51 protein-coding genes are annotated in these 56,616 nt (G+C 58.1%); 30 read left to right on the plus strand and 21 right to left on the minus strand.

Annotated elements, in window-relative coordinates:
• Positions 1 to 336 precede the first annotated feature (336 nt).
• The 8 genes from ACR0J4_RS21130 to amaB all read left to right on the plus strand — a co-directional run bounded on the left by ACR0J4_RS21130 (position 337) and on the right by amaB (position 13,401).
• Positions 337 to 3,444 carry an AAA family ATPase gene (locus ACR0J4_RS21130; RefSeq protein WP_170644007.1) on the plus strand — a complete coding sequence of 1,036 codons (3,108 nt, stop codon included), beginning with the start codon at positions 337 to 339 and terminating at the stop codon, positions 3,442 to 3,444.
• Positions 3,445 to 3,581: 137 nt separating this feature from the next.
• A complete protein-coding gene (locus tag ACR0J4_RS21135) occupies positions 3,582 to 4,499 on the plus strand; it encodes a hypothetical protein (RefSeq protein ID WP_170644008.1) in 918 nt (305 codons plus the stop codon).
• Positions 4,500 to 5,496: 997 nt separating this feature from the next.
• The gene (locus ACR0J4_RS21140) at positions 5,497 to 6,432 is read left to right on the plus strand and encodes a hypothetical protein (protein WP_170644010.1); all 936 of its coding nucleotides are present in this window, start codon (positions 5,497 to 5,499) and stop codon (positions 6,430 to 6,432) included.
• Positions 6,433 to 6,688: 256 nt separating this feature from the next.
• On the plus strand, positions 6,689 to 8,611 hold the full coding sequence (locus ACR0J4_RS21145) for a DUF3604 domain-containing protein (protein WP_170644012.1): 1,923 nt from the start codon (positions 6,689 to 6,691) through the stop codon (positions 8,609 to 8,611).
• A gap of 150 nt (positions 8,612 to 8,761) precedes the next feature.
• A complete protein-coding gene (locus ACR0J4_RS21150) occupies positions 8,762 to 9,592 on the plus strand; it encodes a peptidyl-prolyl cis-trans isomerase (RefSeq protein ID WP_170644014.1) in 831 nt (276 codons plus the stop codon).
• A complete protein-coding gene (locus tag ACR0J4_RS21155) occupies positions 9,589 to 10,578 on the plus strand; it encodes a HupE/UreJ family protein (protein ID WP_170644016.1) in 990 nt (329 codons plus the stop codon). Before ACR0J4_RS21150 ends, ACR0J4_RS21155 begins: the two co-directional genes overlap by 4 nt.
• 201 nt (positions 10,579 to 10,779) lie before the next feature.
• Entirely contained in the window at positions 10,780 to 11,886 is a 1,107-nt protein-coding gene (locus ACR0J4_RS21160; RefSeq protein WP_170644018.1) for a saccharopine dehydrogenase NADP-binding domain-containing protein, read from the plus strand.
• Positions 11,887 to 11,904: 18 nt separating this feature from the next.
• A complete protein-coding gene (amaB, locus tag ACR0J4_RS21165; protein ID WP_170747432.1) occupies positions 11,905 to 13,401 on the plus strand; it encodes an L-piperidine-6-carboxylate dehydrogenase in 1,497 nt (498 codons plus the stop codon).
• Positions 13,402 to 13,437: 36 nt separating this feature from the next.
• Here the strand turns inward: amaB and ACR0J4_RS21170 are convergent, their stop codons facing one another.
• Positions 13,438 to 15,015, minus strand: coding sequence for a DUF5928 domain-containing protein (locus ACR0J4_RS21170; RefSeq protein WP_170644020.1), 1,578 nt, complete (start codon positions 15,013 to 15,015; stop codon positions 13,438 to 13,440).
• Positions 15,016 to 15,156: 141 nt separating this feature from the next.
• On the opposite strand from ACR0J4_RS21170, the gene ACR0J4_RS21175 reads away from it, so the two are divergent.
• Entirely contained in the window at positions 15,157 to 15,975 is an 819-nt protein-coding gene (locus ACR0J4_RS21175) for a sulfotransferase family protein (protein ID WP_170555173.1), read from the plus strand.
• Between the two features lie 411 nt (positions 15,976 to 16,386).
• On the opposite strand, the gene ilvD is transcribed toward ACR0J4_RS21175, so the two are convergent.
• Entirely contained in the window at positions 16,387 to 18,219 is a 1,833-nt protein-coding gene (gene ilvD / locus ACR0J4_RS21180; protein ID WP_170555175.1) for a dihydroxy-acid dehydratase, read from the minus strand.
• A 106-nt stretch (positions 18,220 to 18,325) separates the two neighbouring features.
• Here ilvD and ACR0J4_RS21185 point away from each other — a divergent pair, with 106 nt between their 5' ends.
• From ACR0J4_RS21185 to ACR0J4_RS21200, 4 genes are all read left to right on the plus strand, one after another.
• Positions 18,326 to 18,880 carry a helix-turn-helix domain-containing protein gene (locus ACR0J4_RS21185; protein ID WP_170379801.1) on the plus strand — a complete coding sequence of 185 codons (555 nt, stop codon included), beginning with the start codon at positions 18,326 to 18,328 and terminating at the stop codon, positions 18,878 to 18,880.
• Positions 18,881 to 18,904: 24 nt separating this feature from the next.
• On the plus strand, positions 18,905 to 19,177 hold the full coding sequence (locus ACR0J4_RS21190) for a CBU_0592 family membrane protein (RefSeq protein ID WP_170472696.1): 273 nt from the start codon (positions 18,905 to 18,907) through the stop codon (positions 19,175 to 19,177).
• Positions 19,178 to 19,247: 70 nt separating this feature from the next.
• Positions 19,248 to 20,102, plus strand: a complete 855-nt coding sequence (sseA, locus tag ACR0J4_RS21195) for a 3-mercaptopyruvate sulfurtransferase (RefSeq protein ID WP_170644022.1) — start codon at positions 19,248 to 19,250, stop codon at positions 20,100 to 20,102.
• Entirely contained in the window at positions 20,102 to 21,286 is a 1,185-nt protein-coding gene (locus tag ACR0J4_RS21200; protein ID WP_170644024.1) for an amino acid aminotransferase, read from the plus strand. The genes sseA and ACR0J4_RS21200 overlap by 1 nt, the downstream gene beginning before the upstream one ends.
• A 56-nt stretch (positions 21,287 to 21,342) precedes the next feature.
• Here ACR0J4_RS21200 and ACR0J4_RS21205 read toward each other — a convergent pair whose 3' ends face one another.
• The 3 genes from ACR0J4_RS21205 to ACR0J4_RS21215 all read right to left on the minus strand — a co-directional run bounded on the left by ACR0J4_RS21205 (position 21,343) and on the right by ACR0J4_RS21215 (position 23,552).
• On the minus strand, positions 21,343 to 21,708 hold the full coding sequence (locus tag ACR0J4_RS21205; protein WP_170555185.1) for a SpoIIAA family protein: 366 nt from the start codon (positions 21,706 to 21,708) through the stop codon (positions 21,343 to 21,345).
• Between the two features lie 157 nt (positions 21,709 to 21,865).
• Positions 21,866 to 23,179: an ammonium transporter gene (locus ACR0J4_RS21210; RefSeq protein ID WP_170644025.1), complete on the minus strand. Its 1,314-nt coding sequence runs from the start codon at positions 23,177 to 23,179 to the stop codon at positions 21,866 to 21,868.
• 34 nt (positions 23,180 to 23,213) lie between these two features.
• Entirely contained in the window at positions 23,214 to 23,552 is a 339-nt protein-coding gene (locus ACR0J4_RS21215) for a P-II family nitrogen regulator (RefSeq protein ID WP_170379789.1), read from the minus strand.
• A gap of 260 nt (positions 23,553 to 23,812) precedes the next feature.
• On the opposite strand from ACR0J4_RS21215, the gene ACR0J4_RS21220 reads away from it, so the two are divergent.
• Positions 23,813 to 25,999 carry a PBP1A family penicillin-binding protein gene (locus ACR0J4_RS21220; protein ID WP_170555189.1) on the plus strand — a complete coding sequence of 729 codons (2,187 nt, stop codon included), beginning with the start codon at positions 23,813 to 23,815 and terminating at the stop codon, positions 25,997 to 25,999.
• A 71-nt stretch (positions 26,000 to 26,070) separates the two neighbouring features.
• Here ACR0J4_RS21220 and leuB read toward each other — a convergent pair whose 3' ends face one another.
• Entirely contained in the window at positions 26,071 to 27,174 is a 1,104-nt protein-coding gene (leuB, locus tag ACR0J4_RS21225; RefSeq protein ID WP_170379785.1) for a 3-isopropylmalate dehydrogenase, read from the minus strand.
• A 91-nt stretch (positions 27,175 to 27,265) separates the two neighbouring features.
• Here leuB and ACR0J4_RS21230 point away from each other — a divergent pair, with 91 nt between their 5' ends.
• Positions 27,266 to 27,793: a redoxin domain-containing protein gene (locus ACR0J4_RS21230; protein WP_170555191.1), complete on the plus strand. Its 528-nt coding sequence runs from the start codon at positions 27,266 to 27,268 to the stop codon at positions 27,791 to 27,793.
• A 5-nt stretch (positions 27,794 to 27,798) separates the two neighbouring features.
• Here the strand turns inward: ACR0J4_RS21230 and ACR0J4_RS21235 are convergent, their stop codons facing one another.
• From ACR0J4_RS21235 to ACR0J4_RS21260, 6 genes are all read right to left on the minus strand, one after another.
• Complete coding sequence (locus ACR0J4_RS21235) at positions 27,799 to 28,827, minus strand: endonuclease/exonuclease/phosphatase family protein (protein ID WP_170644027.1); 1,029 nt, start codon at positions 28,825 to 28,827, stop codon at positions 27,799 to 27,801.
• Complete coding sequence (locus ACR0J4_RS21240) at positions 28,824 to 29,654, minus strand: hypothetical protein (protein ID WP_170555195.1); 831 nt, start codon at positions 29,652 to 29,654, stop codon at positions 28,824 to 28,826. The genes ACR0J4_RS21235 and ACR0J4_RS21240 overlap by 4 nt, the downstream gene beginning before the upstream one ends.
• 333 nt (positions 29,655 to 29,987) lie before the next feature.
• Positions 29,988 to 30,593, minus strand: coding sequence for a 3-isopropylmalate dehydratase small subunit (gene leuD, locus ACR0J4_RS21245; RefSeq protein ID WP_170472726.1), 606 nt, complete (start codon positions 30,591 to 30,593; stop codon positions 29,988 to 29,990).
• Positions 30,594 to 30,635: 42 nt separating this feature from the next.
• Complete coding sequence (locus tag ACR0J4_RS21250) at positions 30,636 to 31,190, minus strand: HdeD family acid-resistance protein (protein WP_170379776.1); 555 nt, start codon at positions 31,188 to 31,190, stop codon at positions 30,636 to 30,638.
• Positions 31,191 to 31,227: 37 nt separating this feature from the next.
• The gene (gene leuC / locus ACR0J4_RS21255) at positions 31,228 to 32,631 is read right to left on the minus strand and encodes a 3-isopropylmalate dehydratase large subunit (protein ID WP_170644029.1); all 1,404 of its coding nucleotides are present in this window, start codon (positions 32,629 to 32,631) and stop codon (positions 31,228 to 31,230) included.
• Between the two features lie 43 nt (positions 32,632 to 32,674).
• Positions 32,675 to 32,782 (minus strand): isopropylmalate isomerase, encoded by a 108-nt coding sequence (locus tag ACR0J4_RS21260; RefSeq protein WP_152611973.1) that lies wholly within the window; start codon positions 32,780 to 32,782, stop codon positions 32,675 to 32,677.
• Between the two features lie 230 nt (positions 32,783 to 33,012).
• Between ACR0J4_RS21260 and rsfS the strand changes: the two genes are divergently transcribed.
• The 3 genes from rsfS to ACR0J4_RS21275 are packed head-to-tail and all read left to right on the plus strand — an operon-like array spanning position 33,013 to position 34,385.
• Positions 33,013 to 33,372: a ribosome silencing factor gene (rsfS, locus tag ACR0J4_RS21265; RefSeq protein ID WP_170379770.1), complete on the plus strand. Its 360-nt coding sequence runs from the start codon at positions 33,013 to 33,015 to the stop codon at positions 33,370 to 33,372.
• 44 nt (positions 33,373 to 33,416) lie between these two features.
• Positions 33,417 to 33,887, plus strand: coding sequence for a 23S rRNA (pseudouridine(1915)-N(3))-methyltransferase RlmH (gene rlmH / locus ACR0J4_RS21270; RefSeq protein ID WP_170379769.1), 471 nt, complete (start codon positions 33,417 to 33,419; stop codon positions 33,885 to 33,887).
• A gap of 12 nt (positions 33,888 to 33,899) precedes the next feature.
• A complete protein-coding gene (locus ACR0J4_RS21275) occupies positions 33,900 to 34,385 on the plus strand; it encodes an NAD(P)H-dependent oxidoreductase (protein ID WP_170644031.1) in 486 nt (161 codons plus the stop codon).
• A gap of 3 nt (positions 34,386 to 34,388) precedes the next feature.
• Here ACR0J4_RS21275 and ACR0J4_RS21280 read toward each other — a convergent pair whose 3' ends face one another.
• Together ACR0J4_RS21280 and ACR0J4_RS21285 are read right to left on the minus strand one after the other, a co-directional pair.
• A complete protein-coding gene (locus ACR0J4_RS21280; RefSeq protein ID WP_170644033.1) occupies positions 34,389 to 34,736 on the minus strand; it encodes a hypothetical protein in 348 nt (115 codons plus the stop codon).
• 35 nt (positions 34,737 to 34,771) lie between these two features.
• On the minus strand, positions 34,772 to 35,482 hold the full coding sequence (locus tag ACR0J4_RS21285) for a DUF599 domain-containing protein (RefSeq protein ID WP_170644035.1): 711 nt from the start codon (positions 35,480 to 35,482) through the stop codon (positions 34,772 to 34,774).
• Between the two features lie 81 nt (positions 35,483 to 35,563).
• Between ACR0J4_RS21285 and ACR0J4_RS21290 the strand changes: the two genes are divergently transcribed.
• From ACR0J4_RS21290 to ACR0J4_RS21325, 8 genes are all read left to right on the plus strand, one after another.
• A complete protein-coding gene (locus ACR0J4_RS21290) occupies positions 35,564 to 37,003 on the plus strand; it encodes an FAD-linked oxidase C-terminal domain-containing protein (RefSeq protein ID WP_170459369.1) in 1,440 nt (479 codons plus the stop codon).
• Between the two features lie 62 nt (positions 37,004 to 37,065).
• Positions 37,066 to 38,166: an FAD-binding protein gene (locus tag ACR0J4_RS21295; protein WP_170644037.1), complete on the plus strand. Its 1,101-nt coding sequence runs from the start codon at positions 37,066 to 37,068 to the stop codon at positions 38,164 to 38,166.
• Between the two features lie 4 nt (positions 38,167 to 38,170).
• Entirely contained in the window at positions 38,171 to 39,490 is a 1,320-nt protein-coding gene (glcF, locus tag ACR0J4_RS21300; RefSeq protein ID WP_170747430.1) for a glycolate oxidase subunit GlcF, read from the plus strand.
• A gap of 119 nt (positions 39,491 to 39,609) precedes the next feature.
• A complete protein-coding gene (locus tag ACR0J4_RS21305; RefSeq protein ID WP_480668811.1) occupies positions 39,610 to 40,401 on the plus strand; it encodes a trypsin-like serine peptidase in 792 nt (263 codons plus the stop codon).
• The gene (locus ACR0J4_RS21310; RefSeq protein WP_170644040.1) at positions 40,398 to 41,213 is read left to right on the plus strand and encodes a trypsin-like serine protease; all 816 of its coding nucleotides are present in this window, start codon (positions 40,398 to 40,400) and stop codon (positions 41,211 to 41,213) included. The genes ACR0J4_RS21305 and ACR0J4_RS21310 overlap by 4 nt, the downstream gene beginning before the upstream one ends.
• Before the next feature lie 126 nt (positions 41,214 to 41,339).
• Positions 41,340 to 41,807, plus strand: a complete 468-nt coding sequence (locus tag ACR0J4_RS21315; protein WP_170484927.1) for an Hsp20 family protein — start codon at positions 41,340 to 41,342, stop codon at positions 41,805 to 41,807.
• Between the two features lie 189 nt (positions 41,808 to 41,996).
• A complete protein-coding gene (locus ACR0J4_RS21320) occupies positions 41,997 to 43,037 on the plus strand; it encodes a glycosyltransferase family 2 protein (protein WP_170644042.1) in 1,041 nt (346 codons plus the stop codon).
• Complete coding sequence (locus tag ACR0J4_RS21325; RefSeq protein ID WP_170644044.1) at positions 43,037 to 45,280, plus strand: glycosyltransferase family 2 protein; 2,244 nt, start codon at positions 43,037 to 43,039, stop codon at positions 45,278 to 45,280. The genes ACR0J4_RS21320 and ACR0J4_RS21325 overlap by 1 nt, the downstream gene beginning before the upstream one ends.
• A gap of 3 nt (positions 45,281 to 45,283) precedes the next feature.
• Here the strand turns inward: ACR0J4_RS21325 and ACR0J4_RS21330 are convergent, their stop codons facing one another.
• A complete protein-coding gene (locus tag ACR0J4_RS21330; RefSeq protein WP_170555228.1) occupies positions 45,284 to 46,252 on the minus strand; it encodes a glycosyltransferase family 2 protein in 969 nt (322 codons plus the stop codon).
• Between the two features lie 193 nt (positions 46,253 to 46,445).
• On the opposite strand from ACR0J4_RS21330, the gene ACR0J4_RS21335 reads away from it, so the two are divergent.
• Positions 46,446 to 48,656 (plus strand): hypothetical protein, encoded by a 2,211-nt coding sequence (locus ACR0J4_RS21335; protein ID WP_170644046.1) that lies wholly within the window; start codon positions 46,446 to 46,448, stop codon positions 48,654 to 48,656.
• Positions 48,657 to 48,665: 9 nt separating this feature from the next.
• Here ACR0J4_RS21335 and dxs read toward each other — a convergent pair whose 3' ends face one another.
• The 6 genes from dxs to ACR0J4_RS21365 all read right to left on the minus strand — a co-directional run bounded on the left by dxs (position 48,666) and on the right by ACR0J4_RS21365 (position 53,923).
• Complete coding sequence (dxs, locus tag ACR0J4_RS21340) at positions 48,666 to 50,594, minus strand: 1-deoxy-D-xylulose-5-phosphate synthase (protein ID WP_170555232.1); 1,929 nt, start codon at positions 50,592 to 50,594, stop codon at positions 48,666 to 48,668.
• Between the two features lie 16 nt (positions 50,595 to 50,610).
• Entirely contained in the window at positions 50,611 to 51,477 is an 867-nt protein-coding gene (locus ACR0J4_RS21345) for a polyprenyl synthetase family protein (RefSeq protein WP_170644048.1), read from the minus strand.
• A complete protein-coding gene (locus tag ACR0J4_RS21350) occupies positions 51,478 to 51,720 on the minus strand; it encodes an exodeoxyribonuclease VII small subunit (RefSeq protein WP_120634800.1) in 243 nt (80 codons plus the stop codon). It abuts the gene before it with no gap.
• Positions 51,717 to 52,643, minus strand: coding sequence for a histone deacetylase family protein (locus tag ACR0J4_RS21355; RefSeq protein WP_170644049.1), 927 nt, complete (start codon positions 52,641 to 52,643; stop codon positions 51,717 to 51,719). Before ACR0J4_RS21355 ends, ACR0J4_RS21350 begins: the two co-directional genes overlap by 4 nt.
• Positions 52,644 to 52,712: 69 nt before the next feature.
• The gene (locus tag ACR0J4_RS21360) at positions 52,713 to 53,414 is read right to left on the minus strand and encodes a response regulator (RefSeq protein WP_170644051.1); all 702 of its coding nucleotides are present in this window, start codon (positions 53,412 to 53,414) and stop codon (positions 52,713 to 52,715) included.
• On the minus strand, positions 53,411 to 53,923 hold the full coding sequence (locus ACR0J4_RS21365) for a MarR family transcriptional regulator (RefSeq protein ID WP_170459388.1): 513 nt from the start codon (positions 53,921 to 53,923) through the stop codon (positions 53,411 to 53,413). The genes ACR0J4_RS21360 and ACR0J4_RS21365 overlap by 4 nt, the downstream gene beginning before the upstream one ends.
• 159 nt (positions 53,924 to 54,082) lie before the next feature.
• Here ACR0J4_RS21365 and ACR0J4_RS21370 point away from each other — a divergent pair, with 159 nt between their 5' ends.
• The 3 genes from ACR0J4_RS21370 to ACR0J4_RS21380 all read left to right on the plus strand — a co-directional run bounded on the left by ACR0J4_RS21370 (position 54,083) and on the right by ACR0J4_RS21380 (position 56,488).
• Positions 54,083 to 54,949 (plus strand): branched-chain amino acid aminotransferase, encoded by an 867-nt coding sequence (locus ACR0J4_RS21370; protein ID WP_170379731.1) that lies wholly within the window; start codon positions 54,083 to 54,085, stop codon positions 54,947 to 54,949.
• A 111-nt stretch (positions 54,950 to 55,060) separates the two neighbouring features.
• Positions 55,061 to 56,011, plus strand: coding sequence for an AraC family transcriptional regulator (locus ACR0J4_RS21375; RefSeq protein WP_170494359.1), 951 nt, complete (start codon positions 55,061 to 55,063; stop codon positions 56,009 to 56,011).
• 111 nt (positions 56,012 to 56,122) lie between these two features.
• Positions 56,123 to 56,488 (plus strand): SPW repeat domain-containing protein, encoded by a 366-nt coding sequence (locus tag ACR0J4_RS21380; RefSeq protein WP_170644053.1) that lies wholly within the window; start codon positions 56,123 to 56,125, stop codon positions 56,486 to 56,488.
• Positions 56,489 to 56,616: the final 128 nt, after the last annotated feature.

Raw genomic sequence — 56,616 nt, forward strand, 5'->3', positions numbered from 1 at the left:
GGATCAATTGCTTAACGTCCTAACCTCGTCAGCCTCATAACCTGAAGGTCACAGGTTCAATTCCTACTCCCGCAAACATCACAGTCGAACAGAGTACCGAACAAGCCGCCCCAAGGCGGCTTTGTTCATTCTGGGATGCCCCCAAAGTGTTTTGGGAAGTTACATTATTGCTGTAAACTGAAAGAATGTTTTGCCCATCAAGTGGCAGAAAAATTGTTAATCCTGTGAGGGTGCTACGACTGGGGTTGGCGGACTGGAGTATAGCTTTCAAAAACCCCTTTTTTTTAGGTTATTTCCCGCCCTCACCAATTGATAGCGGGGTTTAAGAGGCACGATATGCCCGACGAACTCGATAAATGGTTGGAATTACACAGCCTTGGTCACTACGCAGAGGCTTTCAAAAAGCAAGATGTTCGCGTATCGGATCTTCCTATTCTAACGAAGAACGATCTGATTGAGATCGGACTTCCGATTGGGCCGCGTAGGCGAATGCTAGCCGCTATCTCGCAGATTACGCACCCGGAAACAATGGCAACCAAGGCTCCCGAACTTCGCCATCTTACGTTGATGTTTTCTGATCTTGTTGGTTCTACTCAACTTTCTGAGGAACTTGATATCGAGTCATATAGAGATCTTCTAAACGACTACCAATCACTTTGTTCACAAGCGATAGATGCTCATTATGGCCATTTGGCTCAGTTTCAAGGCGACGGCGTCGTCGCCTACTTTGGTTATCCCAAGGCAGAAGAGGACGACGCGGAGAGAGCTGTACTTGCGGGAATTGAAATCTGTCGAAAATTGGCTGAACCAGCGTTTCAAGGCCGAGAACCGATGCAGGCGCGAATCGGTATCGCAACCGGCAATGTCGTAGTTGAGGCTCGTGGTGGACATGGACTTGCATTAAGTGATGTCCCAAACCTAGCCGCGCGTATCCAGGCTGTAGCTGAACCAGGTACAGTTGCCGTAAGCAGCGAGACCAAAGATCTGCTTGGTCGAAATTTCGTTTGCAAACCACTTGGGTTCTATGAATTCAAAGGCTTCTCCGAACCAATCGGTATTTGGCGGGTGCATGGTGTAAACGCGGCAGAATTACGCTTTGTGGCTAGGCAGCGTGGTAGTCTCGCGCCGATGGTTGGCCGCAGATCTGAGCTCCTTCAACTCAAAAAGTGTTGGAACGATGTGCGTGTGGAAGGCACTAAAGTGGTCTCGATTTGCGGCGAAGCGGGAATCGGGAAGTCAAGGATTGTAGAGGCATTCAATGAAACGGTTTCAACAAATGACAGGCTAAGACTGAACTTTCAGTGTCTGCCAAATCACTCTGGAAGCGTCTTTTTTCCCGTGACTCAGGCGATCGCCCAAGCCGCAGGAATTGCGAGAAAAGACACAGAGGCTCAAAGCCTTGTTAAGCTGCAACACCTGCTGTCCAAGTGGACCGATGATCAAAAAGCGGCGCTTCCGGTCGTTGCGCATTTCCTCTCGATCTCGCTACCAACACTGCCAGAACAACCCTCTACACCGCCGGAACAATTGAAAGAACAGTTTTTGGAAGTCTTCGTGGCGGCCATACAAAGGCTAGCAGATAAAAAACCACTTGTGTTGTTGTTTGAAGATTTGCATTGGGTTGATCCGTCTTCTGAGGAGCTTATTGGCTTTTTGATTGAGCATCTCAAAAGCGCCCCGGTCCTGATACTATGCACTTACCGTCCGGATTACGAACCTCCTTGGGCTGGCCATGCAAATGTCACTTCAATCACGTTGGCTCGGCTCGGGGATGGCCAATCCAGGCAAATGCTAGGAAGTTTGGCGGGGTCATTCAGCATTTCTTCGGAACTCCAAGCTCGAATCATTGCCAAGACGGGCGGTGTACCTCTTTTTTTGGAAGAAATGGTGCGCATGGTTGAGCATAGGTTGACGACAACGAACTCAGACCAATCTCAGAACGAAGCTCTCTCTTTGCCATCAACTCTCAAGGATCTTTTGACCGCGCTGATCGATAACTTAGTTGTTCCCCGAGACTTTGTTTCTGTTTGTGCTGCAATAGGTCGGACGATTATTCCAGAAATGCTTGCTGCAGTTTCCAGCCTTTCGGAACAAGTGGTCAAGGCGCGTCTTGATCAACTGATAAATGCAAAGGTACTTGTTAGACATGGAGAAGGTGAAGGCATTTATTACATCTTCCGACATGCTCTGATTCAGGATGCTGCGTACGAACTTCTATTGCCTAGCCGTGCACGTGCTTTGCATAGAACTATTGCCGGCGTGATTGCACAACAGTACCCGAAAATTGCGACCAAAACACCTGAACAGTTAGCTCGACATTACTCGCTGTCTGGAACACCAGATTTAGCACGCAATACTTGGAAAGAAGCGGCCGAACGCGCTGCGCAACAATCTGCGACTGCTGAAGTTATATGCAATTTGAATGAAGCGATTTCAGAAAATGCCAAGATTGAAGACGTTATTGATCGAGATTTACAGGAGCTTGCTCTACGCCGACGTCTTAACGTTGCATTGAACACTCATGCATTTGGCTCCAAAGAGGTTCGCAGCAATCGTGACCGACTAAATCAATTGCTCAACGAAACGGACGCCAGTTTGCGCGACAGGTTTCTGGCACTAGTGGTCCAATATGGCTCGTTGTTGATGCTTGGCGATACAACCAGCGCTTTAAAGCTGTGTAAGGATATGGAGCGCATAGCAGAACTAACGGACGATTTGACCCTCAAGGCAATCTGGGCTCATAGCACAGGAATGTCCCATTTCATGTTGGGTGATTTTGATAAGGCGCTAGAGTTTTTTGATGTTGCATTAGAATTAAGAAACAACATCGTCTCAGATAGTATACTAGAATACTATGCTGCTGATATTCGGTCTGTAGATACGGCGATGCGTGTTTGGGCTATAGCCGTTCAAACAGGTGAATGTTTGACCCTAGCTAAAACGATGGCGTTAGTCGAAAAAGAACCGCACGAGTTCTCCAAATGCTATGCCTTGGGGGTGATGGCTGCGGCGCATCAATTTGCTGGAAATGTCGACGCAACCCGCCATCTCAGCGAAATTGGAATGAAAATTAGTGAAGAACGCGAATTTCAATACTGGCGAGCGTGGTGCGAGATCTTGAATGGCTGGGCGAAAGCACGTTCTGGATATCCAGTCGTTGGGGCTGACCAAATAAAAGTTGGAATAGACAACTATCTTGCTACTGGATCGACTCAAATGACACTTTACGCGCGAACGCTGCTAGCCGATGCCTTTTGTGTGGCAGATGATTTCGAATCTGGATTTAGCACACTTGAAGCCATCCGCTCAGACCCGCTCGCGCAATCGATCCGGTACCAGTGTACTTTGATAGATCAAGTTGAAACTAAAATAAAAAACCGGCAACGTCGTTCCATTATAGCGGGTTCGTTGGATCAAAGTCAGCAAGAGAAAGATGGGCATTAGCATCTCGAGTATTAAGTAATAGAAGTTTCCTGAAATACTTCTCGTGCCCGATTCCATATGAGAATCATATCGTTTGTGTTACACATAAAGAGTTCTCTGACAGTTGATTTTCTATGATTTAATTAGGAGTGAGAAAGATGCCGATTAGTCAAATTTCGAAATTTCTGGGTGTTTCCGCATTCGTGTTTGGCACTTTTGCCACGGCGGTCTCATCACAGGAAAGTTCGGGCGAAACGATGGTCTCGCGTAACGTATTTGCGGTAATTGAAGGATTGGACAAAGAACAAAGCCTCAGCTCGTTTACCATTGAAGTGGACAGGGAACGTCAACCGCTGGATATTGCCGCCCTCGCTCAGGACGTGGTGGACGGTAAATTAGATTACCGTAGCGATGATTTTGCTCAGATCTTAGTGGACGCCAAAGACAATGAACTGATTGGGAGTTATTTGGGTGCATTGGTCGATGCATACCAGGATGGTGGCATGCACGCCGTGGCGGCAGAGCAAGTGATTGCGTTTGTGCAGGGTGGCGCCGATTGCGTTGCGAACGGAGGCGTTCTTGCTTCGGATCGACCGCGTCTGATCCGAAGTGAGATGGACCTTCATTTCAATGTTGGGCCATTGCCAGATGGAAGCAATTTCGGAAGGGGTCAGTTCGATGTCAGCTCAATTAAGGTGTTGTTGTGCGTTGTTGCGAACGCACCGGAAAACAGCTACCCAATTATTGTTGACAGGCGGTGGGTGTTTAACGTCGGTGATGAAGCACTTATCGAGCAAACTGATGTTGAGTTTCCTCCGAATTCTGGAAAGATTTACCCGTTCAACCTCAAAGCCAGTGGTGTTGGTATTGAGCTGGTTTCTTATTACGTATCGGGCGTTCGGCAACCGAGAACAAATATTCTCTATAAGAAGTCTCCCAACTCGTGCATTGACATATTTTTTAACGTTGCACCAGTTGCCGACCAGCCTGTAATGATTTCCAAGCCTGGTGATCTTGTGTTTTGCGCAGGCGGAGCTTGTGGTGGCAAGCCTCCGAAATTAGACGCGACACACTAGAGGCTGATGGAACTCGGAACGCAACTTGGCATCGATGCGCGGGCCTACAAAGTGGTGGGTTATGAACACCGAGACCACCCGAGGCGGCGTGTCTGAAATTCAAAGCGTCGCTGATCTTGGCGCATCTTTGGCAAGTTTTTGCTTTGTTGCGTTCTCCAATTATCAGTCCCGTCGGTAGCGAAAACTCAGTTTGCCTATCACCTAAACTCGTCAGGGCGAAGTGCTGCTACGGCGAATAAGCTGAACCGCCTCAGACCCCTCGCTGCGAGCGAAGCGGCTTTTTGCGTCAGCAATAGCTACGTCTGCAAAAGGCTAATATGTCCGAGGCGTCGACGTTGGAGTGCCTTATGAACGACCAAACAAGCCGGATGATTGTTTTGTCCGCGAAAGGGGGTCTGCGAGCTATAATCAGGATGTCTGCATGCGCTCTTCAACCTGACATTTCAGTCGCGTTCGGCAACGGTGGTCGCACCACCCCGCTACTAAAATACAAACCACCAAAGACTTGTTTCGACCAACTCGATGAACGCCAACGCATGCAGTCCAAAACATGAAATGTGATCATGCTCCCGCCGCAGAGCCGCATAGAGGGTCTGAAATTGAACCTTCGTTGTTGTTCGTTCGAACGGGTGCTGTTCGGGACGATCCAGACTTCCGCTGTTGCGTTCCTTGTCGTTGCCAACTTAAGGCGCAGAGGCAGAAAGCAGACTCCCGAAAGAGGCTAGTTCTCACAAGCTAATGCTTGAAAAGACAAAAGCTGAAAATCCACAGACTAATCTCCGGCTGGATAAAAAGTCCTTAGCTGCTACTCTGATCCTATGGTGCAGGGCTTTGCACTTGGTTTAAGGGGTTTTTCTGCAGCTTGAGAATAGTTCTGATCATATTAGCGACTATCTTCGGGCTTGTTGAACCGCGAGCCGGACACGCGTGTGGGGTTTGTATCGAGCGGCCCGAGGCATCGCTTGCAGATCACATCCTGTCGGCTGACTTCATAGTATTGGCTGGTCCTTCGACCGAAAATCCATTCAAATACGGTGTGCAGGAGGTTCTGAAAGGACAATGGGAAAACCTCGACGACGTGCCGGACATTCCCTTCCTCATTGATAGCGTGACACGGCGCGCCTTTCGCTTGGATCCTACAAGATCTGTTTTGTTGACCTACGGGCCGGATTATCAAGAAAGCACTGATCGAAGCTTCTTGAAGGCGTGGCGGCGTATTTTTCTGGTCGACCCAAACAGAGCTGAATTTTTTGAGGACTTACGCTCGACCGGTGCATTGTGGACCTACGGCGAAACGGACACTCAGGACCGTGTTCAGTTTTTTGCCGAATATCTGTGGCACCCGGACACCGCGCTTCATAACGCGGCCCTGATAGAAATCGGGCGTGCACCCTACAAGCTTGTGCGCCCAATCGGTGACACGTCTACGACAAGGCAGATTCTGAGTGACTTCAACGATTTGAACCGCTTCCCCTACAGATCCGTCGCAATTCGCCTGTTGGGTCTGCAAACAGATTCACAGGCGCGCTCGATTGTGAAGGCGCGTTTCGCTGATGTGCTGGCCTCGGGCGACTTACATTCTTATGAGTGGGCACTTGCCGGTATAGAAGCGGAGGAGGAAGCCGCTATCAACGCAATCGGGTTGGCGTTGCAAGACAGGCAAAAGACGTCGGTCGACAGACAGCCACTTATTCGCGCTTTGGTCGAGGCCGGTGAATCGCAGGCAAGATTCAAGCCTCAGATCATCCAGATTTTCTCGGAAGCTTTAGAAACGGACTCGGACCTGGCCCTGCAGATTGCAATTGCTACGCGGCAATGGGGGAGTACTCGGTTGCACCAACAGTTTGAGGCTTTGCTTGACCGGGCTGATACGGATCCGGCCACTCAGTTTGCCCTCAACCTGGCTTTGGGGACCGGTGTGGCATCTGACTAAGCTGCGTTCGAACGGTGTTTGTGTTGCTTGGGTTTCGAACAACAAGGAACGCTTGAACCGTTTGGCGAAGGGCCGGAGCAAAGAACGCCATAAAACAGCACGTATTGGAGGCGATGGACGTTCAAATTAAGACTGAAGCACGCTTTCTAAAAAAATTTCAAAGAAAGCAGAGACCTATGATATAGGTAAATTCTGATATGTTGTTCGTATAGGCGCCCATGGGTGCCAAACTTCATTTTTTTGTAGGGAGGTGAATATGTTTCGGCTATCCGTCTGTTTGGTTTCGCTTGTGTTGGCACCAACAAGCGCACTTTCTGACGCGGTTCCAAGCGAAGAGGCCGCAGAAGGCTTGTTCCAGGACCAACCGTATTCACCTTACGCCAACCGAAGTTTCCCTGAACGTCCACTTTGGGGGGATACGCATCTTCATACGGGGCTATCACTGGATGCCGGTGCGTTTGGCAACACATTGCTGCCCGATGAGGCCTGGCGCTTTGCCAAGGGAGAGCAAGTTATCTCTTCCACAGGTCAACCTGTCCGGCTGTCACGACCGTTGGATTGGATGGTCCTGACGGACCATACTGACCTGATGGGATTTGCCCCCGACCTTCAGGCCGGCAAACCAGGCGTTCTGTCTGATCCCAAAGGCTTGGAATGGTACGAAGGCTACAAGGCCGGAGGAGAAGAAGCTGGAAAAACGGCCTTTGATATCATCACCAATTTCTCGCAGATGACATTGCCTGAGGTGCTCCTGGAATCCTACAGCCCGGGCGCGGACGCGTTTGCGTTTACGTGGGAACATATTGTTCTCGCCGCCGAGCGGCACAATGACCCCGGCGAGTTCACGGCCTTCATTGGGTTCGAATGGACCTCGGTACCGAAGGGATTCAACCTGCACCGGAACGTCATGCTGCGGGATGGTCCCATCCGAGCACTGCAGATGGTGCCTCCGGTCACACAACCGCCCTATGGTGATACGGATCCCAAGTCGCTCTACGCATGGTTGGAAGAGTATCAGGAAAAAACCGGCGGCCGGGCTGTGGCCTTTGCCCATAACGGCAATCTGTCGAATGGTTGGATGTTCCCGACAGAAGATACCTATCACGGCGGCAAGGTCGACGAGGACTACGTCGCAGCCCGCGCGAAATGGGAACCGCACTATGAAGTCACGCAAATCAAGGGTGACGGAGAGGCGCACCCCTTCCTCAGCCCCGATGACGAGTTTGCAGACTATGAAAACTGGGATGTAGGCAATCTTGATATCACCGAGTTGAAAACCGATGACATGCTGGCGGGAGAATACGCCCGCGAAGCTCTGAAGCGCGGTTTGATGCTGGAAGAAAAGTTTGGCGTGAACCCCTACAAGTTCGGAATGGGAGGGGCGACAGACAGTCATACCTCTTTGGCCACCGCGGAGGAGGACAACTTCTTCGGCAAGTCCGTAAGTGTCGAACCTTCGGCCTCAAGGATCAAACATCCGTTCATTGCCAACGACCTTGGCGAAATCCCCGGCGATCTGCTTGTGGCGTCCGGATATACGGCCGTCTGGGCGACCGAAAACACGCGTTCCGCGATTTTTGACGCGTTCAAGCGGCGCGAGACATATGCCACAACTGGCCCCCGGATTGGTCTGAGGTTCTTTGGCGGATGGGATTTCAGTGACGCAGATGTGGAAACCCGCTTTCTTGCGGATGTTGGTTATACCAAGGGTGTCCCAATGGGGTCTGACCTGCGTCCACGCGAAGGGGATGGGGCTCCGTCCTTCCTGATCGCAGCGCTGCGTGACCCGGTTGGTGCCAATCTGGATCGCGTGCAGGTGGTCAAAGGGTGGCTGGATGCCGAAGGCGCCATGCAGGAAAAAGTCTATGATGTAGCGTGGTCGGACGACCGCGTTGCGGACGGCAATGGCAAGATCCCTGCGGTTGGAAATACGGTTGACGTTGATACCGCCAGCTGGACCAACACAATCGGCACGGCTGAACTGGTCACCGTTTGGTCCGATCCAGATTTCGACCCGAATGAGCGTGCCTTCTACTATGTCCGGGCCATCGAAATTCCTACCCCGCGCTGGATCCTGTATGACAAACTTCGGTTCGGGGCCGAATTGCCCGAAGACGCGATCCTGACACATCAGGAGCGCGCCTATTCCTCGCCGATTTGGTACACGCCGTCCGAGTGAACTATCTTGAAAACACTGCCGACCGCCGGAGTCTGGAATATCACTCCGGCGGTTTCCTTGTGCCTCACCGCAGGCAGGGCGTAGATTTATGTGTAAACCGTTTCCAACATTGACGGTCAGAACCTGAGTGCATTTCCCGCAGGAGCCTTCATGCGTTTGCTAAAAGAACCGCTGTTCCATTTCTTCCTGATCGGAGCGGCCATATTCATCTGGTTCCACATCCTATCTCCGGAATCCGAAGCCGCCGTAGACCTTGAGAGGATAGAAATCACAGAGCAGGACGTCACGCTGCTATCTGACCAATTCGAAGCCCGCTGGAAACGCCCACCCAACACAGCCGAGCTGCAAGCTTTGGTCGACGCCTCAATCCGGGAAGAGGTTCTGGTGCGAGAGGCGAAGAAGCTTGGTCTTGATCGTGGTGACACGGTCATCCGGTCTCGGCTCAGCCAAAAGATGGGTTTTCTGACCGAAGCCATTGCCGCATCAGTTGTTCCGGAAGACGAAGTGTTAGAGGCGTTTCGTCAGCAAAATCTGGATCAATACGCGACACCTCACAAGATTGCTTTCACTCAAGTCTTTCTGGGCGAAAACCCCGCTGACGGCGAAGTCGAACAGGCCCTGGAGGCGTTGCGTGCGCAGCAAGAACCGGCTGATCTCAGCAGATCGACCCTTTTGCCCGCCTCGATGCCCTTGTCAGCCACACGGGTTGTCGACTCGGTTTACGGAAATGGGTTCTCGGATGGTTTGACACCCCTCGCAAAAGGGGAATGGGCCGGTCCGGTTCTGTCAGGCTACGGTGTTCATCTGGTCAAGGTCCTTGAGATTGAACCCAGCCAGAACCCGCCATTGGAAGAGATTCACGAGGTCGTTTTGCGCGACTGGCTGCGTGCGACAGGCGAGGATCTGGCGCAGGCGCAATATGAAACACTGGCCCAAGGCTATGAAATCATCGCTCCGAATGTTGCGGAGCTGTCTGAATGAAGGCGGCACTCTGTTTTCTGATCTTGCTGCTGTTTTCATTCACGGCAGACAGGGCAAATGCGCATGCGCTTGATCCCGGATATCTGGAAATACGCCAAATCGCGTCGGATAGTTGGAGCGTTCATTGGCGCAAACCAGATGTGAATGGCCGGCCAATGGCGATTGACGCCGTTTTGCCCGACGTCTGCGCCCCGGCCCATGGACCAGACCCGGTGGCCGGGAACAGGGCATGGGTCTCGTCGTGGGTCACAGAATGCAGCTTGGATATTGCCGGACAACCGATCGCGATTGAGGGTTTGGAGACGCAAAACAACGATGTTCTGGTGCGCCTGCATTCGTTGCAGTCAGAACCGCTGACCCTTCGTTTCACGCCGGATGCTGCCGTTCAGACCATACCGGTGGCACAGTCAACATGGTCCGTCTTGGCCGCGTATTCCGTCTTGGGGTTCGAGCATATCCTGGAAGGCTGGGACCATCTTCTGTTTGTCCTTGCCTTGTTTATTCTGGTCCGTGATCGTTGGCGGCTGGTCGGGGCCGTCACAGCGTTTACCCTGGCGCATTCGATCACTTTGGCGCTTGCAACCTTTGGTGTTCTGAACGTTCCTGGACCACCGGTCGAAGCTGTTATAGCGCTCTCGATCGTTTTTCTGGCGATGGAGATTGCAAAGGATGGCGAAGGCAGATTCCGACTCTCAAAGGAGAAACCATGGATCGTCTGCTTCGGCTTCGGGCTTTTGCACGGGCTGGGCTTTGCCGGGGCTCTGGCAGATATTGGTCTGCCTGCGAATGACATTCCTGCGGCCCTACTAGCGTTCAACCTTGGCGTTGAAGCCGGGCAGCTGTGTTTCATTGGGGCTTTGGCCCTTGTGGTTGCAGTATGGCGGCAGGTTGCGTTGCCACTGGGCCAAAAGGCCACGATCGTTGCTGCCTATGGCATTGGTTCCGTGTCGATGTATTGGTTGATTGAGCGCACGGCCGGATTTTGACGCCAGGCCCTGCCTTCGGATAATGAACGCGTCTCTGCTTTTGATGACAGCTTCGCGACCTATGTCCAAAACGTGTTTCGTCAAAAAGAAAAAACAACCGGTAAATTGACGGAATCACCCGTTAAATCGTCAATTTAGTGCCTGCGAAATGACGATGTTCTCCGCCACTCTGGATTGAAAACCAGACTGAGGAGGCGCGTTATGGGCTGGAATATTTGCATCGTAGGGGCTGGAAAGATCGGGCAGATGATTGCCACGCTGTTGAAAGGGTCGCCAAACTACAGCGTCACGGTTGCGGATCATGATCTCAAGGCCTTGGGCGATATTGCCAAATTGGGCGTGGCGACCAAGCAGATTGATGCCTCGGATATTGAAGGTCTGGCGCAAGGGTTGAAGACGTTTGACGCGGTGATCTCGGCGGCTCCGTTCTTTTTGACACCGAATATCGCGAAAGCTGCTCAGCGGGCCGGGGCGCATTATTTTGACCTGACCGAAGATGTGGCCGCAACCAATGCCGTGCGTGATTTGGCAGAAAACAGCAAGACCGCATTCATGCCCCAATGCGGGTTGGCACCCGGCTTTGTCGGCATCGCGGGGGCGTCCTTGGCGGCCGAGTTTGATGAGATTGACAGCCTGCATATGCGGGTCGGGGCCTTGCCTCTCTTTCCGACCAACGCGTTGAAATACAACCTGACCTGGTCGACCGATGGACTGATTAACGAATACTGCAACCCGTGCGATGCCATCGTGAACAGCAAACGGGTGAAGACCGCTCCGTTGGAGGACTATGAGGTTCTGGGCCATGACGGGGTGGAGTATGAGTGCTTCAACACCTCAGGCGGCCTTGGAACCCTTCCCGAAACCCTCGAGGGCAAGGCGCGGGCGGTGTCCTACCGGTCGATCCGCTATCCGGGTCATTGCGATATCCTGAAACTGCTTTTGAACGATCTGGGGCTGGGGCAGCGCCGCGATCTTCTGAAAGAGATTTTTGAGGCCGCCCTGCCGCGCACCGATCAGGATGTTGTGCTTGTCTACTGTACTGCCAAGGGCATGATCGACGGCGCCCTGCGCGAAAAATCCCTGATCAACAAAAGCTTCGCGCGTGAGATCAACGGACAGGTCTGGAGCGCCATTCAGGTCACTACTGCAGCCGGCGTTCTGGGCGTGGTTGATCTGATGCGTACGGGCGTTCTGCCCTCGACCGGCTTTGTCCGGCAGGAGCAGGTGAAGCTGTCTGACTTCCTCAATACCGAATTTGGCCGGCTCTATCGGGCGGGCGACGTAACCCCACAGAACAAGGCGGCGTAAAAGATGAAAGACGTTGTGATGACTGCAGAAACCACTCTGGCAAACCTCGACCTGACCGCGGCGGAGCTGACTGGGGGAACGTTGGCGGTACGGTCTCCGATCGACGGGCGCACCCTGGCCGACGTGCATGAAACACCGGCCTCTGACATGGAGGCTATCCTGGCCAACGCCAAAACCGCCTTCAAAGCGTGGCGCACCGTGCCCGCCCCACGGCGGGGTGAGCTGATCCGCCTGCTGGGCGAGGAGTTGCGCGCCGCCAAGGATGATCTAGGCGCACTGGTCAGTTGGGAGGCGGGCAAGATCACCTCGGAAGGCTTGGGCGAAGTGCAAGAGATGATCGATATCTGCGACTTTGCCGTTGGCCTGTCGCGGCAGCTTTACGGTCTGACCATCGCCTCGGAGCGTCCCGGCCACCGGATGATGGAGACGTGGCATCCGGCAGGTCCGGTCGGCGTGATCTCGGCTTTCAATTTCCCGGTCGCGGTCTGGTCGTGGAACGCGGCGCTGGCGCTTGTCTGCGGCGATCCGGTGATCTGGAAACCGTCTGAGAAGACACCGCTGACCGCGATGGCTTGCCAGAAGATCTTTGAACGTGCGCTGGCCCGGTTCGGGGACGCGCCCGACAACCTGTTGCAAACATTGATTGGCGGCGCTGCTCTGGGTGAGGCCCTGGTGGCCAGCGAAGACGCACCAGTCATCTCAGCCACCGGCTCAACGCGTATGGGCCGCGCGGTTGCGCCGATTGTGGCGGCGCGGTTCGGCAAGTGCATTCTGGAGCTTGGCGGCAACAATGCGATGATTGTCGGTCCGTCGGCCGATCTGGAAATGGCGGTGCGGGCGATTGTCTTCTCGGCTGTTGGAACGGCGGGTCAGCGCTGCACGACTTTGCGCCGCCTGATCGTCCATAACTCGATCAAGGATGAGCTGGTCGCGCGTCTGAAGAAAGCCTATGCCGGATTACCCATTGGTGATCCGATGGCCGAGGGCACATTGATCGGCCCGCTGGTAGATGAGGCGTCGGGCGCGGCGATGACAGCGGCACTGAAGGCCGCAGAAGCCGAAGGCGGCGCGGTCTTTGGTGGAAAGCGCGTCACCGACGGCGTGCCGGGCGGCGTCTATATGGAGCCTGCAATCGTTGAAATGCCCGGCCAGACAGCAACGGTCAAAACTGAAACCTTCGCGCCGATTCTCTATGTCATGGGCTATGACGATTTCGACGATGCCATCGAGATTCAGAACGGTGTGCCGCAGGGCCTTTCCTCATGCGTCTTCACCCTGAACATGCGTGAGGCGGAGCAGTTCCTGACCGCAGCCGGATCGGATTGCGGTATCGCCAACGTTAATATCGGCCCGTCCGGCGCCGAGATCGGAGGCGCGTTCGGTGGTGAAAAAGAAACCGGCGGAGGGCGCGAAAGTGGCTCGGACGCGTGGAAGGCCTATATGCGCCGTCAGACCAACACGGTGAACTATTCGGCAGAGCTGCCGCTGGCGCAGGGTGTGAAGTTCGACATCTGAACGCTCGTCCGGCGGCGGAGTCACGCCGCCGGGCCATCAATCTGAAAACAGATAGTCCAGCTGCATGATGGATTGGGCTGTCTCGGTTTTCACCCCGAGGAATTTGGTGATTGCGGCCTCATTCTCGGCCCGATCCGATGTCTCGCGCAGGCGCAGATAGTCATCAATTCCGGCTTTGCGGATTTCTTCGGACTCGTGTGCAAGATCATTGCGCAGGGTGGGCAACAGGCGCGCGACGGTCTCGGATGGGCTGTTTTCACCCGCCAGGCCAACACGGCGCGCATGGCCGATCAGGTAATCGTCGGAATACTGACACTCGATCTCCAACACATGGGTCTCGGCGGCGTCACCGCAGAAATCCTGAATGGCGTCCAGATTGGCCGGATCAAGGCACAACGCCAACTGGTTCGATCCGAAATGATCAAACAGCATGCGCACAACGGCCCGTCTGTGGCGCGAGCGTTTGGTCAGGGTCGTCTCGATGCCGCCCAGATCCGGCAGCGGAGTGTCCTGCTCGTTGAACAGATACTCGACGCAAGGAATGTCGGTGACCGAGGCGATCTGATCCACCAGCCGCTTTGCCACGTGCCACTTTTTGCAGACGATCAGAAACAGCTCTCGTTCCGGGCCCAGCGTATTTCCGGCCTCCCAGAACCGCTGACCGAACCGGCGGCCCACACGCCCACGCCCGGCAAGGAAGGCATAGAGGTTGCGTCCCTCATCCGAGATCGGGAACTCGACGCCGGTGCTGGCGTAGAGCGTTCCGAGACGCTCTTTCAACTCATGCGCTTCGGGGCTGATCTTGCGGGCGAACAGGTAATTCTGCCCCAGCAACATGTCGAAGTGATCATTGTAGAAGTTCACCGGCATGCCGTAGTCCGAGAACATCAGAAAGGTCAGCGTGCGGTTTTCAATCTCGTTCTTCGGGATCAGGTGGCGGACCAGCGTTTGAAAGAAGGTCTCGTCCGGGATCCAGGTGGAGGCGAAGAACCGGACCACGTCGCGCCGCTGTTTCAGGAACTCCAGAATCATCTCGACCGTGCGGCGGCGCAGGCACCACCATTGGCTGCCGATCATCACCTGGATATCATCCGGGATGTCGCGCGTGACGTTGAACCGTTTCTGCAACTCGTAAGAGGTATAGAACCGCTTGGGCTGCGTTCGTTCGTTGAAGTAGTGGCGGTAGATCAACCGGTCTTCTTTCATGCCGGTCTTGATCCAGTTGCTAGCAAAAAAGTCGTGGCTTTCGATGAAGTCCGTGTCGTGTTCGTCCAGAAAGTTATGGGCGTATTCTGCCGTTTTGACGGCCATGCAATCGCCCGACAACATGTAGAAATGTGTGGCACGGGGAAAGGCGCTTTCGGCCGCTTGCAGGGCGTGCAGAGTGGCCTGCACCAAAGACCACTCGCCCCAGCCGCATTTGATGCGTTTGGCGGCGAAGGTGACGTTCGAGTTGTCCTTCAGTGCTGCACGAATGCGGTCATAGTCCGATGCCTTGGCCCGCGCATCGAAATGGATTGCCATATAGTCGCCAGCGGCGGTCAATTGCTCAGCCTGCGCGATGATCGCGTCCGGGTCCTTGTGACACAGCAATATGTAGGCAATCTTCGCCATGTGGGTCCGCTATTTCCGTTTCTGCCCGTTTACACTCGTGATACTGAGGAAGAGCGATTGAATAAACCGAATAGTTTTGGTTCTTTGCTTGTAAAACGACTTGCGCGTAACAAGTTCCGAGATTTTGAGGAGGCATAGTAGATGGGGTTCCCAGGCACCTGGATGACCGAGAGCGAGAGCATGGTGTACCGTGTTGTGCCGAAATGTGCCTGCTCGACCATTGGCCAGATCATGTATTATTCCGACCATGGCCGGTTTTTTGATGGCGACATTCATGATGCCAAAGACGGGATGCATAAATGGGCCTTTGACCACAGCCAGGGCATGATCTCGTCCAATGTGCGCAATCACGGGTCTTATGCGTTCACCTGCGTGCGCAATCCCTATACGCGGATCCTCAGCTCCTTCTTCGACAAGATCTGTGGCATCCAGCGCAATGGCAAGCGGTACCGGGGCAAGCTGGTGCCGACGCTGGTTTATAACTACGGGATCGAGGTTGGCGGTGAGGATGGAAAAGGTGAGTTCGACCAGATCGCCAGTTTCCGCCGCTTCCTTCTGTTTGCGCGGGATACGATCCGGTGGCGCAGGCCGATGGACCCGGATATCCACTGGTCGGCCATGTCGGGTCACGTATCGACCTTTGTGGTCAATGGCGGGCGCTACGACAACATTTTCTGGACCGAGAAGTTCAACGACGGAATGCAGGACGTTCTGAACCATATCGAGACCGCGCATCCCGTGACCTTGTCCGAGATCCCGAGGTTCAACGAATCCGAAGGCCACGGACCCAAGCGCGCGCATCCGGTTGAGGACTATTTCGACGATCTTTCGATGCATCTGGTCTATGAGATCTACAAACAGGATTTCGAGCTGTTCAAATACGATTTCGAAAACCCCGCAAACAAGATGCCGGTAGGTGAGATCGACTTGGATGAAATCCACGCGAAACTTGGATCGTAGCCTTGGCTGATTTGAGGCAGAGGAATGCTCCCGCCCATCGTCAATGTCTCTGACGAGACATCTCCTCTGGTTGGGCCTGGCGCCGCGCTTTGCGCGGCGCCAGGCCCAAGTCCGAGCGGGGTATCGGCGAAGCCGATGGCGCGTTTCGGGCGCGGGAGCGGTCGGGATTGTTGTATTGATCGCAAGGTATCGATCGCCAGCGTATCGGGAGCTAGGGTTCAATGGACGCTCAGTTCGTAAGCGAGGGGCTGACGGCTAATTTCCGTACTCTGGATGGGTTCCAAGACGTGTCGGTTGTTTGACCGTATCCCGAAGAGGATACCTCCGACCGTAGGATTGCTGCACCTGCTTCAAACAAAGAGGCCCCAACCGCCAAGCGGGTGGGGCCTTTGGGTTTCGCTCCCGAAGGCTTTACAGCTCTCGCACGGCTCCCTTTGCTGCGCTGGTGGTCAGCTTTGCATAGGCTTTCAGCGCAGTGGACACTTTGCGTTTACGCGCTGCTGCCGGGGCCCAGCCTTTTTCGTCCTGAACCTTCCGCCGTTCGGCCAGATCCTCATCCGAGACCGCCAGATGGATCGAGCGGGCAGGAATGTCGATTTCGATCTTGTCGCCGGTTTGCACCAGGCCGATGACGCCACCTTCAGCCGCCTCAGGCGAGACGTGACCAATCGACAGGCCCGATGTGCCGCCTGAGAAACGGCCGTCAGTCAAAAGGGCGCATGCTTTGCCCAGACCTTTGGATTTCAGGTATGAAGTCGGGTACAGCATCTCCTGCATGCCCGGCCCGCCGCGCGGACCTTCATACCGGATAACCACCACATCGCCCTCTTTCACCTTGCCGGTCAGGATGTCGCTAACCGCCTGATCCTGGCTTTCGCAGACATAGGCCGTACCGGTGAATTTCAGGATGTTCTCATCCACACCCGCGGTTTTCACGATACACCCGTCGCGGGCGATATTGCCGAACAGAACCGCAAGACCACCGTCCTGGCTGAACGCGTGCTCCTTGGAGCGGATGACGCCGCCTTCGCGGTCGGTGTCCAGCTCTTTGTACCGGTTCGACTGGCTGAAGGCCTGCGTGGTGCGGACGCCGCCGGGGGCTGCTTTGAACAGCTCTTGCGCTTTCGGGTTGTTGGCAACCTTGATGTCCCAGTTGGCAATCGCCTCGCCCATGGTAGCTGAATGCACGGTGCTGCAGTCTTCGTGCAGCAGCCCGGCGCGGCTCAGCTCTCCGAGGATCGAGAAGATGCCGCCTGCGCGGTGGACGTCCTCCATATGCACGTTCTCGGTGTTGGGTGCGACCTTGCACAGGCAGGGCACATTGCGGCTAAGGCGGTCCATGTCGGACATGTCGAAATCAACGCCGCCCTCATAAGCAATGGCTAGCAGGTGCAGAACAGTGTTGGTCGATCCGCCCATGGCGATGTCCAGCGACATCGCGTTCTCGAACGCATCAAAGGTGGCGATTTCGCGCGGCAGGAAGCCCTTCTCGTCCAGATCGTAGTGCCGTTTAGTGATCTCGACGATGCGGCGACCGGCTTCAAGGAACAGCTCTTTGCGGTCTGAATGGGTTGCCAGAGTCGAGCCATTGCCTGGCAGGGCCAGACCCAGCGCCTCGGCCAGACAGTTCATCGAGTTCGCGGTGAACATGCCCGAGCAGGAGCCGCAGGTGGGGCAGGCGTTTTCTTCGATATGTTTGACTTGTTCGTCGGTGTATTTGTCGTCCGCTGCGGCAACCATCGCGTCAACCAGGTCGATCTTCTTAACGTCCAAATCGGCGATGTCGATCTTGCCGGCCTCCATCGGACCGCCTGAGACGAAGATCGCCGGAATGTTCAGGCGCATTGCGGCCATCAGCATGCCGGGGGTGATCTTGTCGCAGTTCGAGATGCAGACCATCGCGTCGGCGCAGTGCGCGTTGACCATATATTCCACCGAATCCGCGATCACCTCACGCGAGGGCAACGAATAGAGCATGCCGTCGTGACCCATGGCGATGCCGTCATCCACGGCGATGGTGTTGAACTCTTTGGCGACGCCGCCAGCGGCCTCAACCTCGCGCGCAACCATCTGGCCCAAGTCTTTCAAGTGAACGTGGCCGGGCACGAATTGGGTGAACGAGTTGACGATGGCGATGATCGGCTTGCCGAAATCGTCATCCTGCATACCGGTGGCGCGCCACAAGCCGCGGGCACCGGCCATGTTGCGGCCATGGGTAGAAGTTCTGGATCGGTACATTGGCATGATGCTGTTTCCCTTTTGCCCCGGTTGCGATATGCGGGGTGCGTACGTTATAGCGCACGTACCACATGTGCGTTATAACGCACAAGACAAATCGTTGGGCGCGGATATGGAATCGGACGAAATTACGCTGAAACTAAAGGAAGTGCGGGCGGCGTCGGGCCTCAGCTTGTCCAAAGTGGCCGAGTTGACGGGCGTCAGCAAAGCCATGTTGGGCCAGATTGAGCGTGGCGAATCAAGCCCCACCATCGCGACCCTGTGGAAAATCGCCAAGGGGTTTCAGGTTCCGCTGAGCGCCCTGATTGGGACTTCGGATGCGCGCGCGCAGGGCGTGTTCCGGACCGTGACCTTTCCGGGCAGCATTCAGGTCAAGATCGTCTTTCCCTTTGATCCCGCCCTTGGGGCCGAGACCTTCCATGTCGAACTGGCCGCCAATCAAAGCCACGAATCCCCGGCCCATGCCGCCGGGGTGACCGAAGAGGTCTTTGTTCTGAACGGCGCTCTTGAGGTTTTGCAGGATGGCAAATGGGTCGCCCTCAAGGCCGGTGAGGGACTGCGCTTTGCCGCCGATCTGCCGCATGGCTATCGCGCTGGGCCAGATGGGGCAGCCTTTCTGAACATGCATCACTATTTTCAACCGGCCGAGCTGGCCTCGGTCGGGTAGCCCGGCCTTTCAGGATTATTTGCAATGACGGACGTGCTGAACAGCCTGACTATCGTCGATGCCGTGGGATCAGCCGGAGCGCTAGTCGTGGTCGCGGCCTATTTTGCGACGCAGATGCGGATGATGAATTCCGACGATCTGGCCTTTCCGGTGATCAATCTGCTGGGGTCGGTGCTGATCGCCTACTCTCTGCTGCATAACTTCAATCTGGCCTCGATGCTGATCGAGGGGTTCTGGATCATCATCAGCGTGATCGGGATAATTCAGTATTTCCGGCTGAAACGGCGCGCGGAATAGCGCTAACCCGGCTTGAATACGGCCCTTTGCGCGTATAGGGAAAACTCAACCGCGCTTAGGGGAGGCTTTGATGCAAGACGATCCCAAAACCCTCGTTTCTACCGACTGGCTTGCCGCCCATCTGAAGAACCCGGATCTGCGGATCCTGGACGGATCGTGGTACCTGCCTGCGCAGAACCGTGATGCCAAGGCGGAATATGATGCGGCTCACATCCCCGGCGCCCGGTTCTTCGATATTGATGACATTTCGGACCACCGCTCGGACCTGCCGCATATGGCCCCTCCGGTCGAGAAATTCATGTCGCGCCTGCGCGCTATGGGAGTAGGCGATGGCCATCAAGTGGTGGTCTATGACGGGGCCGGGCTGATGTCGGCCGCTCGCGTCTGGTGGTTGTTCCGTCTGATGGGGCAGGAAAACGTCGCCGTTCTGGATGGTGGTCTACCGAAATGGCAGGCCGAGGCGCGCGAAGTCGAAGACCTGCCGCCCGTGATCCGGGATCGCCATATGACGGTGCGGGTGCAAAACCATCTTGTACGGGACGTGACGCAGGTTTCGGCGGCTGCCAAGCTTGCCGATCATGAGATCATCGACGCCCGCTCAGCCCCCCGTTTCGCGGGCACCGAGGCCGAGCCGCGCGAAGGTCTGCGCTCGGGCCACATACCGGGATCGCGCAATGTGCCCTTTGGCCAATTGCTGAACAAGAACGGCACGATGAAATCGCCCGAGGATTGCCGCGTCGTGTTCGAGGCCGCAGGCGTGGACCTGTCGAAACCTGCGATAACCTCCTGTGGGTCGGGCGTGACAGCAGCGATCCTCAGCCTTGCGCTGGAGCGCATGGGCAAGAAAGACCACTCGCTTTATGACGGGTCATGGGCCGAATGGGGCGCCTTCCCAACCCTGCCCGTCGCAACTGGAGAGAACTGATGTTCGAGAACCTTAAGCCGCAGCCAGCCGACAAGATCCTGGCGCTGATGCAGATGTACCGTGAAGACCCGCGCGATCAGAAGATCGATCTGGGCGTCGGCGTCTACAAGAACGCCGAGGGCGTGACCCCGGTGATGCGCGCCGTCAAGGCCGCCGAAAAGCGTATTCTCGAAGAGCAGGAGACCAAAGCCTATACCGGTCTGGCAGGTGATCCGGCCTATGCTGATGCGATGATCGGCCTGATCCTCGGCGACGCAGTACCGCGCGCCAATATTGCCGCCGTTGCGACCCCGGGTGGCACCGGTGCCTGCCGTCAGGCGTTCGAGATGATCCGCATGGCCAACCCCGAGGCCCGCGTGTTCGTGTCGAACCCGACTTGGCCGAACCACCTGTCGATCCTGAACTATCTGGGCATGGAGACTGTCCAGTATCGCTACTTCGACGGCGAAACCCGTGGCGTCGATTTCGATGGCATGATCGAGGACCTGAAAGCTGCCAAGGCGGGCGACGTGGTTCTGCTGCATGGTTGTTGCCACAACCCCACCGGCGCGAACCTGAACCTCGTGCAGTGGCAAGAGGTCGTGAACCTGATCAACGAACTGGGCCTCGTGGCGATGATCGACATCGCCTATCAGGGTTTCGGCGACGGTCTTGAAGAAGACGCGCAGGCGACCCGACTGGTGGCCTCGTCGGTCAAGCGCTGCCTGATCGCTGCGTCCTGCTCGAAGAACTTCGGTGTGTACCGCGAGCGTACCGGCCTTCTGATGGCGATCAGTGATGACGCGGCGCAGACCTCGCTGAACCAGTCGACATTGGCCTTCCTGAACCGCCAGAACTACTCGTTCCCGCCGGATCACGGCGCGCGCGTTGTAACCACGATCCTGACCGATGATGCCCTGCGTGCCGATTGGCAGACCGAATTGGAAGAGGTCCGCCTGTCCATGCTGGGCCTGCGTCAGCAGCTGGCGGATGAGCTTCGGCGCCTGACCGGGTCGGATCGGTTCAGCTTTGTCGCCCAGCACCGCGGTATGTTCTCACGTCTGGGTGCAGCACCCGAGCTGGTCGAGAAACTGCGTGCGGACCACGGGATCTACATGGTCGGCGACAGCCGGTTGAACATCGCGGGTCTAAACGCGACAACTGTGCCTATTCTGGCAAAAGCGATCGTGGATGTAGGCTGCTAGGTCACCCTTTGGAAATCAAGAAAGCCGCGAAATTCGCGGCTTTTTTGCTTTGAAGCTCAAGACTTGATCCAAACCCACGCCTTATCAAGTTCGTCGGTGGTAAAGTGCTTTTCACCGATGTTGATCATAGCGGCAAATTTAGCGTCGATCTCGACCAGGTGACCCAAGAACACGCTGTCAGCGACAATCGCCAGCTTACCAAGTTTCTTCACATTCTTGATGACCCATTTCAGATCAGTCATAGCGGCCTCAAATGTGGCAGAGACCCCTTTGTCGACGACCACGAGCACGCTGATCTTGGCGTGATCTTTTAGAATGTCCTCGGCTTTTTCGATCAACTCACGTTCCTGCGTGATGTCGATTTTGCCGGAAATTTCTAGGCCAAGGATATTGCCCTCGCTTTGGTCCAGCACCTTGTACATAACTCTCTCCCGATCTGATGTACGTCTTTGCGACCGTTGATTGGTCGGCTGTTTTCAGTGTTCAGCCATATACCAGAGTTGAGGGTGCAAGGGATCAACCAAAAGTAAAATGGCCCGGCATTGCGCCGGGCCATTCCAATGGTTCTGTAAGCGGCACTTACCCTTTCGAGAACTCGGGGTAAGCTTCCATGCCCAGCTCTGCCATGTCGAGGCCGTTGATCTCGTCCTCTTCGCTGACGCGGATGCCAACAATGGCTTTCAGGATGGTCCACAGGATCAGTGCGCCAACAAAGGTGAACACACCGTAGGCCGCGATACCCAGCAGCTGGGTGCCCAGAGACGCCTCGCCGTAGAAGATGACGGCGATGGTGCCCCAGATGCCTGCGAACAGGTGAACCGGGATTGCGCCGACAACGTCGTCCAGCTTGAACTTGTCCAGCAGCGGGACAGTGAAGACCACGATGATACCGCCAACTGCACCGATCCACAGCGCACCGAACAGGGTCGGGGCAAGAGGTTCAGCGGTGATCGAAACCAGACCAGCCAGTGCGCCGTTCAGCACCATGGTCAGGTCAGGCTTTTTGTACAGCAGTTGGGTCAGGATCAGCGCGGTTACGGCACCGGATGCAGCTGCCATGTTGGTGTTGGCAAAGATGCGCGATACGTCCGTCACATCGCCCACGGTGCCCATCGCCAGCTGCGAGCCGCCGTTGAAGCCGAACCAACCCAGCCACAGGATGAACGTACCCAAAGTGGCCAGCGCAAGGTTCGAACCGGGCATCGGATGCACTTTGCCGTCCTTATACTTGCCGATACGCGGGCCCAGAACGATCACGCCTGCCAGAGCTGCCCAGCCACCGACCGAGTGTACAACGGTCGAACCAGCGAAATCCGAGAAGCCAGCTTCAGACAACCAGCCGCCGCCCCACTGCCAGGAGCCCGAGATCGGGTACAGGATACCGGTCAGAACGACTACGAAGATCAGGAAGGGGAACAGCTTGATCCGCTCGGCCACGGCGCCCGACACGATGGACGCGGTTGCAGCCACAAAGACCAGCTGGAAGAAGAAGTCCGACCCGATCGAGGCATAGTCCAAAGCAGCCTCGGCAGGGTCAACACCAACCGGGTCCAGCACGGTTGGGCCGCCAATGGCAAAGAAGCCATTGAAGTCGCCCGGGTACATCGTGTTGAAGCCAACCAGCCAGTACATGATCGCGGCGATGGAAAACAGCGCCACGTTTTTGATCATCTGCATGGCCACGTTCTTGGAACGCACCAGACCGCCTTCCAGCATGGCAAAGCCTGCTGCCATGAAGAAGACCAGGAAGCCCGCCATCAGGAACAACAGGGTGGTGAAAATATACTGGGTGTGCAGCGCAGCTTCGCCTTCGGCGGCAGCCTCTTGCGCCAGACCCATCTGCGGCAGCGCGACAATCGCGGCAGCAGGGATGAGAGATTTCATCAGGTTCATAGTCAGTCCTCGAATGATAGTGAGTGTGGGCGCCTTACAGCGCCTCTTCGTTCGTTTCCCCAGTCCGCACGCGCATGGCCTGCTCAACATCGAGGACGAAAATTTTGCCGTCACCGATCTTGCCGGTCTTGGCGGTGTTGGTGATGGTCTCAACGATCTGATCGGCCATCGTTGCAGGTACCACGATCTCAAGCTTGATCTTGGGTACGAAGTTCACGGCGTATTCCGCGCCACGGTAGATTTCGGTGTGACCGGATTGCGAGCCGAAGCCCTTGATTTCGGTCACCATCATGCCGCGCACGCCCGCTTCGGTCAGTGCCTCGCGCACCTCCTCGAGCTTGAACGGCTTGATTGTCGCAATGATCAGTTTCACGTCTGTCCCCTTTACTACTCCGGATCGGGCCGGCTTGTTTGCACGTGCAGAAAAAGAGCGCGTGTCGGGGCGTTAAGGAACGATTCCCCGACGTGAAACCGGCTGAAAATGACGCAATATTGCACAATTTTTGCACAAAAAGTGCTTGATGATTAAAAAATAGGCGAAAATGGGAAGGGTAGTTCCGGAAAATCGGACCTCAACATAGGCGGGACGTCAGGGTATGGTGTGGCAAAAGTATAAACGGGCAGAGTTTGAGCATGTCTGAGTCCAAGCGCCGCAAACCGACACTGGTCGCGGATAAAAGATACCCTTCGAAGGCGCGCAAACCTTCGACGACCAAGCGGGCTGCCAAGCCTGCGGGCAAGAAGTCGACCGCCCGAAAAACCACGACCCGCAAGACGGCACGGAAGAAAACGCGCAAGCGGTCGGGCGGCAATGGCGGTGGGTTTTTCCGTCGTCTGTTCCGCTGGATCTGGAGGCTGGTCTGGGGCGTGACATGGCGCGTTGGGGCCGTGGTCGCCATGCTGATCGCGCTGGCGGTGGGCGTGGTCTATACCTCGCTGCCCGATGTCGATGCCTTGCTGGATGGTCGCGCACGCGGCTCGGTCACGATGTTGGACCGCGATGGCAAGGTCTTTGCCTGGCGCGGGGACCAGTTTGGCGGGGTGATCACCGCCGATACCGTTTCACCCCACCTCAAGAACGCCGTCATCGCGACCGAGGATAAACGGTTCTACCGCCATTTCGGGGTCAGCCCGCGCGGTGTGGCCAGCGCGGTTCGCATCAACCTGAGCGAAGGGCGCGGCCCGCTCTCAGGCCATGGTGGCTCAACCATTACGCAGCAGACCGCCAAGCTGCTGTGTCTGGGTGTGCCTTATGACCCAGCCGAATGGGAGTCGGAGGCCGCCTATGAAGCGGATTGCCGTCAGGGCTCGCTCTGGCGCAAAGGCAAAGAGGCGATTTATGCGCTGGCGATGGAGGTGAAATACTCCAAGGACGAAATCCTGACGATCTACCTGAACCGCGCGTTTCTGGGTGCAGGCGCACGTGGGTTCGAAGCGGCCAGCCAGCGCTATTTTGGAAAGTCCGCGGCCGAGGTCTCTCCGGCAGAAGCCGCGATGTTGGCCGGGCTTCTGGTGGCCCCATCGCGATATGCGCCGACGAACAACCTGCAGCGCTCGCAGGATCGGGCGCGACTTGTGGTTGGGCTGATGGAAGCGCAGGGCTACCTGTCCGGCGCGCAGGCCAGCGAAGCGCGTGCCCGTCCTGCGCAACTGTCTGAGGCCGCCGCTGCCCGTGCAGGCGGCTATTTCGCCGATTGGGTCATGGCCAGCGGACCCGAGTTCTTCACCCGTAACACCACCGAGGATGTGGTGATCCGCACGACATTGGATCCGCGCATCCAGACCTCGGCGGAAGAGGCGCTGCAATTCATTTTTCAGGAGAAGGTCCGGGAAGGGTCGAAAGCACAGGCCGCGATCGTAGTGATGTCGGCGGATGGGGCGGTGCGGGCCATGGTCGGTGGCCGCAAAACCCGCGTTTCGGGCGCGTTCAACCGTGCGACACAGGCGCTGCGGCAGACCGGGTCGTCGTTCAAGCCATTTGTCTATGCCACCGCGTTGGAGCTTGGGTATTCGCCCTATGACACGGTGATGGATGAGCCCTACTGCGTGAACATCCCCGGATCGGGTCAATGGTGCCCCAAGAACTACACCAACAAATACTACGGGCAGGTCACGCTGGCGGATGCGCTCAAGAACTCTCTGAACATCCCGGCGGTGAAAGTGGCCGAGATTTCGGGGCTCGACAATGTGCGTACGGTGGCCACCGGTTTCGGGATCGCCAGCGATCTGGCGCAAGGCCCCGCACTGGCGCTGGGCGCGTCGGAAAGCACCCTGATTGAGATGACGGGCGCTTATGCGGGTATTCTGAACGGCGGCTCGTCGGTTGAACCCTACGGCCTGACCGAATTGAAGCTGCTGGGAGATGAAACCCCGGTGATGGTGACGACCACAGGGATTGGCGAGCGGGTAATCAATGACAAAGCCGCCAAGGAACTGATCTGGATGATGGAACGTGTGGTGTCCGAGGGCACAGGTGGGCGCGCCCAGCTGCCGGGGTGGCAAGTTGCAGGCAAAACCGGAACGACGCAGGCGGCGCGGGATGCGTGGTTTATCGGGTTCACAGCCGACTACGTGGCCGGCGTTTGGATGGGATACGACGACAACACGCCTCTGTCCGGTGTTACCGGAGGCGGGCTGCCGGCCGAGATCTGGAAGGAAACAATGCTGCGCGTGACCGAAGGGATGACGCCCACGCCTCTGCCGATGATCGCGCCAGAGCCACCGGTGCAGGTCGCGCAACCTCAACCCCGTCGCAAACAGGGCGGAGGGTTTGAACGCGCCATCAACAACCTGATCCGGGATATCTTCGGCGGGAACTAATACGTCGCGGTCCAAACACAAAAAAGGCGGCACACTAGGTGCCGCCTTTTTCAATTCAAACGGATAGAGGATCAGACGCTGGCGTCCAGCGCGGCCAGAATCGCATCGCCCATTTCCGAGGTCGAAACCGGGGTCACACCTTCATCGGCCAAAAGGTCCGCGGTGCGAACACCGTCGGCCAGCACTTTCTCGATCGCGGCTTCAAGACGGTCGGCCTCGGCCCCCTGATCAAAGCTGTAGCGCAGCGCCATGGCGAAGCTGAGTATACAGGCGATTGGATTCGCTTTGCCTTCGCCCGCGATATCCGGGGCCGAACCGTGGACCGGCTCATACATCGCCTTGGGACGGCCATTCTCCATCGGGGCACCCAAGGACGCCGAAGGCAGCATGCCCAGCGAGCCGGTCAGCATTGCAGCGCAGTCCGACAGGATGTCGCCGAACAGATTGTCGGTCACGATCACGTCGAACTGTTTGGGCGCGCGCACCAGCTGCATCGCGCCGTTGTCGGCGTACATGTGGGTGACTTCGACCTCGGGGTAATCCTTGGCGACCTCGTTCACCACTTCGCGCCACAGAATGCCCGATTCCATAACATTGGCTTTTTCCATCGAGCACAGCTTCTTGTTCCGGCGCATCGCCAGTTCAAAGGCCGAGCGCGCAGCGCGTTCGATCTCAGATTCGGTATAGCGCTGGGTGTTGACGCCCACACGCTCATTGCCTTCTTCGAAGATGCCGCGCGGCTCGCCGAAATAGATGCCCGAGGTCAGCTCGCGCACAATCATGATATCCAGACCGGCGACAACATCGGTTTTCAGCGACGAGAAATCTGCCAGCGCGTCAAAGCACTGCGCCGGACGCAGATTGGAATAGAGATCCATTTCCTTGCGCAGGCGTAGTAGCCCGCGTTCGGGCTTCAGGCTGAAGTCCAGATCATCGTATTTCGGGCCGCCAACAGCACCCAGCAGAACCGCGTCTACCTCTTGGGCTTTGGCCATGGTCTCATCCGACAGGGGTTTGCCATGGGCGTCATAAGCCGCGCCGCCGACCAGATCCTCGCTCACGTCAAAGTGAAGGCCGCGATTGGTGTCGAACCATGAGATGATTCTGCGCACTTCGGCCATAACTTCCGGGCCAATTCCGTCTCCGGGCAGGATGAGGAGCGAGGGGTTGGACATCGACAGTCTCCTTGCGTTTTGTCGCAAAGGGCCTAGCGTCTGCGCCGCACCGGGTCAATGAGACGATCCGGATGAATCACGAGGAAAATACATGTTGATACCGGGAAATCCCGTCCCAGGGCTAAAAATTGAAACAGTCGGGCGTGGGGTGTTCGATCTTGAGGCCGACAAAGGCGAAAACGGAACGCTGGTGATCCAGTATCGCGGCCTGCATTGCCCGATCTGTATCAAGCAGATGACCGAGGTCGAAGCGGCGCTGGATGATTTTGCCGCGCTGGGCGTCGAGGTCATCATGATCACCACAGATACCGCCGACCGCGCGGCCGAGGCCGCTGAAAAGGCCGGTGTATCGCGCCTGCGTGTAGGGCACAGCCTACCTCTGGCCGCCGCGCGTGAGGATTGGGGCCTGAACATCTCAACCGCGCGTGAAGGCAGTGCCGAGCCCGCTTTCTTTGCCGAGCCGGGGCATTTTTACATCGCTACGGACCGGACGCTGTATTACGCGTGGCAGCAGACAACGCCATTTGGACGTCCGGCCATGGCGGACATTGTTGGTGGTCTGAAATTCACCCTCGGAAACAACTATCCTGCGCGTGGTACCTATACCGGCCCGCTCTAGGCCTTTTATGGCAACGCGACATCGACCCACACCACCCGGTGACGGCTGGCGCGCTGCGCGGTCTCGCGCATCGGGTCCTCAGGGTTGGGCCAGAATACGCCCGAGTTAACAACCTGCAGGTCTGCTGAGGGCAGGACATAGTCCACCCTCAGCTCTCCGACGGCCTTCCAGTTAACTGTTGCGGCGTCGCCCTCTGCGGTCTTGGGCTGGGGGTCTTGCAGGCGGGGGTCCGAGAGAAGCGCGGCGATGGTCTCGGTGCGCCCGTCGCTCTTGCTTGCGTCCAGATTTGCGTCGCCTGCGATGACAAAAGAGCCATCCGGAACGGGGCCAAGCCGACCGTCCAGCAGCAGGGACCAGAACCGGATCTCATCGCGATTGCGCAGGCCGTTGCGGTCCTCCGGTCCGTCGAAGACCGGCGGTGTGGCGTGAAAGGTCATCAGATTCAGATGACCAAAAGGCGTGGTGACGGGAACCACCCAATGCCCAGTGGAGGACAGCCTCTGCGCCGCCTGCGCCTGTGCTGAGGGGTGGGGCGCGCCATTCACGACCGGCAGTTCAGCCTCCGGAAGTTCTGACCACAACAGGGACGCGAAATCCTGTGCCTCGTCCTGTGCGATCTCGTAGCGGGACAGAACGGCCAGCCCACCATGACCCGTGAACAAGCCCCAGCCCTGTGAGTCGCCCGGTCCTTGGGTGCGTCCGTCTCCGTCCAGATCCAGACCGCTATCTATCCCTGTATTGGGCTGGACGGCAAAATGATGTGGAAAATCCAGCCCCGCTGCGCGCAGCGCATCAGCCAAAGCGGTCAACGCCCGACCATCCATATCCCAGTCGATCCCCTGCAACGCCAGAATGTCAGGCTGGACGGTCACCAAGACGTCGACGACGGCCTGAACCTGTTCGTCATCGCGCTGAATATCGCGCAGCAGCAGTCCGGGGCCTTTACGGCTGAGTTCGGTGTTATAGGTGGCAACGCGCACGGTCTCTGCCTGTGCTGCCAGAGGCAGCATCAGCAGGATCAGGGAACGGATCATGCGGTCTGAGTGGACTCGGTCGTGGAATATGCGCGGCGTTTCTCAACGATCAGCCCGGCAATCCGAAGGGTTGCCATGCCGCGCATGATCATGCTTGCGGGCAAAAATGCCCAGGCGCACATGGTCCAGATCAGGGTCTGAGGGTTGCTCAGCGAGATCGGGAGCAAGATATTTGTCAGCAGTTTCATCACTGCCGGGATCAGGAAGGGCAACAGGATGCCAATGCAGATGTTCAGGCGCCCATCGCGCTGCAGGCGTGTTACCACGTCACCGCCTTTGGTCGGGTCGAACAGAGGCAGGTTTGTCCACACATTGAACGCCCCGTTTCCAGTCGGCCAGCCGCGCAGTTTCACAGCATAGGCGAAGCTTGCGATGGTCACCAATGCGGCCATGTAGGCGATGCTGGCAGCGACACGCACAAGCTCAACCAGCGGCTGGGCAGCATCTGCGGGCAGCATCAAAACGATCAACCGAACCGGCGAATAGGGAAAATCGACTACATTCGCGACGGACAAGCCCATCGCGTAGGAAAAGCGGGTCATTTCAGTCGGCGCATAGGCGTTTTTGCAGATCAGCGTCAGGAACGTGACCATCGACATCAGGCCAACGAAGCGCAAACGGTTCACCGGCGGCGCATCACGGAATTCGATAAAGCTGGGGAAGGCCGAGTTATATTCGGCAAAGGTCAGGATGAACGCGAGGATCGCGAGGAAGACAATGACCTCGGTCCCGTTCGTAGATGAAACTGGCAGGTACAACGCGGGGGTTAACACCATAACGGCGACCAAAATCCCACGTATCGCCGCCCCTGTCGTGCGTGCAATCACTATCCGAACCCTTTTTCAAACCGGAACCAGCCAATTCTATGTCGGCTTCATTCCAACTTGCGCCCGTCGCCTGCGTTTTATGACGGATACCTCTTTCGGCCCAACATGGACGATAAGCGGTAATTCGCTCAAGCCAGGGTGCAGATAACACGTGATTTCGGGCAAAATGATGGCGCAACTGGTGCGGGATTGCATCAATTTCGACGCAAATCCGACGTGTATCTCAATTTGAGACCTACATGTTGTGGTTCTCGGATTTTCAACCCCAAGAATGCGAACGGAGCCGCCTTGGCGACTCCGTTAGGTTGAGTATCAACAGATTCGTCCCCAGAATCACACCCAGGGACGGGCCTGACCGGCGTGATCCTCGAACTTGTCGATGTGATGGTCTTTTTCCATCGTCAGGCCGATATCGTCCAGACCGTTCAGCAGGCAGTGCTTGCGGTGCGGGTCGATGTCGAAGGTGATCTCAACACCGTCCGAAGTGGTAATCTTCTGATCTTCCAAATGCACGGTCATGCGGGCGTTTTCACCCTTATGCGCGTCGTCCATCAGAACCGCGTGATGCTCTTCTTCGACCACGATGGGCAGGATGCCGTTCTTGAAACAGTTGTTGAAGAAGATGTCGGCGAAGCTGGTCGAGATCACGACCTTGATGCCGAAATCCTTGATCGCCCAAGGTGCGTGTTCCCGCGACGATCCGCAGCCAAAATTGTCTCCGGCCACCAGAATCTCGGCCTCGCGATAGGCGGGTTTGTTCAGAACGAATTCTTCATTCTCCTGCCCGTCGTCGTGATAGCGCATCTCGTCAAACAGAACGACGCCAAGGCCGGACCGTTTGATGGTCTTCAGGTGAACTTTGGGGATGATCATATCGGTGTCGATATTGATCAGCGGCATTGGGGCGGCCACCCCGTGGACTTTGTCAAACTTTTCCATGTCTACACTCCTGCGGGGTAGGGCCGCGCCCGTGCCTCGCGTTTAAGCTTCTTTCGCTTCAGTTGTTTCGTCTTTGGGTGCGTTCTTGACGAAGAACGCCATGAAGACCAATCCGAACCCGTTAAACAGCATCTCGATGCCCAGGAAGATCCCCAGAATGCTCAGCAGGGCCTGCGGTTGCTGCCCGACATAGCTCCAGATGATGCCTGCGAGGACGATCGACAAGATGCCCGAGATCATCGTGGGCCAGAAAAACTGCGTTCCCTTCATCTGGAACGACAGAATGATCCGCGCGATGCCGCCTGCCATGAACAGGATCAGCATCACAGTCGCCAGCGTCAGCGTGCCCTGCAACGGGTGATCCAGAAAGGACCAGCCCAGAAACAGCATGACCGCACCCATGATGAGTGACAGGATTTTGTTGCCAACGCCTTCAACCGTGAAGCCGCCAACAACCTGCAGCACACCCGAGATCAGCAGCAACACGCCGGTTACCACCGTCACGGCGACAGATGCCACGACAGGTGCGCCCAGCACAAAGATACCGAACGCTATGGATAGGAGCCCCAGCAGGAGCCATTTGATCCAGTCACTCATTTGTTCAATCCCTCAAATATCTAGATATGAGGGGACCTTACATCAATTCACGGACGTCTGTCAGCCGTCCTGTGATTGCCGCAGCGGCAGCCATTGCCGGGCTCAGCAGGTGAGTCCGCCCACCACGCCCCTGACGACCTTCGAAATTGCGGTTCGAAGTCGCGGCACAACGCTCGCCCGGTTGCAGCTGGTCGGGATTCATCGCCAGACACATCGAGCATCCCGCCAGACGCCATTCGAAACCGGCCTCTTTGAAAATCTCGGCAAGGCCTTCTTCTTCGGCCTGGGCGCGGACAAGACCCGAACCCGGGACGACCATGGCGCGCATACCGTCCTTGATTTTCTTGCCCTTCAGAATTTCCGCGGCGGCGCGCAGATCTTCGATACGACCGTTAGTGCAGGACCCGATAAAGACGGTGTCGACTTCGACATCGCTCAGCTTCTGACCGGCTTCCAGACCCATATATTCGATCGAACGGCGGGCCGCGTCGACTTTGCCGCCTTCAAAGTCCTCAGGGTGCGGGACGGATGCTGTGATCGGCAGAACGTCTTCGGGGCTAGTGCCCCATGTGACGACCGGCGCAATATCTTCACCACGTAGCGTGATGACCTTGTCAAAATGCGCGCCTTCGTCGGTGTAGAGCGTTTTCCACCAGTCCAGCGCCGCTTCCCACTGAGCGCCTTTCGGAGCATGCGGGCGACCTTTGACATATTCAAACGTGGTTTCGTCCGGCGCGATCAGACCGGCACGCGCGCCACCTTCGATCGCCATGTTGCAGACGGTCATGCGACCTTCCATAGACAGATCGCGGATTGCTTCACCGCAATATTCGATGACATAGCCGGTGCCGCCCGCCGTGCCGGTCTCACCGATAACGGCCAGGGTGATGTCCTTGGCGGTCACGCCCGGCTGTAATTTGCCGGTGATCTCGACCTTCATGTTCTTGGACTTCTTCTGGATCAGGGTCTGAGTGGCCAGAACGTGCTCAACCTCGGACGTACCAATGCCGTGGGCGAGGGCGCCAAACGCGCCGTGGGTGGCGGTGTGGCTGTCGCCGCAAACAACGGTCATGCCGGGCAGGGTCCAGCCTTGCTCAGGGCCGACGATGTGGACGATGCCCTGGCGGACGTCATGCACAGGATAGTAGTGAATGCCGAAATCCTTGGCGTTCTTGTCCAGCGCCTCGACCTGAATGCGCGATTCGGGGTTTTCGATCCCGTTAACGCGGTCCGGTGTGGTCGGAACGTTGTGGTCCGGCACGGCAATCGTCTTTTCCGGTGCGCGTACCTTACGGCCGGCCATGCGCAGGCCTTCGAACGCCTGCGGGCTGGTCACTTCGTGAACCAGGTGGCGGTCGATATAAAGAAGGCAGGTACCATCATCGGCTTCATGCGCGACATGGGCATCCCAGATCTTGTCATAGAGTGTTTTGGGGGACATCGGTCCTCTCCCGTATGTAATGAGAAATAGCTGGCGAGGTGGCTTAGGCCGCCGATAGGCGGGCCAGAACCGTGCGGGCAGCCCCATAGAACCGTTCGCGCAACCGCGCGCGGTCTTCCAGATTCTGAAGTTGGGCTACATTGAGTCTCATATTCCGGTCAGATATAGACACTGGCCGAGTCTATCAAGGTCTTGTAAGGCCCCCAGATGCCATCAGGGCACATTCATGCGAGGCATCAGGCGTGCTTCATTGAAATGTCATGGGTCGCTTGCTACCTTGAAGTTACCCTGCGCCGGGTTTTACGGCGCGCAGCAAAGGAGGACTATGTCCTGTCTCTACATACCCAGGCGGGTTTGCCCGCCGATGACGGGGCCAGTGTAATGGCCCACTCTCAGTCAATCAGCGACAAGCTGCTTGAGCGTATCCTTTCCTCACTTTCCGACGACAAGGCCGAAGACGTCGTGCAGATCAACCTGCAAGGTAAGTCTTCTGTTGCGGATCACATGGTGATTGCCTCGGGTCGGTCGACCCGTCAGGTCGCAGCCATGGCGGAAAAGCTGACGGATCGCATCAAGCAGGAATTCGGTTTCACCTCGAAGGTCGAAGGCAAGGATGCTGGTGACTGGGTGTTGATCGATACGGGCGACGTAATCGTCCATATCTTCCGCCCCGAAGTGCGTGAATTCTACCAGCTGGAAAAGATGTGGCAGCCTGCGGGCGGCAGCGCCTCAGCCAACTGAGGCGCCATCCCGGCCTTTATTGAAGGGCCGGAGGCGAGAGAGATATGCGTATCAGCATAGTTGCGGTCGGGCGATTGCGCGCCGGACCCGAGAAAACCCTGCTTGACGATTACCTGACCCGTTTCGACCGCACTGGCCGTGGCCTGGGCCTTGGTCCTGCGCGGGTGATCGAGGTTGAAGACAAGAAAAACGCAGGCATGGGCGCCGAGGCCGGTCTGCTGCGCAAGGCACTGCCCAAAGGCGCTGTGATTTGTACGCTGGATGAGCGCGGACGGCTGATGTCTTCACCGGATTTTGCCCAAAAGCTGGGGAATTGGCGCGACGCCGGGCGGCAGGATCTGGCGCTGATCATCGGTGGAGCAGATGGAATTGACCCTTCACTGCGCGCTGAGGCGGATTTTTCCATCTCATTCGGGTCCATGGTCTGGCCCCATATGCTGGTCCGTGTGATGTTGGCCGAGCAACTCTACCGGGCCGCAACCATCTTGTCGGGCGGCCCCTATCACCGGGTCTGAAACGGGTCTGACATGGCGCAGCTTCTGATTGTCTATCATTCGCGCACCGGCGGTGCTCGGCAAATGGCCGAAGCAGCGGCCGAGGCCGGTAGGGATGAGGCAGATATCGTCCTGAAAACCGCAGATCAGGCCGGGCCCGAAGACCTGCTGGCCTCCGACGGTTACATTTTCTGCGCCCCCGAAAACCTCGCCGCGATTTCGGGCCTGATGAAAGAGTTCTTTGATCGCTGCTACTATCCCGTTCTGGGCCGGGTCGAAGGTCGCCCCTACGCTCAGATGGTGTGTGCCGGGTCTGACGGAGAGAACGCCGCCCGTCAAACCGCCCGCATCGCCACCGGCTGGCGGTTGAAAGAAGTGCAGCCGCCTTTGATCATCTGCACTTATGCTCAATCGCCTGAGGCGATACTGGCCGAGAAGACAATCCCCGAAGACCAACTGGATCAGTGCCGCGAGATCGGCGCGGCTATGGCGGCGGGGCTGAGCCTCGGGGTGTTCTGATCCTTAGTTCAGGTCGATGATCGTGGTGTCTTCGCTCCAACCGCCGACGTTGTCGCGAGCCTGAATTTGCACCTGCGTGGTGTCTTCGGGAATCGAGACGCCGCTCAGTGAGCGGGTGAAGGGCTGTTCGTCCACATGCGGGTGATGCAATACGCGCATACCAAGCTCGGCCCCGTCCATGTCCAGCACGCGCCAACCATCGGCGTAGTCATCCCATCCGGTATCCGGATGCCGGATCGTCACATCAAAACGCCACGTATCTCCGCTGCGGCTGGCCGAGACGCTCTCGATGGTCGGAGGATCGGCAAGAACGGGTGTGGCAAAGAAAGCAGTCAGAATCAGATAGCGCATGGGCAGATCCTAAGGAATTGGTTGCGAAATAGGGATCACGTCTTGGTGTCAGGGGGCAAGGTCAGAAGCACCGTTCTCGAATGTGATGCGAACTCACGCCGGTAGAGAACACCGAATGTGATCACGGTGCCAATGATCAACGCGATGGGGCCTAGAAACCACGCAAGCGAGGCAAGCGCGAAGTAGGTGGCCCTGAGCGCGCGGTTGAAGCTGCGGGCGGCGGTCACACAGATCTCGGCGGCTTGCCTAGCGCGCGGGTAGGCTTCCGGGTCATCGGGTTCATTCGGCACGGCCGCCATCAGAACGGCGCAGTAGCCGAACAAGCGGTGCGCCCAGACGTATTTTAGAAACGCGTTTGCCAGAAACAGGATTACGACGAGGATCTTAATCTCCCACACCAATGCAGGGGCGCTGCCGATGGCCAGATCGCTGGCAACGCCTGCCAGTTGCTCGGTATTACCCAACAAGGCCAGCCCACCGCCAATTGCGATCATCGTGGTTGAGGCGAAAAAGGTGCTGCCCTGCCGCATGGCTGCAACAACCTGTGCGTCGAACATGCGGGGCTGGCGGGTGACCATCTCGTGCATCCAGCCGCGGCGGAAATCGTCCATCATCATCGCAACAGACAGTTTGCCCGGCGAAGGGTGTTCGATCTTCCAGCCGATCCCTTGCCAGGCCACCAGCAAAAGCAAAACGGCCGCATAGTCCAGCGTCGAAAACATAAGCGCGCGATCAATCCAGGTCATGGCGCGACAGTAGGGTCAGATCATAAAACTTGCCAGACGGAGAAATTGGTAATATTATTTTACCAAATTGGAGGATCAGCGATGGAAATGCCCCAGCCAAATCCTGATGTGCTTGCCCGAAAGCAGGCCGTTCTGGCGCGATTGCTGCAGGTTTTGCCTGAGGACGCAGTGATTCACGACCCGTCGGAAACGCGGGCCTATGAGTGTGACGCGCTGACCGCGTATCGTTGCCCACCCATGCTGGCGGTGCTGCCTTCGACCACGCAGGAGGTCTCGGACGTGCTGCGCATTTGCCATGACGAAGGCGTGCCGGTGGTCCCGCGCGGTTCGGGGACTTCGCTTGCAGGCGGGGCGCTGCCGACGGCGGATTGTGTAATCCTTGGCGTGGCGCGCATGAATGACGTGCTGGAGACCGACTATGACAACCGTTTCATCCGCGTTCAGACCGGCCGCACCAATCTCAGCGTGACCGGCGCAGTAGAAGAGGAGGATTTCTTCTACGCGCCCGACCCATCCTCCCAGTTGGCTTGCGCAATTGCGGGGAACATCGCGATGAATTCGGGCGGAGCGCATTGTCTGAAATACGGAGTGACAACCAACAACCTGTTGGGCGTGACCATGGTGATGATGGATGGCAGCGTGGTCGAGATCGGCGGCGCACATCTGGACTCCGGCGGGCTGGATCTATTGGGCGTGATCTGCGGCTCGGAAGGGCAGCTTGGCGTCGTGACCGAGGCGACGCTGCGCATCCTGCGCAAACCAGAAGGCGCACGGCCGGTTCTGATGGGGTTCGATGACAATGAGGTCGCCGGTCAATGCGTCTCGGACATCATCAAGTCGGGTATCTTGCCGGTTGCGATCGAGTTCATGGATACGCTCTGCATCAAGGCGTGTGAGAACTTCGCCCATGCCGGCTACCCCGATTGCCACGCACTACTGATTGTCGAGGTCGAAGGCTCGGATGCCGAGATCGACTATCAGCTGTCGAAAATCGTCGAGATCGCCAAGCGCCACAACCCGGTGGAACTGCGCGAAAGCCAGTCGGCGGAAGAAAGCGCAAAGATCTGGCTGGGTCGGAAATCGGCCTTTGGCGCGATGGGGCAGATGAATGATTACATGTGCTTGGATGGCACGATCCCGGTCTCGGCGCTGCCACAGGTTCTGCGTCGTATCGGAGAGTTGAGCGAGGACTATGGCCTGCCTGTCGGCAATGTTTTCCACGCAGGCGACGGCAATATGCACCCGCTGATCCTGTTTGATGCCAATAAGCCCGGTGATCTGGAAAAATGCGAGGCGTTTGGTGCCGATATCCTGAAGCTTTGCGTCGATGTGGGCGGTTGCCTGACCGGAGAGCATGGGGTGGGCATCGAAAAGCGGGATCTGATGTCGCATCAATATAGCGCGGCCGATCTTGAAGCGCAGATGGCGGTGAAGGATGTGTTTGACCCGCAGTGGCTGTTGAACCCGGCCAAGGTGTTTCCGTTGGACGTGTCGCAGGCGCGCCGGATGGCTGCGGAATAGGGGGCTCTCCCCCGTCGCGCAGGCGCGACTCCCCCGAGGTATTTTGGAACAGAAGAAGTGTCATGAGACCTGAGACAGAATTGGAACTGGCCGAGATCGTGGCCGGGTTGCAGGGGCCGGTGCGTATTGCAGGTGGCGGGACGCGCGGGGTGGATGGCCCGGGGGCGGTTTTGAATGTAGATGGATTGCGTGGGATATCGCTCTATGAACCCGGCGCGCTGACTTTGGTTGCGCAGGCAGGAACCCCGGTGGCTGAGATTGACGCCGCGCTGGAGGCCGAAGGTCAGCAACTGGCGTTCGAGCCTGTGGACTACCGCGTGCTGTTGGGCACCTCGGGTGAGCCGACGATTGGCGGGGTTGTTGCCGCCAATATCTCGGGGCCACGGCGGGTGCAGGCCGGGGCGTGTCGGGATTTTCTGCTGGGCGTGCGCTATGTCGACGGGCAAGGGCAGGTCGTCAAGAATGGCGGGCGGGTGATGAAGAATGTCACCGGCTATGATCTGGTCAAGCTGATGGCGGGCTCCTGGGGGACGCTCGGGGTGCTGACCGAAGTGTCGTTGAAAGTGTTGCCGAGCCCCGAAGCGGTCGTGACCTTGGGTGTGCCGGTTGCCCATGCCACGGGCGCGGTTGAGGTTCTGTCTGCCGCGTTGAGGTCGCCTTATGAGGTGAGCGGAGCTGCCTTTGCCCCCGAAACAGGTCAGGCATTGCTGCGGATTGAGGGGTTTGCGGACTCGGTTGCGTATCGCATCGGACGATTGCAGGACGTGCTGTCCGGGTTCGGCGAGGTCGCCGTTGTTGAGAACTCAGATGCCACTTGGCGCGCGATCCGGGACGTGACCCCGTTCGCGGGCAAAGAGGGCGATGTCTGGCGTATCTCGGTCAAGCCCAGCGAGGCGCCGGAAATCACTGCGCGGCTTGAGGCGAATAAACTCCTGCTCGATTGGGGCGGCGGTTTGATCTGGGCGTTGGTGGATGAGGGCACCGATGTCCGCGCGCGTCTTGGCGGTTTTCATGGCCACGCCTCTATTGTGCGGGCGAAGGTCGAGACCGTTGAGGCGCTGGGCCGGTTCCAACCGGAGCCCGCACCGGTTGCAGCCCTGAGCCAAGGTTTGCGGCAGCGGTTCGATCCGCATGCCCTGTTTAATCCGGGATTGATGGGGTAGGCCGATGCAGACGACTTTCACCGAAGAACAACTGCAGGACCCGGCGATCCAGCGCTCGAACGAGATCCTGCGCAGTTGCGTCCACTGCGGGTTTTGCACCGCCACGTGCCCCACCTATCAGGTGCTGGGCGATGAGTTGGACAGCCCTCGCGGCCGTATCTACCTGATCAAAGATATGCTTGAGAATGAGCGTGTACCGGACGAGAAGATGGTCAAACATATCGACCGTTGCCTGTCCTGTCTGGCCTGCATGACGACCTGCCCGTCCGGTGTGCATTACATGCATCTGGTCGATCACGCGCGCGAGTATATTGAGAACAACTATAAGCGCCCATTGTCTGATCGTATGCTGCGCTGGGTTCTGGCGCAGATATTGCCCTATCCGATGCGGTTTCGCTGGGCCTTGATCGGGGCCAAACTGGGGCGTCCGTTCCGGTTTCTGATGCCTGATGCGCGTTTGCGGGCGATGCTGGATATGGCGCCGAAACATATCCCTCCGGTCAGTCGCAATGACGACCCGCAGAGCTTTGCGCCCAAAACACCGCGCAAAAAGCGTGTGGCTTTGATGACGGGCTGTGCGCAAAAGGCTCTGAACACCGATATCAACGACGCCACGATCCGGCTGCTGACCCGGTTGGGATGCGAGGTGGTGGTGGCCGAAGGGGCCGCATGTTGTGGTGCACTGACCCATCACATGGGCAAAAGCAAGCAGAGCCACGCGGCGGCGGCAGGCAATATCCGTGCATGGGTTCGCGAGATGGATGGGGATGGGCTGGACGCCATCGTCATCAACACTTCGGGCTGTGGAACGACGGTCAAGGACTACGGGCACATGTTCCGAAATGACCCTCTGGCGCAGGACGCGGCACGGGTGTCGGCCCTTGCGATGGATATCAGTGAGGTCCTGATGCAATTGGACCTGCCCGGGCAGTCGGATCAGGGGCTGACCGTGGCCTATCATGCGGCTTGTTCCTTGCAACATGGTCAGCAGATCAAGACCTACCCGAAGGACCTGCTGAAACGCGCTGGTTTCAAAGTTGTTGAACCCGCTGACAGCCATCTGTGTTGCGGTAGTGCGGGCACGTATAACCTGATGCAGCCCGAAATCTCGGGCCAACTGAAGCAGCGCAAGGTGCGAACAATTGAGGCGAAAAAGCCCGACCTGATTGCGGCGGGAAACATCGGCTGCATGATGCAGATCGGATCGGGAACCAAGCTGCCGATCGTCCATACGGTCGAGCTACTGGATTGGGCCACCGGAGGTCCCGAGCCGCGCGGTTTGCGGGCGGGTGGGGCGACCTCCGAGGTGCCTATTCTGCGCTAGGCAGCGATGATGCGCCTTGGCATCAGTTGAACAGGAAATTTCCGCCAAGCCGACCTGCCCTATTTTCGCCCCACGCGACCCGTAGAACAGTTGATCGGAACGGATAGCCGGAGAACCGCGTGCGCAACTGGATCAAGGCCATCATGCTGAGTGTGCTGCCAATGGCCGCCTCGGCACAGGATACCGGGCTGAAAAGCCTTGAGACGTCTGATTCCGGGCGGCAATGGATGGCTGTTGGGCGGCTGGATATTGATGGTACCGGGTTTTGTACTGGCGCGCTGATCTCGCCCACGCTGGTGCTGACAGCCGCGCATTGCCTGTTCGAAAAACACACCAAGAAGCGAATCGACCCATCGCGGATCGAGTTTCTGGCGGGTTGGCGACGCGGGAGCGCCTCGGCCTATCGTCCGGCACGGCAGGCGGTGATTCATCCGAAATATGTCTATAATGGCAGGGCGACCAGCGACCGTGTCCGCTATGATCTGGCGTTGATCGAACTATGGCAGCCGGTTCGAAACACCACCGTTATTCCTTTTGAGACCGGCGCACGCCCTGATCAAGGCGAGCAGGTGGGTGTGGTGTCTTATGCGCATGACCGGGCCGAGGCCCCGTCGCTGCAGCAGGTTTGCTCGGTCATGGCCGGGCATCGGGGCGTTTTGGTAATGTCCTGCGATGTCGATTTCGGGGCCTCCGGCGCGCCGATTTTCTCGCTGAGCGGTGAGCGTCCGCGTATCGTATCTGTGGTGTCGGCCAAAGCCGAGCTTAATGGGGAAAACGTGTCGCTGGGTACCGCGCTGGATGGATCGCTACAGCTGCTGCAGGCGGAGTTGTCCAGTGGCAATGGGTTTGGACCGTCTTCGGGCAGCACCGGGTCTGGCAAGAATGTTGGGGCAAGGTTTATCCGGCCATGAGGAATGCCTTTGCCCTTTTCGTCCTGTGCGCCTCTTTGGTGGCCACGGCGGCGCAGGCCCAGAGCAATAAACGCACGCTGACGGATCGCGATGACCTTTACGGGTGGGAGGCGATCGGCCGGCTGGATGTTGGCGAACGGTCCTTCTGTACAGGAACGCTGATTGCGCAGGACATGGTGCTGACAGCCGCCCATTGTGCCTTGGACAAACGCACCGGACAGGCCTATGAGCCTGGCGAGGTGACATTCCGCGCTGGACTGAGCAATGGCGTCGCCCTAGCCGAGCGCAAGGTGGTGCAGATTGCCACGCTTCCAAGTTATGGGACCAATGACCCTCTGTCGTCTCAAGGCGTCCGCGAGGATGTGGCGCTTATGAGGCTGGATGAGCCGATCCCCTATTCGATTGCTGATCCGTTTGTCTTGTATCAGGGGCCCGTCATCGGCTCGGAACTCAGTGTCGCTTCTTACGGTCGAGGTCGGTCCGAGGCCATAACGCGCGAAAAATCCTGTCGAATCCTGGATCGGCGAGACGGGCTGATCACCTTTGATTGTGATGTCACCTTTGGCTCATCGGGGTCGGCCGTTCTCACCAAAAACGGGTCGCGCTGGCAGATTCTTTCGGTTGTCTCCGCAATTGGCGAGAGTAGGGGCCGCAAGATCGGCTTTGGGATGGAACTGTCTCCGGTCGTCGCCGAACTCAAGGCGATCATGCGGCGGGATGCACCCCGGCCCGAAGCTAAGATCCGCCGATTGCAGGTGGGTTCGGGCAAGTCCGGATCGGGCGCGAAATTCATCAGCTCGGGCGGGGGTTGAACTTACGTAAATCGTTACCCATTTGATTTGTATCGGATCGCCACAACGGGGTCCGGTATCACCCGAGGCCCGTCCAGATTGGAGGGCTGAACATCGTAAATCGCTCTAGGATGAGGATAACGACACATGCGTAGTTTTGATTTTGCACCGCTGCACCGCGCCACCATTGGTTTCGACCAGATCGCCGACATGATGGACCGCGTTCTGACCAACGACGTGGCACAGCCCAGCTATCCCCCATACAACATCGAAAAAACCGACGCCGACACTTATCGGATTTCCGTCGCTGTCGCCGGTTTTTCCGAAGAAGACCTGTCCGTCGAAGTGAAGGAAAACGCACTTATCGTGGCAGGCAAGAAAGCCGCCGAGGACAAGGACCGCAGCTATCTGCACCGCGGTATCGCCACCCGTGCGTTTGAGCGCCGCTTTGCCCTGGCCGACCATGTTCGCGTGACAGGTGCCAGCCATGAAAACGGCATGCTGAACATCGACCTCAAGCGCGAAGTGCCCGAAGCGCTGAAACCGCGCCGGATTCAGATTTCCTCGGGCAAGGCCATCGAAAAAGATGTGGTTGATGCCAAGGCCGTGAACTAACACGCCTTAAGTACCTGCGGCGGTCTCCTCCTCCCTGACCGCCGCAACACCCGCCCCGCGTTCCTCCAGACGCGGGGCGTTGTTTTTTGGCGCTACCCAAGCGCTCCCTTCCCTGATCAACCGCGTGGCTTTCCTGTTCCGATCTGCCTATAAGTGAATGAAAAGACCAAGAGCAGTCAGAGGTCATGCATGACCCTATTGGGCATCACATGTCAGAAGGATGACGGGCCGTTTCTGGTAGAATGGCTGGCCCATCACCTTGCGGCAGGCGTCGACCGGTTTCTGGTTCTAAGCCACGATTGCTCGGATGGGTCCGATGCGTTGCTGAGTGCGCTGGCGCAAAACGCGCGGATCGAACATCTGCCCTTTAACCCCAAGGGCAACAAGGCGGTGCAATGGCAGGCGTTGAAACACGCTTCGGATCACCCGGCCTACGCCTCGGCCGACTGGGCGCTGTTTTTTGACTGTGATGAATTCTTGTGTCTGCAAGATGCTTCTCTGCCCGATCTCCTGACTCGGTTCGAGGCAGCATCAGGGCTCTTCGATGCCCTTGCCCTGCCGTGGCGGTTCTTTGGCGCAGGCGGCCAAGTGAAGCGTGGCGGCGGTTTGACGCCCGAGAGGTTTACGCAAGCCGCACCCGCGGATCTGCATTTTCCCCTCGGCCACCTGTTCAAGACGCTCCACCGTCCGGCGGCGTTTCAGAAGCTGGGCGTGCATCGGCCCCGCAGCAAACCGTCAAAACCCGCGCGCTGGATCGGGCCGGATGGTGCGGACCTGCCTGCACGCTTCGCGGGGAATGATGGCGCGATTTCGCTCTATGGTCTGCCTATGGGCGCGCGTCAGGTCTGGTTGAACCACTATGCCCTGCGCTCGCGCGAAGAGTTCATGGTTAAACGCGCACGTGGTTTGCCGAACCACACGGACCGCGAGATCGGGATGACCTATTGGGCCGAGCGCAATTGGAACACGGTCGAAGAGACAAGCATTTCCACAATGATGAATGCGACCCGGGCTGTTTACGCCGACCTGATGGACCTGCCCGGCGTAGCCGCCGCGCATGAGGCCTGCCTGAACTGGCACCGTGCCGCCTATGCGGCTTTGCAGCAAGATATCGAGGCCGTGCGGCTGGAGTTCCGCCTGGGGCTGGTCAACAGCATCCCGCCCTCTGCGCAAGAGGGGGCTGCGTTTGTTGCCCGGCAGGTATCGCTTTTGTCAAAGGCGGCTGAGTGATGGGGCTGATCGAACGGCAACTTGCAGGTCAGGATCTGGGTGTTGCGATCCTGGTCGATGCGGTCGTGCATCAGGACGATGGTGCGCAGGTCGTCACGTTGTTCTTTGATCGTTTGATTGCGGCTGAGGATGTCGTCCCCCCTGAGGGCAGCGTAGCCGAGGAGGCAGGCGCCGTGGGCGATGCGCGCATCCTGCGATATCGCTTGCCGCAGGACGCCCACCCTCGATTTACGATCTGCGGGGAGGCCTTTGATCTGAGCTGCGCGCCCTCGGAATGCGTGCTGTTTGAGGGGAAGAACGCCTTCATCGCCCAACGCAACGGCGAAAGCGCAGAGATCGTGTTGCAGTGGCTGGCCTACCACATCGAAACACAGGGGGTTGAGGCTGTGGCGATCCTCGACCGCGCTCCTCTGGGTGCCGAGGATGGGTTTGCCGCCGCGCTTCGCGAAGGTCTGGAAAGCCATGCTATGGCCTGTCAGGTGGTTCTGGTCCAAAGCCCGGTGCCGCTGGGCAAACCCGACCTTCCGCCCGAGGCACACCCGTTTTGCGTCAGCGAATCTCCGGGCAAGGACCGGATGGAGGTCCCGCCTCCCAGCCCATGGGACAGCCCGCTTGGCGCGTTTTCGGTCTATGAGATCCTGCGCACACGGTTTCTGGCCCGCGCGCGCGCGGTGGCAAATATCGATGTGCATGATTTGATGGTCGAAACAGATACATCCGTCTTCGACGCAGCCGTTGCAGCCGAGGGCGGGCTGATCGCGCTGTTTGGACGGCATTGCTATCCGTGGCGCGTGCGTGCGGGCCAAAAGGCGCATTTCGGCGATCATATCTGCGTGCAGTTCGATGCGACGGGCGGTCGGCAGCGCTGGTGCATCGCGCCAGCCAAATCCGCCCCAGATGCGGTCTGGCGGCTGGTCCGGGTCGGAAATGCGCGCCCGGATTCGACCCTAACTATGGGGTTTTACCGCCATATGCTGTTGCGGCACCCGACACGCTCGATCTCGAAGATCGTGCCCAAGACCTCTCTGATCGAGCATGAGCCGCTGTTGCATTTGTCCGCCACGACCTGGGGGCACAAGCCGGTGCGGATGCCCGAGCTGCAGGTTGCCTCGAAAAAAACAGGGCGCGGGCGATGTGCCATCGTGACCACGATGAAGAACGAAGGTCCGTTCATTCTGGAATGGCTCGCTTACCATCGTGCCATCGGGTTCGATGATTTCCTGATCTACACCAATGACTGCACCGACGGCACTGATACGATGCTGGAGATGCTGCAAAGCAAAGGCCTGGTTCAGCACCGAGACAACCCGTTCCGGCAGATGGACATGCGTCCGCAGCACGCGGCCCTGCATTCCGCGGATGATGAGAAAGTCGTAAAGGACGCTACATGGGTCGCCTGCATTGATGTGGACGAATATGTGAACATCAAATGCGGCGACGGCACTCTGGACGCGCTGTTTGCCGCTGTGCCTGACGCCAACATGATCGCGATGACTTGGCGTCTGTTCGGCAACAGCGATTTGCATGGGTTCGAAGACAGGCCCATCATCGAACAGTTCCAGCGCTGCGCCCCGGAATATGCCCGCAAGCCGCATCAGGCCTGGGGCTTCAAAACGCTGTTCCGCAATATCGGCCTGTTCCGAAAGCTGGGTGTACATCGCCCCAAGGGCCTCAATCCGCAATTGTGGGAGGAGATCAACTGGGTCAACGGGTCCGGCGCGCCGATGCCGCGTTCGATGTTTCGCAATGGCTGGCGGTCCACGATCAACACCTATGGCTACGATCTTGTGCAGTTGAACCACTATGCCGTCCGCTCGGCCGAGAGCTTTTTGGTCAAGCGTGACAGGGGCCGGGTGAACCATGTTGAGCGGGATCAGGGCCTCGCCTATTGGTTCCGCATGAACAACAACTACGCCGAGGATCATTCCATCGCGCGTATGGTGCCTGCGATGCAGGCCGAACTGGACCGTCTGCTCAGCGATCCCGAGATCGCCGCCGCGCATGCCCATTCCGTAGATCGCCACCGGGTCAAGATCGCGGAACTGAAGGCCACACCGAACTACGCCGCTTTCTACGCCGAACTGACAGGCGCGCGCCTTGAAAAGCTTGCGCGTCTGCACCGGCATTTCGGGGCCAATGTGTTCCTCAAAGGCCCTTCATCCATTCCGGATGACGTGCTGGAGCGTGACCCCGACAAAGATTGGTTCTTTACCGTCGATCATGATGGGGAAACCCAACATTAGAGCCTAAAGCGCGGCTTTTAGCCCGTTTACAAGTTCATCCATTTCCGGATCCAGCTTCATTGAGGCTGCCTTGCGCCGGTGCCATTCTACCGCCCGCGCATGCAGATCGCCCAAAACCGGGTCCGATTTCAGTTCCTCCGCCAGCTTGTTGCTTTGGGGGGCGTAGCGCTCGATCGAGATGTCTTTTTCGTCGTTGAGGTTGAACCTGTCCCAGTATTCCATACCCAGCACGTGGTGGCTGTGGTTCGCCCGCCCGCGCGCGCGTTTGATCAGAAAACTCTCCATCGAGCGCAGCGCATAGTGGTTGACCTGCGCGTGGGTAAACAGGGGCGGGTTCTCGGTGCGAGCGCCATCAACGACGTAGTCCGCGCCGCCGGGCAGAACACGCTTCGTGTCCGAGACATGCTCATCAAGCGACACCGGCGCATGCAGGCCCATCCGCTTGAATTTATGCTGGTTGGTGTAGAGAGACTTGACGAATTTACCGGTTTTGGGCCGTTCCTCTGCGTCCCATTCAAGCTCGCCCATGGTGAATTGCTGGGTGACGGGCGCGTCGTCGAACCGCTCGATATGGTCCGGGCCGAAGACCCGCCAAGGGACCGAGATTACATCCGCATCCGCACCAGACCCTTCGACCAGCGCGCGGGCCGAGCCGTCGCCCATATGGATATTCAGGTACTCATCCACATCGCAGACAAAGACCCATTTGGCATCCATCACGATGTCGTAGCGACGCGAGGCCTGCCGCAGGGCCGAACGGTGAATGCCGCCGCCGCGAATGATTGTGTTGTGCTGGGTGACCAGCCCCATCTCTTGCAGGCGCAGAAGGATTTCGACGGTGGGATCAGTGCAGTCATTCGTGCAGACCAGAATGTGGTCAAAGCCCAGCGTTTTGTAATGCGCCACCCAATCGATGATGTAGGGGCCTTCGTTTTTCATCGTTGAGACGACTGTATAAGTCTCGTTGCTCATGACTGTCTGCTCGCTTGCCTGCCGTGACGCCTAGGTCTTGTCTATGCGGCGCGAAACGGGATGCAGCAAGGTCACGCCCGGCCAACTATTCGCGCCTGCTGCGTAATCTGGCGGTACCCAAGCGCGGCGCAAGACCTTAGGATCAAGAAAACGACGCGTGTGCCAAAATACACGCAGGCACAAGGATACGCGGATGGCACGCACGCGCGAGGTTGGCACGTTATGGATCGGTGGCCCGCTCAGTTGGCTTGAACAGCTGTGCCTGAAATCCTTTGTGGACAAAGGGCAGAAGATCACCCTGTTTTCCTACGAGGATATCCCCAACGTCCCTGATGGTGTGATCCGCCGCGACGGGCGCGAGATCATAGATACCGACGATTTCATCAAATACGAACAGAAGAACTCATTCGCGCTGTTTGCTGATTGGTTCCGGCTGCACATGATCCAGAAATGCCCCGGCATGATCTGGATCGACACGGATATCTTCTGCCACCGTCCTATGACCTATGACAGCGACTATGTCTTTGGCTATGAGCTGCCGGACTCACCTCGGATCAACAACGCGGTGCTGGGCATTCCCGCTGACAGCGAGCTGCTGCGCCAGATGCTGGACTTCACCGAGGATCGCTATTCCATCGCGCCGTTCCTGCCGAAGGCGAAACAGCGCGCCATGCAGCAGGCGGCGGAAAGCGGCAACCCGGTTCACATTTCGCAGCAGCCATGGGGTGTCTGGGGGCCGATGATGGTAACACATTTTGTTCACGCGTTGGGTTTGGAGCACCACGCCCTGCCGGTCAGCGCCTTCTACCCGGTCACCTTCCCCGAGCGGTACAAGTTCATGCGTCGTGTGGCGTTGGCCAAGCAGCTGATTGCCGAAGACACCACGGCACTTCATTTGTGGGCCTCCAACAAGCGCCAGTTGGGCAATCATCACAACGGCCTGCCGCCCAAAGGCACGTATCTTGCCAAACTTGTGGCAGAGACGGGTATCAACCCGGTCCTCGCGCCGATCAAAGGGCGCGGGCACACGGTGTTTGACGGCGCGTTGATTGATGAGGTCGACCTGACCGAGGTCCGCTCGGTCGCGGATCTGACCGGCAGGGCGCGCAGCTTTGTTCTGGCGCTGCATCATAAGTTCGATTGCGACGTCAAGCTGGTCGACGTGAACCGTCGCGGCAAGTTCAAATCCGAAGAGGAGCCGTGGATCGCCGACTATGTCGCCTTTCTGACCGATCATGAGGTCGACCCGGACCGGATCGAAATTATCACCTCCGAGGATCGGCTGAAGCCGGTGGATGTGCTGTGCAATCTCGAAGGGTTCGGCGATCGCTACAAGGTGCCTTTCCTTGAGAAATTTCTGACCCGGATGCTGCATTCCGACACGCGGCTGTTCATGGATATCCGCAAAGGCTCGGGCGCGTTTCCCTTCCTCAAGGCCTTCGGGACCAATGAAAAGATCGCCACGCATGAGGTTGACGGGCACGAGGTCACCCGCGTGAAGGTCTTGCCCAAACCGCCCGAACCCACCGATGCCGCAAGCAGCTGGGCGCGGATCGCGACGGATTTGGCCGGAAAGGACGGCTGGTATAGGCCGGGCGAGAACGGGCACTCGCTGCTTTTTATGCCGCGGTCCAAGGACACTCTGGTGGTGACCTTCGACAATCTGGACGTGGCGATGAACAACCGCAAAGACCGCCGCCCATGGGGATATTCTTTCATCAAAGAGCAGAACTGGTCGATGCTGTCGGCCATTGCAGGCGGCTGGACCTGGTATCGCGAACCGTGGGTCTATGACCAGTTCGATGAGTTGAAGCAGAGCGGTTTCTTCAAGCAGTTTCAGCGCGTTGTCTTCTACGGGGCCTCGATGGGCGGCTATGCGGCCTGCGCTTTTTCTCCGGCAGCACCGGGCTGTGATGTGGTTGCGATCTCACCGCAAAGCACGGTCGACAAGTCCGTTGTCCCGTGGGAGACGCGCTATAAAACCGTGTGGGATCGGGACTTTACCGGCTCCTATGGCGATGCAGCACAGGTCAGTCAGGCGGCGCGGCGGGTGTCGATCCTCTATGACCCTTATGAGCCGCTGGATGCTGGCCACGCGGCGCGGTTCACGAACACCAACGTCTCGCATCTGCGCGCGCCGCTGCTGGGGCATCGCTTGGGGTCGTCTCTGCTGCAGATGGGTATCCTGCACCCGATCATTCTAGGGGCGTTGAACGGAACTCTCACCGAGGCTGAGTTCTACACCCTTCTGCGCGCCCGCAAACAATTCCCGCGCTACCAGCGAGAGCTGTTCAATCGCGCGGTCAAGAAAGGGCACAAGGACCTCGCCCGCCGCCTGGGCGCACATATCCTGAAACAAAACCCCAACCGGGCCGTGCGACTGGGGTTGAAGGAACTGGGCTAGACGAGGCCGCTAGGCGCGTTTTTCGCCGATGGTCGCAACCCCCAGAATATCCAGAACCTTGGCTTCGATCTGTTCAGCATTCATGCCGGCAACCGCGTACATATCTGCCGGGCTGGCCTGATCAATGAAGATGTCGGGCAAGACCATCGAGCGGTATTTGAACCCGCGATCAAACACGCCTTCGTCGGCCAGAAGCTGCGCAACGTGGCTGCCGAACCCGCCCACGGCGCCTTCTTCGATGGTGATCAGCGCCTCGTGGTTTTCGACCATATCGAGGATTAGATCACTGTCCAGCGGCTTGGCAAAACGCGCGTCCGCAATGGTCGGGGTGATTCCGCGCGCCGACAAGGCCTCAGCCGCTTTCTGTACTTCGGCCAGACGGGTGCCGAAGGACAACAAAGCCACACGCGCGCCCTTCTGGATCAACCGGCCTTTGCCGATTTCCAACACCTCGCCCCTTTCGGGCAGGTCAACGCCAACGCCCTCGCCCCGGGGATAGCGGAACGCAATCGGGCCGTCATCATGGGCTGCGGCGGTGGCCACCATATGCATCAGCTCGGCCTCATCTGCGGCGGCCATGACGACCATGCCGGGCAGATTGGCCAAATAGGCAATATCGAACGACCCGGCATGAGTGGCGCCATCCGCGCCAACAAGCCCGGCCCGGTCGATGGCAAAGCGCACCGGCAGACGCTGGATCGCCACGTCATGCACAACTTGATCATAGCCGCGCTGCAGGAACGTCGAATACATCGCGCAGAAGGGTTTCATCCCGCCTGCAGCCAGCGCGGCACAGAAGGTCACGCCATGCTGCTCCGCAATCGCCACGTCAAAACAGCGAGAGGGGTAGCGTTCCGCAAACAGGTTCAACCCGGTACCATCGGGCATGGCGGCGGTCACGGCAACGATCTTGTCATCGCGCGCGGCCTCTTCCACCAGCGTCTTGCCAAAGACCGAGGTATAAGACGGCGCGTTTGAGGGCGCTTTTTTCTGTTCACCCGTGACAACATCGAACTTGGCGGTTGCGTGGCCCTTGTCGCGGGCCTGCTCGGCCGGGGCGTAGCCTTTGCCCTTTTTGGTCAACACATGAATCAGGATCGGCCCAGTCGCCCGTGCCTTGACGGTGCGCAGAACCGGCAGCAACTGGTCCATGTCATGCCCATCAATCGGGCCAAGATAAGAGAACCCCAACTCTTCGAACAAGGTCCCGCCAACGGCCATCCCTTTGAGCATCTCTTTCGCGCGTTTGGCTCCTTCGCGGAACGGCTCGGGCAGCAGAGAAACCGCGCCTTTGGCGGCGGCCTTCAGTTCGTGAAACGGTTCCTCGGCGTAAATGCGCGACAAGTAGGTCGACAGAGCGCCGACGGGTGGCGCGATACTCATCTCATTGTCGTTCAGGATCACGATCAGGCGCTTTCGCAGGTGGCCTGCGTTGTTCATCGCCTCAAACGCCATGCCCGCAGACATGGAGCCATCGCCTATCACCGCTATCGCATCGCCTAGCCCTTCGGGCGTTACACCGCCCAGATCACGCGCGACGGCAAAGCCCAATGCGGCGCTGATCGAGGTACTGGAATGCGCCGCGCCAAACGGGTCATAGGGGCTCTCGCTGCGCTTGGTGAAGCCGCTGAGGCCATCCTTCATACGCAAGGTGCGGATACGGTCGCGGCGTTCGGTCAGGATTTTGTGCGGATAGCACTGATGCCCCACGTCCCAGATGATCTTGTCGCGCGGTGTGTCGAAGACCGCATGCAACGCCGTCGTCAACTCAACCACACCAAGGCCCGCGCCCAGATGCCCGCCGGTGACCGACACGGCCGAGATCGTCTCGGCCCGCAATTCCTGCGCCACCTGATGCAGTTGAGCATCCGAGAACTGCTTCAGATCCGCAGGGCGGTTCACAAGGTCCAGCAGTGGCGTATTCGGACGGTCAGACATTTGGCGCGTTCCTGGCTTAGCTGTCCCGGGCAATAACGAAGCGAGCAGCGTCCTTCAAGGTTTCAGCCTTGGCCCCATACCCATCCAGCGCGGCGCAGGCTTCGCCTACTAGCTCTGCGGCACGGGCCTTGGCTGCATCCAATCCCAGAAGCGAAACAAAGGTTGCTTTGCCTGCATCCGCGTCTTTCTGCAGCCGTTTGCCTGCCTTTTCGGCATCGCCCTCGATATCCAAGATGTCATCGGCGATTTGAAAAGCAAGCCCAAGGGCTTGGGCATATTGGCGCAACGGTGTCGGATCGGCTTGCGCCAACCGAGCGCCCGCGCAGGCGGACCATTCGATCAACGCCCCCGTCTTGCCTGCTTGCAGCCGCGTGATTTCGTCCAGCGACAGCGGGGCAGACGCCGTTTCAGCCGCAATATCCAGTGCCTGACCCAGAACCATGCCCTGCGCCCCACTTGCCTTGGCCAGAGTCATCGCCAGTTCGGCGCGAATCTCGGGCTTGCCGACTTCGGGTCGTGTGCAAAGCTCAAACGCCAGGGTCTGCAAAGCATCCCCGGCGAGAACGGCAGTGCCTTCGTCCCACTTCACGTGAACTGTCGGGCGCCCTCGTCGCAGGTCATCATCATCCATGCAGGGCAGGTCATCATGAACGAGGGAATAGGCGTGCAACGCCTCAATCGCGGCCGCGGGCCAGATTGCCTGAGCGGCCTCAACGCCATGGAGGCGCGCGCTTTCCAGAACCAGAAACCCCCGTAGACGCTTTCCGCCTTCGGTGGCGTAGGCCATGGCCCGCGTCACATCCAGATCGTCAAGCGCCCCCAGAACCAGATCGAAATGGCTCTGAACCCGCGCCGCATCCTGCGCCAGCCTGTCGCGAAACATTTACTGACCTTCGACTGGAGTCGTCCCGGTTGGCTGCCCGTTGGCGTCCAGTGTAATCGCGGCGACTTTTTCCTCAGCGCGCTTCAACTCATCTTCGCAGCGCTTCTTCAAAGCCGCGCCGCGCTCATACAGCGCAATCGACTGATCCAGCGCCACATCACCGCGTTCCAATTGGCCGACTACGGCTTCAAGCTCTTTCATCGCCTGTTCAAACGTCATTTGCTCAACGGGGGTATCGGTCATCGTGCTGCCTTCATCAGTTCTTCCACATGGGCGCGTGTCGCCTCGGCCAATGCGTTCAGATCATACCCGCCTTCCAGAGTCGAGACGATACGGCCCTCACAAACCTCATCGGCGATCTTGCACAGTTCGGCGGTGATCCAGGCGAAGTCGCCCGTGGACCAGTTGAGATTGGCCAGTGGATCGTCCTGATGGGCATCAAACCCGGCCGAGATAATGATCAGGTCGGGCCTAAAGGCTCTCAGACGCGGGAAGGCTTGCGACTCATAGGCCGCACGCATCTCAGCCCCACCGCTTGCAGGTGGCAGGGGGATGTTCAGAACCGTGTCATAGGCCCCGGTTTCATCGGGGCGACCGGAGCCGGGCCACAAAGGCATCTGCTGGCTGGTGATCACAAGCGCGCGTTTTTCGTCCCATAACAGGTCCTGCGTGCCATTGCCGTGATGCACGTCGAAATCCACCACCGCAACACGGGCCAGCCCGTGATGGTCCAGCGCATGTTTGGCACCCAAAGCGGCATTGCCGAACAGGCAAAACCCCATCGCCTTGTCGGTTTCTGCGTGATGGCCCGGCGGACGAATGGCGCAGAACGCATTGGGGACCTCGCCAGACAGCACCAGATCCACCGCCCGAACAACGGCCCCAGCGCCCCGATAAGCGGCGTCGACCGAGCCTGGAGACATAAAGGTATCCCCGTCAATCTGCGTATACCCCTCTTCAGGCCGCGTGGCCCGAATATCGCGGATATAGTCTTCAGGGTGAACCCGCAGCAAATCGTCATCCGCCACCATCGGAGCGGTCCTGCGGTCCAGGTCCAATGCCTCCAGCGCATGTAGTATATGCTCTAGCCGCGCCACCCGCTCAGGATGGCCATCGGGGGTGACATGGCCCAGACAATCTGCATGGGTCAACAAGGCCGTCTTCATCGGGATCCCCTCTTCATCTGGCTAAAAATATCCTCGCCGAAGGCACAAAATCGCCGCGCAGCGGCCCGGTCAATCCGGTGCCAACATATACCCTGCTCCGCGCACGGTTTGCAGGTATCGTGGCTGCTTGGGATCCTGTTCGATCTTGCGGCGCAACCGCGTGATCTGCACGTCGACGGCCCGCTCCTGCGCCTGCCCCTTGTCGCGTCCCAGATCCTCAACCAGTTTTGCCCGGCTGACCGGCTCCCCCGGTTTGGCCGAGAAGATCTTCATCAACTGGCTTTCCGTCGCGGTCAGACGCACCGGGTCCTCGCCCTGCCACATCTCTCCCCGCTCGATGTCATAGCGGATCGGGCCAAGGGTCAGGATTTTCGCTGCCGCATCTTGGGCAGGAGCTTCGGGCATCCGCCGCAGAATGGCGTTGATGCGGAGCAACAGCTCTTTCGGCTCAAACGGTTTGGCCAGATAGTCATCAGCCCCGGCCTCAAGGCCCGCAATCCGATGCTCGGTCTCGCCACGCGCCGTCAGCAGAAGGATCGGAGTGCTGTGGGTCTCGCGCAGCGCTTTGGTCAGGCTCACACCGTCCTCGCCGGGCATCATCACATCCAGAACGATCATGTCGAAGTCCAGCCCGGACAGCACCCGGCGCGCATGCGCCGCGTCGCGCGCGGCGGTCACCAGAAACCCGTTCCGCATCAGGAACTTTTTCAGCAGGTCGCGAATGCGCTCGTCATCATCGACGATCAGCAGGTGGGCATCCATATCGCTCATGAGGTCGTATCCCGCAACTTCTTGTAAGCATGACGCATATCAGCATCCATCATGGCTTCAAGTACTTTGCGAAAACCGGCCACGGCCTCGGGGCCCGCATCCTTGTAAGCGGCCCGCATCCGCGCGCGTTGGGCGTCGGACAATGTCGCCTCAAGCGCGCGGCCTTTTTCCGTCAGAAACAGATGCCGCTCGCGCTTGTCGACGGTCCCAACCCGGCTTTCGACCATGCCGTCTTCAATCAGGGTCCGCAGCACCCGGTTCAGGGATTGTTTCGTCACGCCCAGAATGGCCAACAGGTTGTTGACCGTCGTGCCGGGGGCGCGGTTGATGAAGTGGATCGCGCGGTGATGCGCCCGCCCGTAAGACATGTCCGACAGGATTCGATCCGGATCCGCCGTGAACCCCCGATAGGCGAAAAACATCGCCTCAATCCCCTGCCGCAACTGCTCATCGGTTAGGAACAACAGGCTTTCGCCCCCATATATCGGGGCGGGGCGGATTTCGGACATATCATGCCTCATGCGTTACTCGGTCTACAGTTTAAGTCAGCCTTATTGACATTCCAAGGGCAGACAGGTATCGAATCGCAGTTTTTGCGCAAGATTGTGTCCGCTCCGGTCCTAACTAGCGCAACATTCGCAAATTCAACCCGGTTCAGGAGGTTTCGCATGGCGGGGTATGATGATCGTGATGGCACCATCTGGTTGGATGGCAAGCTGGTCCCATGGCGCGAGGCCAATGTCCACATCCTGACACATGCGATGCACTACGCCTCGTCCGTGTTCGAAGGCGAGCGCGCCTATAACGGCAAGATCTTCAAAAGCCGAGAACATTCTGAACGTCTGATCGCCTCGGCCGAGGCGCTGGACATGCCGATGCCCTACGATGTGGATCAGATTGAGGCCGCCAAAGAAGAGGCCTTGAAAGCCAGCGGCCTACAGGACGCCTACGTCCGCGCGCTGGTCTGGCGTGGGTCGGGCGAGGATATGGGCGTGGCCTCGGCCAAGAACCCCGTGCGGATGGCTGTCGCCGTGTGGCCGTGGGGGGCCTACTACGGCGACGCCAAGATGCAAGGTGCCAAGCTGGACATCGCCGAATGGAAACGCCCCAGCCCCGAGACCATTCCGGTTCATGCCAAAGCGGCGGGCCTCTACATGATCTGCACCATCTCCAAGCATAAGGCCGAGGCCAAAGGCTGCTCGGATGCGCTGTTCATGGACTGGCGCGGCTACGTGGCCGAGGCCACCGGTGCCAACGTCTTCTTCGTCAAGGATGGTGAGGTTCACACGCCGCTGGCAGACTGCTTCCTGAACGGCATCACCCGCCAGACCGTCATCCAGATGCTGAAAGACAAGGGCATCACCGTGCACGAACGCCGCATCAAGCCTGAGGAAATGGCCGATTTCGAACAATGCTGGCTGACCGGTACGGCGGCTGAGGTCACCCCGGTTGGGCAGATTGGCGACTACACCTTTGAAGTGGGCGACCTGACCCGCGAAATCGCGGAAGACTACGAGAAACTCGTCCGCGCCTGATAAGACCTGAAACCCTCGCTTCGGCGGGGGTTTTTGTTGCAGATCGTGCAGAGTATCTTGCAAATCGTTCAACGGCATGGAACTTGGCGCGCTGCGCTGTATCTTTGGCCTATGTTGGACCTACTCAGCGATATCCTCACCCGCCTGTCCCTGCGCGGCACGTTCTATTTCCGAACCTCCTTCACCCCGCCTTTCGGGATTCAGGTGCCCGGCTTTGAAAACGTGGCCCGGTTTCATTTCGTCCAGCGCGGAGAGCTGAAGGTCCACATCCCGGCAACCGGCGAGACCGTTCGTCTGAAACAGGGTGACCTGATCGTAATCCCGCATGGCGCGCAACATGCGTTACTGTGCAACGAGGTCAGGCCGTTTGACGCTCTGCCGTTAGAGCAAGTCCTCGACATTGCGGGCTATACCGGTGACGGCGTTCTGGTCTATGGCGGCGGGGACGAAGAACGCGATACCCAACTGATCTGCGGGCATTTTTCCTTCACTGGACCGGCTGGCCGGAATGGCACCGGTCATATGCTGATCGACCGGCTGCCGCCCTACATCCTGATCCAGAATTACGGAGAAGAAGCGGGATCGTGGATCGAGGCCACCCTGCGCATGATCGGCTCAGAAGTGTCCGGCGCGCGGATTGGCGGCGACCTGATTGCCCTGAAACTGTCCGAAGTGCTGTTTGCTCAGGCGATCCGGGCCTATTTGGAGCATCAAAGCCCTGACGATGACGCCTTGGCCGGGTTTGCCGACCCACGAATCTCGCGCGCTTTGACCGCGTTCCACCAAGCCCCCGCGCAAGAGTGGAGCGTGGCCAGCCTTGCCAACGAGGCAGCTATGTCGCGCACGGCCTTTGCTCAGCTTTTTGCCGAGAAGATGGGAACCACCCCGATGCAATATCTGACGGACTGGAGGATGCAGATCGCCTGCCACGGTCTGACCGAGGGGCGCTGGAATGTGGCCGACGCCGCAGCCGAGGCCGGATATGCCTCTGAGGCGGCGTTTTCGCGGGTGTTCAAGAAACAGGTCGGAGTGTCTCCCGCCGCTTATCGCGAGATGCACTGATCCACCGACACTTCTGAACGATCTGCAATGTTTTGCAAACGATCTGGGCTGCTGCGTTCCCAACGCAGTTCTTATTCTTGATCTGTCTCTGATTGAGGAAAGGAAATCCAGATGTCCCTTCGTTTTGTCACCCGCAATATTCACGCCTATCTCGACTATCCTGTTGCCATTGCGCTGATGGTGCTTCCCTTTGTTTTAGGGCTGGGCCAATCCTACCCACTGGCGCTTTGGCTGTCCGTTGTCACTGGCGTTGCTGCTTTCGTCCTGACGGTGCTCACTGACCATCACCTGGGGATTTGGCGGGTGCTACCTTACAAGCTGCATCTGACCGTGGATCTGGCCGTTGGCGTGACCTTCCTGTTGGCCCCCAGCCTGCTCGGCTTTTCGGGAATCGACGCGCTGTTCTACTGGCTGAACGGGGCTGCTGTAGTCGCTGTGATCTCGCTCAGCGCGCCTGGACAGACAGCAGCGGCCTGAATCCTGTCTATCCCTCACTGCTCAAAGCCGCGCCATCTTGCGCGGCTTTTCCCTTTTTAGGATCTGTTTTTCCGGGTAAAGCAGGCTCGCTATCTTGCCCGGTCGTTTTCCCTTGCAAAAACCGACAA

It is taken from the genome of Ruegeria sp. B10 (genome assembly GCF_056539825.1).

What these genes read in the sequence shown, in the direction of transcription:
- ACR0J4_RS21130 (WP_170644007.1), top strand. Translation starts at nt 337, where the DNA reads ATGCCCGACGAACTCGATAAATGGTTGGAATTACACAGCCTTGGTCAC.
- ACR0J4_RS21135 (WP_170644008.1), top strand. Translation starts at nt 3,582, where the DNA reads ATGCCGATTAGTCAAATTTCGAAATTTCTGGGTGTTTCCGCATTCGTG.
- ACR0J4_RS21145 (WP_170644012.1), top strand. Translation starts at nt 6,689, where the DNA reads ATGTTTCGGCTATCCGTCTGTTTGGTTTCGCTTGTGTTGGCACCAACA.
- ACR0J4_RS21150 (WP_170644014.1), top strand. Translation starts at nt 8,762, where the DNA reads ATGCGTTTGCTAAAAGAACCGCTGTTCCATTTCTTCCTGATCGGAGCG.
- ACR0J4_RS21155 (WP_170644016.1), top strand. Translation starts at nt 9,589, where the DNA reads ATGAAGGCGGCACTCTGTTTTCTGATCTTGCTGCTGTTTTCATTCACG.
- ACR0J4_RS21160 (WP_170644018.1), top strand. Translation starts at nt 10,780, where the DNA reads ATGGGCTGGAATATTTGCATCGTAGGGGCTGGAAAGATCGGGCAGATG.
- amaB (WP_170747432.1), top strand. Translation starts at nt 11,905, where the DNA reads ATGACTGCAGAAACCACTCTGGCAAACCTCGACCTGACCGCGGCGGAG.
- ACR0J4_RS21170 (WP_170644020.1), bottom strand. Translation starts at nt 15,015, where the DNA reads ATGGCGAAGATTGCCTACATATTGCTGTGTCACAAGGACCCGGACGCG.
- ACR0J4_RS21175 (WP_170555173.1), top strand. Translation starts at nt 15,157, where the DNA reads ATGGGGTTCCCAGGCACCTGGATGACCGAGAGCGAGAGCATGGTGTAC.
- ilvD (WP_170555175.1), bottom strand. Translation starts at nt 18,219, where the DNA reads ATGCCAATGTACCGATCCAGAACTTCTACCCATGGCCGCAACATGGCC.
- ACR0J4_RS21185 (WP_170379801.1), top strand. Translation starts at nt 18,326, where the DNA reads ATGGAATCGGACGAAATTACGCTGAAACTAAAGGAAGTGCGGGCGGCG.
- ACR0J4_RS21190 (WP_170472696.1), top strand. Translation starts at nt 18,905, where the DNA reads ATGACGGACGTGCTGAACAGCCTGACTATCGTCGATGCCGTGGGATCA.
- sseA (WP_170644022.1), top strand. Translation starts at nt 19,248, where the DNA reads ATGCAAGACGATCCCAAAACCCTCGTTTCTACCGACTGGCTTGCCGCC.
- ACR0J4_RS21200 (WP_170644024.1), top strand. Translation starts at nt 20,102, where the DNA reads ATGTTCGAGAACCTTAAGCCGCAGCCAGCCGACAAGATCCTGGCGCTG.
- ACR0J4_RS21205 (WP_170555185.1), bottom strand. Translation starts at nt 21,708, where the DNA reads ATGTACAAGGTGCTGGACCAAAGCGAGGGCAATATCCTTGGCCTAGAA.
- ACR0J4_RS21210 (WP_170644025.1), bottom strand. Translation starts at nt 23,179, where the DNA reads ATGAACCTGATGAAATCTCTCATCCCTGCTGCCGCGATTGTCGCGCTG.
- ACR0J4_RS21220 (WP_170555189.1), top strand. Translation starts at nt 23,813, where the DNA reads ATGTCTGAGTCCAAGCGCCGCAAACCGACACTGGTCGCGGATAAAAGA.
- leuB (WP_170379785.1), bottom strand. Translation starts at nt 27,174, where the DNA reads ATGTCCAACCCCTCGCTCCTCATCCTGCCCGGAGACGGAATTGGCCCG.
- ACR0J4_RS21230 (WP_170555191.1), top strand. Translation starts at nt 27,266, where the DNA reads ATGTTGATACCGGGAAATCCCGTCCCAGGGCTAAAAATTGAAACAGTC.
- ACR0J4_RS21235 (WP_170644027.1), bottom strand. Translation starts at nt 28,827, where the DNA reads ATGATCCGTTCCCTGATCCTGCTGATGCTGCCTCTGGCAGCACAGGCA.
- leuD (WP_170472726.1), bottom strand. Translation starts at nt 30,593, where the DNA reads ATGGAAAAGTTTGACAAAGTCCACGGGGTGGCCGCCCCAATGCCGCTG.
- ACR0J4_RS21250 (WP_170379776.1), bottom strand. Translation starts at nt 31,190, where the DNA reads ATGAGTGACTGGATCAAATGGCTCCTGCTGGGGCTCCTATCCATAGCG.
- leuC (WP_170644029.1), bottom strand. Translation starts at nt 32,631, where the DNA reads ATGTCCCCCAAAACACTCTATGACAAGATCTGGGATGCCCATGTCGCG.
- ACR0J4_RS21260 (WP_152611973.1), bottom strand. Translation starts at nt 32,782, where the DNA reads ATGAGACTCAATGTAGCCCAACTTCAGAATCTGGAAGACCGCGCGCGG.
- rsfS (WP_170379770.1), top strand. Translation starts at nt 33,013, where the DNA reads ATGGCCCACTCTCAGTCAATCAGCGACAAGCTGCTTGAGCGTATCCTT.
- rlmH (WP_170379769.1), top strand. Translation starts at nt 33,417, where the DNA reads ATGCGTATCAGCATAGTTGCGGTCGGGCGATTGCGCGCCGGACCCGAG.
- ACR0J4_RS21275 (WP_170644031.1), top strand. Translation starts at nt 33,900, where the DNA reads ATGGCGCAGCTTCTGATTGTCTATCATTCGCGCACCGGCGGTGCTCGG.
- ACR0J4_RS21280 (WP_170644033.1), bottom strand. Translation starts at nt 34,736, where the DNA reads ATGCGCTATCTGATTCTGACTGCTTTCTTTGCCACACCCGTTCTTGCC.
- ACR0J4_RS21285 (WP_170644035.1), bottom strand. Translation starts at nt 35,482, where the DNA reads ATGACCTGGATTGATCGCGCGCTTATGTTTTCGACGCTGGACTATGCG.
- ACR0J4_RS21290 (WP_170459369.1), top strand. Translation starts at nt 35,564, where the DNA reads ATGGAAATGCCCCAGCCAAATCCTGATGTGCTTGCCCGAAAGCAGGCC.
- ACR0J4_RS21295 (WP_170644037.1), top strand. Translation starts at nt 37,066, where the DNA reads ATGAGACCTGAGACAGAATTGGAACTGGCCGAGATCGTGGCCGGGTTG.
- glcF (WP_170747430.1), top strand. Translation starts at nt 38,171, where the DNA reads ATGCAGACGACTTTCACCGAAGAACAACTGCAGGACCCGGCGATCCAG.
- ACR0J4_RS21310 (WP_170644040.1), top strand. Translation starts at nt 40,398, where the DNA reads ATGAGGAATGCCTTTGCCCTTTTCGTCCTGTGCGCCTCTTTGGTGGCC.
- ACR0J4_RS21315 (WP_170484927.1), top strand. Translation starts at nt 41,340, where the DNA reads ATGCGTAGTTTTGATTTTGCACCGCTGCACCGCGCCACCATTGGTTTC.
- ACR0J4_RS21320 (WP_170644042.1), top strand. Translation starts at nt 41,997, where the DNA reads ATGACCCTATTGGGCATCACATGTCAGAAGGATGACGGGCCGTTTCTG.
- ACR0J4_RS21325 (WP_170644044.1), top strand. Translation starts at nt 43,037, where the DNA reads ATGGGGCTGATCGAACGGCAACTTGCAGGTCAGGATCTGGGTGTTGCG.
- ACR0J4_RS21330 (WP_170555228.1), bottom strand. Translation starts at nt 46,252, where the DNA reads ATGAGCAACGAGACTTATACAGTCGTCTCAACGATGAAAAACGAAGGC.
- ACR0J4_RS21335 (WP_170644046.1), top strand. Translation starts at nt 46,446, where the DNA reads ATGGCACGCACGCGCGAGGTTGGCACGTTATGGATCGGTGGCCCGCTC.
- dxs (WP_170555232.1), bottom strand. Translation starts at nt 50,594, where the DNA reads ATGTCTGACCGTCCGAATACGCCACTGCTGGACCTTGTGAACCGCCCT.
- ACR0J4_RS21345 (WP_170644048.1), bottom strand. Translation starts at nt 51,477, where the DNA reads ATGTTTCGCGACAGGCTGGCGCAGGATGCGGCGCGGGTTCAGAGCCAT.
- ACR0J4_RS21350 (WP_120634800.1), bottom strand. Translation starts at nt 51,720, where the DNA reads ATGACCGATACCCCCGTTGAGCAAATGACGTTTGAACAGGCGATGAAA.
- ACR0J4_RS21355 (WP_170644049.1), bottom strand. Translation starts at nt 52,643, where the DNA reads ATGAAGACGGCCTTGTTGACCCATGCAGATTGTCTGGGCCATGTCACC.
- ACR0J4_RS21360 (WP_170644051.1), bottom strand. Translation starts at nt 53,414, where the DNA reads ATGAGCGATATGGATGCCCACCTGCTGATCGTCGATGATGACGAGCGC.
- ACR0J4_RS21365 (WP_170459388.1), bottom strand. Translation starts at nt 53,923, where the DNA reads ATGTCCGAAATCCGCCCCGCCCCGATATATGGGGGCGAAAGCCTGTTG.
- ACR0J4_RS21370 (WP_170379731.1), top strand. Translation starts at nt 54,083, where the DNA reads ATGGCGGGGTATGATGATCGTGATGGCACCATCTGGTTGGATGGCAAG.
- ACR0J4_RS21375 (WP_170494359.1), top strand. Translation starts at nt 55,061, where the DNA reads ATGTTGGACCTACTCAGCGATATCCTCACCCGCCTGTCCCTGCGCGGC.
- ACR0J4_RS21380 (WP_170644053.1), top strand. Translation starts at nt 56,123, where the DNA reads ATGTCCCTTCGTTTTGTCACCCGCAATATTCACGCCTATCTCGACTAT.